The organism is Roseivirga sp. UBA838 (assembly GCF_002296035.1).
Classification (GTDB): Bacteria; Bacteroidota; Bacteroidia; order Cytophagales; family Cyclobacteriaceae; genus Roseivirga; species Roseivirga thermotolerans.
In genome coordinates this window covers 93,837-139,556 of the sequence record NZ_DBHC01000008.1, presented here as the reverse complement: position 1 = coordinate 139,556, position 45,720 = coordinate 93,837, and the positions used below count along the sequence as shown (strand labels likewise).

Annotated in this window: 43 protein-coding genes and 1 riboswitch; of the genes, 13 read left to right on the top strand and 30 right to left on the bottom strand. The window is 44.2% G+C overall.

Annotated features, from left to right (window positions below; genetic code table 11):
• Window positions 1–191 precede the first annotated feature (191 nt).
• A complete protein-coding gene (locus B3O12_RS02525) occupies window positions 192–437 on the bottom strand; it encodes a DUF4834 family protein (protein WP_286755175.1) in 246 nt (81 codons plus the stop codon).
• Between the two features lie 2 nt (window positions 438–439).
• Window positions 440–3,253, bottom strand: coding sequence for a carbamoyl-phosphate synthase large subunit (carB, locus tag B3O12_RS02520; RefSeq protein WP_189631552.1), 2,814 nt, complete (start codon window positions 3,251–3,253; stop codon window positions 440–442).
• A 197-nt stretch (window positions 3,254–3,450) separates the two neighbouring features.
• Between carB and B3O12_RS02515 the strand changes: the two genes are divergently transcribed.
• The gene (locus B3O12_RS02515) at window positions 3,451–3,864 is read left to right on the top strand and encodes a hypothetical protein (protein ID WP_189631551.1); all 414 of its coding nucleotides are present in this window, start codon (window positions 3,451–3,453) and stop codon (window positions 3,862–3,864) included.
• A 99-nt stretch (window positions 3,865–3,963) separates the two neighbouring features.
• Here B3O12_RS02515 and guaB read toward each other — a convergent pair whose 3' ends face one another.
• The 3 genes from guaB to B3O12_RS02500 form a co-directional block, all read right to left on the bottom strand.
• Window positions 3,964–5,433 carry an IMP dehydrogenase gene (gene guaB / locus B3O12_RS02510; RefSeq protein ID WP_189631550.1) on the bottom strand — a complete coding sequence of 490 codons (1,470 nt, stop codon included), beginning with the start codon at window positions 5,431–5,433 and terminating at the stop codon, window positions 3,964–3,966.
• 104 nt (window positions 5,434–5,537) lie between these two features.
• The gene (locus B3O12_RS02505) at window positions 5,538–6,698 is read right to left on the bottom strand and encodes an aminotransferase class V-fold PLP-dependent enzyme (protein ID WP_286755173.1); all 1,161 of its coding nucleotides are present in this window, start codon (window positions 6,696–6,698) and stop codon (window positions 5,538–5,540) included.
• Window positions 6,688–7,266, bottom strand: coding sequence for a thioredoxin family protein (locus B3O12_RS02500; RefSeq protein ID WP_286755172.1), 579 nt, complete (start codon window positions 7,264–7,266; stop codon window positions 6,688–6,690). Before B3O12_RS02500 ends, B3O12_RS02505 begins: the two co-directional genes overlap by 11 nt.
• 11 nt (window positions 7,267–7,277) lie before the next feature.
• Between B3O12_RS02500 and pnuC the strand changes: the two genes are divergently transcribed.
• The 5 genes from pnuC (at window position 7,278) to B3O12_RS02475 (ending at window position 13,056) form a co-directional block, all read left to right on the top strand.
• Window positions 7,278–7,922 carry a nicotinamide riboside transporter PnuC gene (pnuC, locus tag B3O12_RS02495; RefSeq protein WP_189631547.1) on the top strand — a complete coding sequence of 215 codons (645 nt, stop codon included), beginning with the start codon at window positions 7,278–7,280 and terminating at the stop codon, window positions 7,920–7,922.
• The gene (locus B3O12_RS02490) at window positions 7,919–8,428 is read left to right on the top strand and encodes an ATP-binding protein (RefSeq protein ID WP_286755171.1); all 510 of its coding nucleotides are present in this window, start codon (window positions 7,919–7,921) and stop codon (window positions 8,426–8,428) included. Before pnuC ends, B3O12_RS02490 begins: the two co-directional genes overlap by 4 nt.
• A 65-nt stretch (window positions 8,429–8,493) precedes the next feature.
• Window positions 8,494–8,608, top strand: a riboswitch (TPP riboswitch).
• A 50-nt stretch (window positions 8,609–8,658) separates the two neighbouring features.
• Entirely contained in the window at window positions 8,659–11,115 is a 2,457-nt protein-coding gene (locus B3O12_RS02485; RefSeq protein ID WP_286755170.1) for a TonB-dependent receptor, read from the top strand.
• Window positions 11,116–11,409: 294 nt separating this feature from the next.
• On the top strand, window positions 11,410–12,408 hold the full coding sequence (locus B3O12_RS02480) for an ROK family protein (RefSeq protein ID WP_286755168.1): 999 nt from the start codon (window positions 11,410–11,412) through the stop codon (window positions 12,406–12,408).
• A complete protein-coding gene (locus B3O12_RS02475; protein WP_189631543.1) occupies window positions 12,409–13,056 on the top strand; it encodes a hypothetical protein in 648 nt (215 codons plus the stop codon).
• Window positions 13,057–13,122: 66 nt separating this feature from the next.
• On the opposite strand, the gene B3O12_RS02470 is transcribed toward B3O12_RS02475, so the two are convergent.
• The 3 genes from B3O12_RS02470 to prmC all read right to left on the bottom strand — a co-directional run bounded on the left by B3O12_RS02470 (window position 13,123) and on the right by prmC (window position 16,397).
• Window positions 13,123–14,874: a M56 family metallopeptidase gene (locus tag B3O12_RS02470; RefSeq protein WP_189631542.1), complete on the bottom strand. Its 1,752-nt coding sequence runs from the start codon at window positions 14,872–14,874 to the stop codon at window positions 13,123–13,125.
• Complete coding sequence (locus tag B3O12_RS02465; protein ID WP_189631541.1) at window positions 14,871–15,239, bottom strand: BlaI/MecI/CopY family transcriptional regulator; 369 nt, start codon at window positions 15,237–15,239, stop codon at window positions 14,871–14,873. The genes B3O12_RS02470 and B3O12_RS02465 overlap by 4 nt, the downstream gene beginning before the upstream one ends.
• 357 nt (window positions 15,240–15,596) lie before the next feature.
• Window positions 15,597–16,397, bottom strand: a complete 801-nt coding sequence (gene prmC, locus B3O12_RS02460) for a peptide chain release factor N(5)-glutamine methyltransferase (protein WP_286755167.1) — start codon at window positions 16,395–16,397, stop codon at window positions 15,597–15,599.
• Between the two features lie 46 nt (window positions 16,398–16,443).
• Between prmC and ribD the strand changes: the two genes are divergently transcribed.
• The 3 genes from ribD (at window position 16,444) to B3O12_RS02445 (ending at window position 18,545) form a co-directional block, all read left to right on the top strand.
• A complete protein-coding gene (gene ribD / locus B3O12_RS02455; protein WP_286755166.1) occupies window positions 16,444–17,505 on the top strand; it encodes a bifunctional diaminohydroxyphosphoribosylaminopyrimidine deaminase/5-amino-6-(5-phosphoribosylamino)uracil reductase RibD in 1,062 nt (353 codons plus the stop codon).
• A gap of 93 nt (window positions 17,506–17,598) precedes the next feature.
• A complete protein-coding gene (locus B3O12_RS02450; protein ID WP_189631538.1) occupies window positions 17,599–18,081 on the top strand; it encodes a GAF domain-containing protein in 483 nt (160 codons plus the stop codon).
• A gap of 11 nt (window positions 18,082–18,092) precedes the next feature.
• On the top strand, window positions 18,093–18,545 hold the full coding sequence (locus B3O12_RS02445; RefSeq protein ID WP_189631537.1) for a hypothetical protein: 453 nt from the start codon (window positions 18,093–18,095) through the stop codon (window positions 18,543–18,545).
• A gap of 97 nt (window positions 18,546–18,642) precedes the next feature.
• Here the strand turns inward: B3O12_RS02445 and B3O12_RS02440 are convergent, their stop codons facing one another.
• The 5 genes from B3O12_RS02440 to B3O12_RS02420 form a co-directional block, all read right to left on the bottom strand.
• On the bottom strand, window positions 18,643–19,305 hold the full coding sequence (locus B3O12_RS02440) for a phosphatidylserine decarboxylase family protein (RefSeq protein ID WP_189631536.1): 663 nt from the start codon (window positions 19,303–19,305) through the stop codon (window positions 18,643–18,645).
• Window positions 19,306–19,309: 4 nt separating this feature from the next.
• Window positions 19,310–20,587 carry a Glu/Leu/Phe/Val family dehydrogenase gene (locus tag B3O12_RS02435; protein ID WP_189631535.1) on the bottom strand — a complete coding sequence of 426 codons (1,278 nt, stop codon included), beginning with the start codon at window positions 20,585–20,587 and terminating at the stop codon, window positions 19,310–19,312.
• An 84-nt stretch (window positions 20,588–20,671) separates the two neighbouring features.
• Window positions 20,672–21,484, bottom strand: a complete 813-nt coding sequence (locus tag B3O12_RS02430; RefSeq protein ID WP_189631534.1) for a phosphatidate cytidylyltransferase — start codon at window positions 21,482–21,484, stop codon at window positions 20,672–20,674.
• Window positions 21,477–21,689, bottom strand: a complete 213-nt coding sequence (locus B3O12_RS02425; protein WP_189631533.1) for a DUF2007 domain-containing protein — start codon at window positions 21,687–21,689, stop codon at window positions 21,477–21,479. The genes B3O12_RS02430 and B3O12_RS02425 overlap by 8 nt, the downstream gene beginning before the upstream one ends.
• Window positions 21,686–22,633: a CPBP family intramembrane glutamic endopeptidase gene (locus B3O12_RS02420; protein WP_286745979.1), complete on the bottom strand. Its 948-nt coding sequence runs from the start codon at window positions 22,631–22,633 to the stop codon at window positions 21,686–21,688. Before B3O12_RS02420 ends, B3O12_RS02425 begins: the two co-directional genes overlap by 4 nt.
• Before the next feature lie 35 nt (window positions 22,634–22,668).
• On the opposite strand from B3O12_RS02420, the gene dusB reads away from it, so the two are divergent.
• Window positions 22,669–23,664, top strand: a complete 996-nt coding sequence (gene dusB, locus B3O12_RS02415) for a tRNA dihydrouridine synthase DusB (RefSeq protein ID WP_286745977.1) — start codon at window positions 22,669–22,671, stop codon at window positions 23,662–23,664.
• 111 nt (window positions 23,665–23,775) lie between these two features.
• Window positions 23,776–24,678: a DMT family transporter gene (locus tag B3O12_RS02410; RefSeq protein ID WP_286755165.1), complete on the top strand. Its 903-nt coding sequence runs from the start codon at window positions 23,776–23,778 to the stop codon at window positions 24,676–24,678.
• Here B3O12_RS02410 and B3O12_RS02405 read toward each other — a convergent pair.
• Complete coding sequence (locus B3O12_RS02405) at window positions 24,653–25,441, bottom strand: endonuclease/exonuclease/phosphatase family protein (protein ID WP_286755163.1); 789 nt, start codon at window positions 25,439–25,441, stop codon at window positions 24,653–24,655. The genes B3O12_RS02410 and B3O12_RS02405 overlap by 26 nt on opposite strands.
• Window positions 25,442–25,643: 202 nt before the next feature.
• Between B3O12_RS02405 and B3O12_RS02400 the strand changes: the two genes are divergently transcribed.
• Window positions 25,644–28,046 carry an ABC transporter permease gene (locus B3O12_RS02400; RefSeq protein WP_286755162.1) on the top strand — a complete coding sequence of 801 codons (2,403 nt, stop codon included), beginning with the start codon at window positions 25,644–25,646 and terminating at the stop codon, window positions 28,044–28,046.
• An 86-nt stretch (window positions 28,047–28,132) separates the two neighbouring features.
• Here the strand turns inward: B3O12_RS02400 and B3O12_RS02395 are convergent, their stop codons facing one another.
• The 11 genes from B3O12_RS02395 to B3O12_RS02345 form a co-directional block, all read right to left on the bottom strand.
• Window positions 28,133–28,495, bottom strand: a complete 363-nt coding sequence (locus B3O12_RS02395; protein WP_286755161.1) for a GNAT family N-acetyltransferase — start codon at window positions 28,493–28,495, stop codon at window positions 28,133–28,135.
• A 105-nt stretch (window positions 28,496–28,600) separates the two neighbouring features.
• Window positions 28,601–28,783, bottom strand: coding sequence for a hypothetical protein (locus B3O12_RS02390; RefSeq protein WP_286745967.1), 183 nt, complete (start codon window positions 28,781–28,783; stop codon window positions 28,601–28,603).
• 5 nt (window positions 28,784–28,788) lie between these two features.
• Window positions 28,789–29,238 carry a YybH family protein gene (locus tag B3O12_RS02385; protein WP_286755160.1) on the bottom strand — a complete coding sequence of 150 codons (450 nt, stop codon included), beginning with the start codon at window positions 29,236–29,238 and terminating at the stop codon, window positions 28,789–28,791.
• Between the two features lie 29 nt (window positions 29,239–29,267).
• Window positions 29,268–29,831 carry a DinB family protein gene (locus tag B3O12_RS02380; protein ID WP_189631525.1) on the bottom strand — a complete coding sequence of 188 codons (564 nt, stop codon included), beginning with the start codon at window positions 29,829–29,831 and terminating at the stop codon, window positions 29,268–29,270.
• A 59-nt stretch (window positions 29,832–29,890) separates the two neighbouring features.
• Window positions 29,891–30,472, bottom strand: a complete 582-nt coding sequence (locus B3O12_RS02375) for a Crp/Fnr family transcriptional regulator (RefSeq protein WP_286755158.1) — start codon at window positions 30,470–30,472, stop codon at window positions 29,891–29,893.
• Window positions 30,473–30,737: 265 nt separating this feature from the next.
• Window positions 30,738–31,484, bottom strand: a complete 747-nt coding sequence (locus B3O12_RS02370) for a sulfite exporter TauE/SafE family protein (protein WP_189631523.1) — start codon at window positions 31,482–31,484, stop codon at window positions 30,738–30,740.
• An 18-nt stretch (window positions 31,485–31,502) separates the two neighbouring features.
• The gene (locus B3O12_RS02365) at window positions 31,503–32,960 is read right to left on the bottom strand and encodes a M20/M25/M40 family metallo-hydrolase (protein WP_286755156.1); all 1,458 of its coding nucleotides are present in this window, start codon (window positions 32,958–32,960) and stop codon (window positions 31,503–31,505) included.
• A 69-nt stretch (window positions 32,961–33,029) separates the two neighbouring features.
• Window positions 33,030–34,385 carry an MFS transporter gene (locus B3O12_RS02360; RefSeq protein ID WP_286755155.1) on the bottom strand — a complete coding sequence of 452 codons (1,356 nt, stop codon included), beginning with the start codon at window positions 34,383–34,385 and terminating at the stop codon, window positions 33,030–33,032.
• Window positions 34,386–34,391: 6 nt separating this feature from the next.
• Window positions 34,392–35,744, bottom strand: coding sequence for an alpha-amylase family glycosyl hydrolase (locus B3O12_RS02355; RefSeq protein WP_286755154.1), 1,353 nt, complete (start codon window positions 35,742–35,744; stop codon window positions 34,392–34,394).
• A gap of 1 nt (window position 35,745) precedes the next feature.
• Window positions 35,746–38,151 (bottom strand): glycoside hydrolase family 31 protein, encoded by a 2,406-nt coding sequence (locus tag B3O12_RS02350; protein ID WP_286755152.1) that lies wholly within the window; start codon window positions 38,149–38,151, stop codon window positions 35,746–35,748.
• A gap of 130 nt (window positions 38,152–38,281) precedes the next feature.
• Window positions 38,282–39,325, bottom strand: a complete 1,044-nt coding sequence (locus tag B3O12_RS02345) for a LacI family DNA-binding transcriptional regulator (protein WP_286743190.1) — start codon at window positions 39,323–39,325, stop codon at window positions 38,282–38,284.
• A gap of 390 nt (window positions 39,326–39,715) precedes the next feature.
• Between B3O12_RS02345 and fbaA the strand changes: the two genes are divergently transcribed.
• Complete coding sequence (gene fbaA, locus B3O12_RS02340; RefSeq protein ID WP_189631517.1) at window positions 39,716–40,780, top strand: class II fructose-bisphosphate aldolase; 1,065 nt, start codon at window positions 39,716–39,718, stop codon at window positions 40,778–40,780.
• A gap of 93 nt (window positions 40,781–40,873) precedes the next feature.
• On the opposite strand, the gene pfkA is transcribed toward fbaA, so the two are convergent.
• The 5 genes from pfkA to B3O12_RS02315 form a co-directional block, all read right to left on the bottom strand.
• Window positions 40,874–41,857: a 6-phosphofructokinase gene (gene pfkA, locus B3O12_RS02335; protein WP_189631516.1), complete on the bottom strand. Its 984-nt coding sequence runs from the start codon at window positions 41,855–41,857 to the stop codon at window positions 40,874–40,876.
• Between the two features lie 98 nt (window positions 41,858–41,955).
• Window positions 41,956–43,167, bottom strand: coding sequence for a DNA polymerase IV (dinB, locus tag B3O12_RS02330; RefSeq protein WP_286755150.1), 1,212 nt, complete (start codon window positions 43,165–43,167; stop codon window positions 41,956–41,958).
• 169 nt (window positions 43,168–43,336) lie between these two features.
• Window positions 43,337–44,446 (bottom strand): 6-bladed beta-propeller, encoded by a 1,110-nt coding sequence (locus tag B3O12_RS02325; RefSeq protein ID WP_189631514.1) that lies wholly within the window; start codon window positions 44,444–44,446, stop codon window positions 43,337–43,339.
• A 77-nt stretch (window positions 44,447–44,523) separates the two neighbouring features.
• A complete protein-coding gene (locus B3O12_RS02320) occupies window positions 44,524–44,775 on the bottom strand; it encodes a hypothetical protein (RefSeq protein ID WP_286755148.1) in 252 nt (83 codons plus the stop codon).
• Between the two features lie 300 nt (window positions 44,776–45,075).
• The gene (locus B3O12_RS02315; protein ID WP_286755146.1) at window positions 45,076–45,630 is read right to left on the bottom strand and encodes a thioredoxin family protein; all 555 of its coding nucleotides are present in this window, start codon (window positions 45,628–45,630) and stop codon (window positions 45,076–45,078) included.
• Window positions 45,631–45,720: the final 90 nt, after the last annotated feature.

Here is a 45,720-nt window from a genome sequence, read left to right as displayed (position 1 = left end):
ACAGCTTGTGGCTAGTATACTGGGATCTAACTAATGCGATCTAGATGAGTAACCCTAAAAGTTTATTTAAAATTGGTTGCGGCATGCTCGACTTTTCTATTTGGGTTCAATTCAAATGTTTAAGTAAAATATGCATAAACAAAAAAGGGGCGATTTGATTTCAAATCGCCCCTTTTTTATATCATACTGGCTTATTTCACCTCTTCATAATCTACGTAGTCTCCACCTTTGTAGTTCTCCGAAGACTTTTTCGAAGGTTTTTTCGGGGCATAGTCAATGTTTACATTTCCATCAGAAGGTTTTCTGTGCGATCTGCCGCTGTTGGAAAAACCTCTATGTTGTTGTTGCTGGGCTTGTCCGAGCCCCACAGAAAACAACCTAAAAACGGATCGTATGACCCAGAAAATAAGGACGAAAATAAGGATTAACCGAATCAACTTTATCTACTTAAATATTGGTTACGTTTTGAGTAAATATCCAGGAAGTAGTCATCCATTAAATCATCGATAAAGTAGATGGCTTCTCCTGTAGACTTCATCTCAGGCCCAAGTTCCTTATTCACATTCGGGAATTTGTGGAATGAGAAAACCGGTTCTTTAATGGCGTAGCCTTTCTTAACCGGCTTAAATTCAAAGTCTTTCAGCTTCTTCTCACCGAGCATCACTTTTGTGGCATAATTCACATAAGGTTCCTGGTAAGCTTTGCCTATGAATGGAACGGTTCGTGAGGCTCGTGGGTTCGCCTCAATCACGTAAACGGTATCATTCTTAATGGCGAACTGAATATTAATCAGGCCAACGGTTTTTAGAGCCAGAGCAATCTTTTTAGTAATGGTTTCAATTTGTTGCATTACAAAGTCGCCCAAGCTATATGGAGGCAATACAGCATACGAGTCGCCCGAGTGAATTCCGGCCGGCTCAATGTGTTCCATTATGCCTATGATATAAACCTCTTCACCGTCACAGATTGCATCGGCCTCCGCCTCTATGGCTCCGTCCAGGAAGTGGTCTAATAACACTCTGTTGCCTGGAATGTCCTTGAGAATGTTCACTACGTGCTCTTCTAGCTCCTGCTCGTTGATCACAATCTTCATGCTTTGACCTCCCAATACGTAAGAAGGCCTTACCAGCAGAGGAAAGCCAAGTTCTTTAGAAAGCTCAAGGGCCTCGTCAGCATCTTCAATTACCCCGAACTTAGGGTAAGGAATATTGTTTTCGGCCAGGAGGGTAGAAAATCTTCCGCGATCTTCGGCCAGGTCGAGTGCTTCGAAGCTCGTGCCTATAATCTTAATGCCATAACGGTCTAGTTTTTCAGCCAGTTTAAGCGCGGTCTGACCACCCAATTGCACAATCACACCTTCAGGTTTTTCGTGCAGAATGATGTCGTATATGTGTTCCCAGAATACGGGTTCAAAGTAGAGCTTATCGGCTGTATCGAAATCGGTCGAAACCGTTTCAGGGTTACAGTTGATCATGATGGTCTCATAGCCACACTCTTTGGCTGCATACAAGCCGTGCACACAGCAATAGTCAAACTCAATTCCCTGTCCGATTCGGTTCGGGCCAGAGCCAAGCACTATAATTTTCTTGTTGTTACTTACCTCCGATTCGTTTTCCTGATCGAAAGTAGAGTAGTAGTATGGAGTTTGGGCTTCGAATTCGGCCGCGCAGGTATCTACCAGCTTGTACACCCGCTTAATGCCCAACTCGTGTCTTTTCTTAAACACCTCACTTTCCCAGCATTTCAGTAGATGAGCAATTTGTCGGTCGGCATAGCCTTTTTCTTTGGCTGTTCTCAACAGGCGCTCGGGTAAGGTATCGAGTGAATATTGTTCAATTTCAGTTTCAAGCTCAATAAGTTCTTCAATTTGCTGAAGGAACCACTTATCGATTTTGGTTTTCTTCTGAATGGTTTTGAACGGGATACCTAGTTTAAAGGCATCGTAAATATGGAAAAGCCTGTTCCAGCTTGGGTTTTCAAGGCTATGGAGCAGGGCGGCCTGATCGGTCACTTCTTTGCCATCGGCACCAAGTCCGTTTCTTTTTATTTCCAGCGATTGGCAGGCTTTCTGAAGTGCCTCCTGGAAATTGCGGCCAATACCCATGGCTTCTCCTACAGACTTCATTTGAAGCCCTAGTTTTCGATCGGAACCTTTGAATTTATCGAAGTTCCAACGTGGGATCTTCACAATCACATAGTCCAGTGCAGGCTCAAAGAAAGCCGAAGTGGTTTTAGTGATCTGGTTCTTTAGCTCGTCCAGGTTGTATCCAATAGCGAGTTTTGCGGCAATCTTGGCAATGGGGTATCCGGTGGCTTTCGAGGCTAGTGCCGATGAGCGCGATACGCGTGGGTTGATTTCTATACCAATGATATCGTCTGTTTCGGGATTTACGGCAAACTGCACGTTACACCCTCCGGCAAACTGGCCAATGGCGTTCATCATTTTGATGGCCATGTCGCGCATGTTCTGATACACGGTGTCTGGCAGTGTCATGGCCGGAGCAACAGTAATGGAGTCTCCGGTGTGTACCCCCATTGGGTCGAAGTTTTCGATGGAACAAATGATGATAACGTTGCCAAGGTTGTCTCTTAACAACTCTAACTCATATTCTTTCCAGCCCAGAATACTTTGTTCAACTAGCACTTCGTGAATGGGTGAGGCATCTAAACCTCTTTTCAGTGCTTCGTTGAATTCTTCGGGATTATCTACAAATCCGCCACCATAACCGCCCAAAGTAAATGATGGGCGAATTACTAGCGGGAAGCCAATTTCCTGAGCAATTTCTTTTCCTTTTAAGAAAGAGGTGGCAGTTTCTCCGCGGCAAACGTCTACACCAATTTCAATCATTTTATGCCTGAACTTTTCACGGTCTTCCGTGGTCTCAATGGCATTAATATCTACACCAATTATGCGCACCCCGTATTTCTTCCATATCCCTGCTTTGTCGCAGTCAATGGCCAGGTTAAGTGCAGTTTGACCACCCATGGTAGGTAGCACTGCATCGATTTGGTGTTTTTCCAGAATTTCTATGATCGATTTTTTGGTTAATGGCTTGAGGTAAATGTTGTCGGCCATAACCGGGTCGGTCATAATGGTTGCCGGGTTAGAGTTAATGAGGGTTACTTCTATTCCCTCTTCCCGCAACGATCTGGCGGCTTGAGATCCTGAATAATCAAACTCACAGGCTTGTCCGATAATGATAGGTCCACTTCCGATGATTAGGATGGACTTGATGCTGTTGTCTTTAGGCATTTTTTAGGTAGAGAACGACTTGTTGACTTAGGTACAAATTGGCACAAAGTTAGGCCATAATGCTTACAATCAAAACCAGCTTGATATTAATGTGGTATATATTGGCTGAGACAATTCTTGAAGGGCATAAAGCCTCTTTTTATAGAAAAATTGTGCTATTTTCAATGCGCTGATATTCTAAAACAATGGTTATGAAAATGAAAAAATCGATACAGATAATGTGTGCCTTTGCTCTGCTTTCTGTGGTGCTTGCAGGCTGTGCTGCATCGGGTACCACCACTAATTCTTCGGCCAAAAAGGCTGTTAAAGCTAAGGTATATGACCCAACCGGAGTATGGGAGTATTTTGTCAATACGCCCGATGGTGGTAGTTCAGGTACTATGCGAATTAGCGGTAACCCGGGAGCCTACACTGCCAGTCTTGAAACTGATCAGTTTGGAGTACTGGAGATGAATGGCGTAACGGTGCAGGACAGAAACCTCACCGGAAGTATTGAAGTAATGGGTACGGTGGCAGAGATTGAGTGCCAGTTTGATGGAGATACTATGGATGGAGCTGTTTACATGGGGCAGGATACTTTCCCTATGTCGGGCAAGCGTGTGAGTAAATAAATTCCTCCACATAAAACACAAAGCGAGCGCCTGAGAGGTTTCATGTACCTTTAGGCGCTCGCTTTTTTTGCCCAATATTCTCAGGCTGTATGAAATGAGTTATCGGCTATAGTTTGGAGCTTCACGAGTAATGAACACATCGTGAGGGTGGCTTTCTCGCACTCCTGCTCCGGTTATTTTTACAAACTTGGCTTTTTGAAGCTCCTCTATTGTGGCGGCACCACAGTAGCCCATGCCGGCCTGCAAGCCTCCTGTAATCTGATAAAGTACCTCTTGCACCAGGCCTTTGTAGGGCACTCTGCCGACAATACCTTCAGGCACCAATTTTTTAATATCGTCTTCAGCATCCTGGAAGTAACGGTCTTTAGAGCCATCTTCCATGGCTTCTACAGAGCCCATGCCACGGTAAGACTTGAATTTTCTGCCTTCGTAGAGTATTACTTCGCCCGGAGCTTCTTCGGTTCCGGCCAGTAGCGAACCAATCATTATGGTGTTGGCTCCGGCTGCTATGGCTTTAACCACATCGCCAGAGTATCGTATTCCGCCATCGGCTATAATCGGAATACCTGCGTCTTTCACTGCTTTGGCGGCCTCATATACGGCCGAAAGTTGTGGCATACCTACTCCGGCAATTACACGGGTTGTACAGATACTACCCGGGCCTACTCCCACCTTAATGGCATCGGCTCCGGCATCGGCAAGGGCTTTTGCCGCTTCGGCTGTAGCAATATTTCCTACTATCACATCTAAATTGGCAAATGCCTTTTTTATACGCTTGGCCGTATCAATCACCCCTTTGGAGTGCCCATGAGCAGTGTCTATGCTCACTACGTCTACTCCGGCATTGACCAGTGCCTGAATACGCTCGTCAATATCTGGAGTAACTCCAACAGCCGCTCCCACACGTAAACGACCGTACTCATCTTTACAAGCGTTGGGCCTGTTTCGGTTTTTAAGAATGTCTTTGTAGGTGATAAGTCCTGTTAACTTACCTTTTTCGTCAATAATGGGGAGTTTTTCAATTTTGTATTTCTCCAATACCCCTTCAGCCTCGTCAAGACCAATGCCCATTTTGGCTGTAATGAGGTTTTCGCTGGTCATTATTTCTCTGACCGGGGTGGTCATGTCTTTGATAAAGCGCATGTCGCGGTTGGTAACTATTCCTACCAGAAGCTTGTCTGCATCTACCACAGGAATACCACCTATCTTGTTCTCACGCATTATTTGCTCGGCCTCTCTGGCGGTGCTTTCTACGTGCAGAGTGATGGGGTCTAAAATCATTCCACTCTGAGAACGTTTCACCTTTCTTACCTGCAGAGCTTGTTGCTCCACAGTCATGTTTTTGTGAATAAACCCAAGGCCTCCTTCAAGGGCCATGGCAATGGCCAGCTTGTATTCGGTAACAGTATCCATAGCAGCCGACACCAATGGAATATTCAGTTGAATGTTCTTGGTGAGCCATGTTTTGGTAACTGTATTTCTTGGAAGAACTTCGGAGTAACCCGGCAGAAGAAGCACATCGTCATAGGTCAGTGCTTCAAAAAGGAATTTGTCAGTATCGAGTGGCATAGCAAATAAATACGTGGTTTTATTTGCCGGACAAAATTACGCAGATTGTAGGATTGAAAAAAATATGTTTCAACAAATAAATTTCAATCTTCTGCCTGGCACGTTCAGACCATAGTTTTAACCTTAAAGGTCTCTACTAATTTTTCCAGATCAGCTTCGGAGTTGTATAAATGTGGTGAAACCCGAATGGAATTTCCTCTAATAGAGACATAGATTCTTTGTATTTCAAAACGTTGCCTTACCTCTTCCATATTCATATGCTCCGGCAACCTGAATCCAAACAGATGTTCTCCCCTGAAGGCTTCATCTTCAATCTGAATACCCAAGTCTTTCAATTCTTTGAGATAAGGGGCTGTGATGTTTTTACAGTAGGCCTGAATGTTGGCCGGTCCCCACTCATTGATCTGACGAATGGCTCTGGTGAGCATAGGCGTAAGAATGAAATTGGCACTTTCGCCTACTTCGTAGCGGATTGAACCGGGTTGGTATTCATTCTGGTAATTAATCAGATTTCGAAAATCCTCACTATGAAGTCTGTTCATCCAGTTGTTTTCTATAGGGCTGCCTTCGTTAAAGTATTCTCCGAAATAGGCTACGCCCAAGCCGTAGGGCCCCATTAGCCATTTATAGCCTGCTGCAACTACGGCATCGGGCTTGAATTCCTGTACATTAAAGGGTAGGGCACCAATGGACTGTGTTCCGTCTATTACCAGAATGGCACCTACTTCATCGGCTCTTTTGCGAATGGCTTTCAGGTCGAATTTGGTGCCATCGGCCCAATGCACATGCCCGCAAGCAACCATTTTTGTGTTGGTATCAATGGCTTCAAGCAGTTTTTCATTCCAGCTTTGGCCACGTCCGGTTTTTAGTTGAGGCGCTGTTATATACTTAATGGTAATTCCTCTTTCTTTTTCCAGCGCTTTCCATGCATACACATTGCTGGGGAATTGCTCATCGGCCAATACAATGTTGTCTCCCTTACCGGCTTTCAGGTTTTTGGCCACATTGGCCAGTGCATACGATACAGAAGGCACAATGGCACATTGCTGTTCGGAGCGGGCATTGATGAGTTTGGCAAACTCTGTGCGGAGTGCGCGAGTATTATTAAAGAAGTCTTCCGGTTTTACAGAGGTGGGGTCGTCTTTGCCATACAAAGACCTAACGCCTACTTCGGCTACCGCTTTAAGCTGCGGAGACATATAGCTGCAGTTGAGATAGGTGATGTCGTCCGGTAGACTGAAGAGCTCTTTTTGATTAGTTAGCATTTTGGTTGATGATTAATTCCATGGAGTGTTCGAATGAAACTTCCGGTTCCTCCAAAATTCGCCCAATTTCTTCTCCGTTGCGCAAGAATATGATGGTCGGAGTTTTTCTAATGTCCCAGTTCTTTTCTTTCTCTAAGCGGCTTTTTTTATTTACATCTACCCCATACAATTCCAGCTGGTCGGCTATGCCCAATTCTTCACAAACTCTAATGAGTCTTGGTATTTCGCGGTTGCTATCATGACACCAGGTGCCCATAAAAGCCAGAATACGCAGCCCTTTGAGGTTTTTCTTCCTAATGTCTTTAAGGGTTTCTGTATCGACCAGATACGTTTTGTAATTGGTGTTGAACCATATTTTGTATGGCATTTTGCTCAGGCCTTCTTTGGTTATAGGCCCGTTCAAAATCTTATCTACATATTCAGATACGCTTTCGGTCTCTACATTGTATTCTTTTTCTTGTGCGGTGATAAACGTTGGGAATATTACCATTATCACTATCAGGGCCAGTATTGCTTTGAGCATTTCCATGTTTGTTTTTTCAACCAACGAAATATACCAATTAATCATATCTTTGGGCCATGCACCTAAACGAGATTTGGCAGGATATTGTCGCCAATGTTCAAGCTTTTGACTTTTGGGGCCTCATTGCTTTTGTTTCCGGAATTCTGGCCGTAGTTTACCTTATTAAGGAGAATATATGGACCTGGCCGTTCGGGATTATCTACACCATTATTTCCTTGTTTGTCTTTTATGAGTCGCGATTATATGGCGACTTGTTGCTACATATTTTCTTTTTGGTGCTGAATGTCTATGGTTGGATACACTGGATTAAGGGTAAGGAAAAGAAACAAGAAGCCCTGCCTGTTACCCGACTTTCGCTTGGTTCGGGTCTCACATACCTCGCTGTTTCAGGTCTATTTATTTACCTCTTTGCCCAGTTTTTAATGCAGCTGCCGGTGTGGTTCGAAGGAATTGATGCACCAAGCTTGCCTTACTGGGATAGTGCCACTTCTATGTTGAGCGTAACGGCCATGTGGCTTACGGCCAGAAAAAAACTGGACAACTGGTACTACTGGTTTGCCATAGACGTACTGGCTACGGGCATCTACTTTTACAAAGAACTTTATTTCTACTCTGTTTTATATCTGGTGTATATTTCAATGGCGGTGGCCGGTTACCTGGCATGGAAAAAGAGTATGCACCTCAACCCGATTAGCGAATGATTACAATTGCCGTAGTGGGGCCGGAAAGTACAGGAAAAACTACTCTTACTGAAGCTTTGGCCGCACACTATAAAACCCTTTGGGTGCCGGAATATTCAAGAGAATTTCTAACCAACCTTAACAGACCTTATATACAAAACGACCTTATTGCAATTGCTGAAGGACAGTTGCGTGAAGAAAGGAAGTATAGAAAGCAGGTAAAAGACTTACTGTTTTTAGATACCGACCTGTTTGTTATTAAAATTTGGAGCGAGTTTAAATATGGCCATTGCGACCCTTGGATATTGCAGCAACTATCCATGAATCAGGCCTCTTATTACCTGCTCACCTACTACGATGTGCCCTATGAAGAGGATCCGCTACGGGAAAGCCCCGAAAATCGTCCTGAGCTTTTCGATTTGTATGAAAAGGCCTTGAAAGAGTATGGGGTAGCATATGAGGTAGTGCAAGGTTCTTTTCAAAAAAGGCTGGAAACAGCCATTCAAAAAATAAATTCTATCCTATAGCACAACCAGTGCTTGCGTCAGGGTAAAATAGTTTTTCGTTTTTGATAAACTAAGTTTACTTTTGCGCCCAGTAATAGGGGTGCCTTTTCCCGTTCATTCGGGATGAAATACAGGCTGAGATTATACCCATAGAACCTGATGCAGGTAATGCTGACGCAGGGACGTGGTGGTCTAACGTTTTAGGTTGGCTTCCCCTAGCCGCCATTGTTGAACCATTAAAAATCAATTCAATGAAAAAGTTGTTCGTGGCATCGGTTCTAATGCTGATGTTCACACAGATGTATGCTCAAAGCAACATCAAAGGAAAAGTGGTAGACAGCACCACGGGAGAAGCTGTTTTTGGAGCCGGTGTTATGCTCAGTCCGTCACAGCAGGGTACCGTAACCAATGTGAGTGGAGAATTTGAGTTGCCCAATGTTGCATCGGGTAATTACACACTCATGGTATCTATGATTGGTTATGTGAAGCTGTCGCAAAAAGTAACTGTCAACGGAACGGTAGAGCTTCTGTTGGAGTTAGTGCCAGACACCCGACAGTTGCAAGATGTAATTGTTACCGGCACCAGGGCCAATGAAAAAACGCCTACCACCTTTACCAATGTATCAGCTGAGGAAATTGAAAAGCAAAACCTTGGGCAAGACTTGCCTTTCTTGCTTAACTGGACTCCCTCAGTAGTAGTTACTTCCGATGCCGGGGCGGGTGTTGGTTATACAGGCATTCGTGTGAGAGGAAGTGACCCCACACGAATCAACGTTACCATCAACGGAATTCCTGTAAACGACTCAGAATCGCAGGGAGTTTATTGGGTAAATATGCCCGATTTTGCATCTTCAACCTCTTCCATACAAGTACAAAGAGGAGTGGGCACATCGACCAACGGAGCCGGAGCTTTTGGCGCATCCATTAACCTTTTGACCAATGGAGTGAGCTCTGTACCGAAAGCTCAGGTAAACACCAGCGTGGGTTCTTACAATACGCAAAAATACAATGCCATTTACTCAACCGGACTATTGGCCAATAACTGGGCATTTGAAGGGAGATTGTCTCGTATAGCATCAGATGGCTATATCGACCGGGCCTCTTCAGACCTTGAGTCTTACTATGTTTCCGGAGGCTATTTCGGTAAAAAAACCAGTCTTCAGTTAATTCATTTTGCCGGAAATGAGAAAACCTATCAGAGCTGGTGGGGAACTCCCGAGGCTAGGTTGAGAAACGATGCCGCAGGCATAGAAGAGGTTATTGACAACAATGGCTACAACGCTCAACAGGCCGCCAACCTTAGAAACTCAGGTAGAACATTCAACTATTACCTATACGATAATCAGGTAGACGATTACGGGCAAGATCATTATCAGCTTCATTTTAGCCAAAATCTGGCCGAAGGTTGGAACCTGAACACTGCATTGCACTACACCCGGGGAGCCGGTTTTTTTGAGGAGTTCAAAGACGATGAAGATCTGGTAGATTATGGCTTGCAAGAAGTAACCGTAGGTAATTCTACCATTAGCTCCACAGATCTGATTAGAAGAAGGTGGCTCGACAATGATTTTTATGGAATTACCTACGACCTGAACTATGAGGCCTCTAAGGTGCAAGCCACCTTGGGTGGAGCATTTAACGAATATGATGGTTTGCATTTTGGCGAAGTAATATGGGCGCGCTATGCCAGCAACGGAGACATACGCCATCGCTGGTATGAGAGCCGCTCTGATAAAACAGATTTCAACACCTATTTAAAGGTAAACTTGCAGGCTACTGAACAACTCAACTTGTTTGCCGATGCACAAATAAGAACGGTGCATTACAGAGGAAAGGGGACCGATAATGATTTGCGCACTATAGACTTCGACCATAACTACACCTTCTTTAACCCCAAGTTTGGTCTTACCTACAACTTAAGTGAACAGACCGCTCTGTATGGTTCTTTTGCTGTTGGTAATAAAGAGCCTAACCGATCAGATATTATTGATGCTGTGCCAGGCACGGCTCCATCTCACGAAACCCTCAACAACATAGAGTTTGGCTTTAGAAAAAGAACGGCTAAGGCAGCTTTTGAGGTTAACTATTATTTGATGGATTACAAGAACCAGCTTGTACTAACTGGCGATGTGAACGATGTGGGGGCGGGTATTCGCACCAATGTGCCGGACAGCTACCGCATGGGGGTAGAACTGGCCGGAGGCATGCAAGTTGCCGAGTGGTTCAAGTGGCAGGCCAACCTTACGCTCAGCCGAAATAAAATTAAGGCCTTCGAAGAAATTATTTATGACTACGGGCCGGCCTTCGATGAGTTCAATGAGGTAAGAACTCAGTTTAACGATACCGACATTAGCTTTTCGCCAAATGTTATTGCGGGCGCACAGCTTACGTTCACTCCAGCGCAGTCGTTCGAAGTTAGTCTGTTGTCTAAGTATGTGGGCGATCAGTATCTTGACAATACCTCTAATGAGAATCGTAAAATCGATGCGTTTTTTGTCAACGATGTTCGCTTCAACTACACCTTGGCTACTCGCTTCATCCGCCAGATAGATCTAAGCCTGCTAGTGAATAACATTTTCAATGTAGAGTATGAGTCCAATGGCTATACCTTTGGTTATTATGGTGGTCTTGACTATGAGGTAAGAGAAAACTATTACTACCCACAGGCTGGTACAAACTTCCTTTTTTCTGTAGGGTTTAATTTCTAAGTCCAGCCTATTGTATTTCCGGTGATGGTAGCCCGAAAGCGGTTACTGTCACCGGAATTTTTTTGCCAACCGAAGGGTTTCAAAGTATGCCGATAGCTGATAGCCTGATGACGTGCCGGAGCTCTGTAAGGGCCAATTATTTTTATGCAATCGTTTACCTAAAAACTCATTCGGCCTTTCCTGCTTATCAACAGCGAATCTGCATATTGTACTAATTTTAAATCATCGCATTTGCGAACGCATTAATTTGGCTTAATTCGCAATATGTAGTGATTGGTATGAAAAAGTGATGTCATGAGAGAGACAGCCATTGGAATAGATATTGGCGGAACTTTTACCAAGTTTGGCCTGAGCGATGTGGAGGGTAATATCCTGATGGAAGGGTCCATTCCAACATATACCCACAAGGAAATTAAGCCTTTCCTCGATGCCTTGAGCCAGGCTATTCAGGAAAACCTGGATAAGCTGAATGAGCCCATAGAAATTATGGGGATAGGAATAGGGGCGCCCAATGGCAATTATTATAAAGGTACCATAGAATACGCTCCCAATCTTCACTGGAAGGGCATTGTTCCCTTTATAGAGATGTTTCGCGAGTACTTTGACCTGCCCATGGTGCTTACCAACGATGCCAATGCGGCCGCCATAGGCGAAAAGGTGTTTGGTGGAGCGAAAGACATGAACGACTTTATTGTGATAACTCTGGGGACTGGGCTGGGATCCGGATTAGTAACCCGGGGTAAACTCATTTATGGCCATGATGGCCTGGCGGGTGAATTGGGTCATACCAACGTGTATCCAGATGGGAGAGAGTGTAATTGCGGAAAACGAGGGTGTTTAGAAACCTACGCCTCGGCTTCCGGTATTAAACGGACCGTGTTTAAGTTGTTGGCTACCAACAATGTAGAAACGCCTCTTCGTTCATATACATACGAGTCGTTAACTGCGAAAAAGATTACGGAAATGGCACTGGAGGGTGATCCTATAGCCCTTGAAGCCTACGAATATACCAGTGATATACTGGGGCTGAAGCTGGCCGATGCTGCGGCTGTTACCAGCCCCGAAGCCATTTTCCTTTTTGGAGGCTTAGCCAAGGCAGGCGATATACTCATTGAGGCTACCAAAAAATCGTTTAACGAATATCTGTATCCTGGCTACAAGGGTAAGATTGAAATTAGGTTGTCCGACCTGATGGATAAGAATGCCGCGGTGTTGGGAGCCAGTGCGTTGGTATGGAGCGAAATTGCTCACAACGAAGGTATTCGTGTGCCCCAACAAGCCAGAGTCGTATAAATGTCTTCTCACCACATAGTTAGAGATGAGCAAGAACCCGCGCTGCTGATCGATGATGCTTCAGCCTTGCGTTTCGAGTTTGTTGAATTGTTGCTGGAATGGTCGCCCAAAGTAGTGGTGACGTCCAACGCAGTAAGGGCTGTGCTTAAGTGGGGAGTGAAAATAGATACCGTAATTGCCAGGCCCAATGAGGTAGAAGAACTACGGCCTTCTCTCAAAGCCCAGTCACCATTGCAGCTTTTGGTTTTCGATTCGGCCGATTTGCTGATTTCTGCTTTTATAGCCCTCAAAGATTTAGGACACAATGCGGTAAATGTGCTGGCCAATGCTTTTAATAGTTCTTGTCTGGATACCATTCGACTGTATGCCGATACGTTCGATTCGGTACTTTATTATAATGATCAGAAGTGGGTTTATTCCAGTCGTGGAGTGTTTCAAAAGTGGCTCAATATTGGCGATGTAGTTGCTGTACATCCTGTGGTAGAAGGTACTTTCTTTAAAACCGAAGGTTTTTATCAGAATCTGGAAAACGAGATGTATCTGGAACCTTTTGAGCTTACATGTGCTACAAATGGTAAGGCGAGAGTAGAGTCTAACCAAAGGCCTTTTTGGTTGATTGAAAGTATAAAGACGGATTTGTATCTTTAGAAGAGAAATAGCAAAGGGTGCCTGCTATATAAGCCGCACCCTTCAATCTTAACTAAACAAAACATCCTACATCATGTACCGTGTAGGAATAGAAATTTTCATCCGAACCAATACTTCTTTACCGTCTTTAACTCCCCGTTTCCAGGGATAAAGTGAAGCAATCTTACTTCTCAGAGTGTCGTGAACCTGTCCGAAGAAAAGATAGTAGGCCCTGTTTCGTTTGTCTGATCCGGCCATTTCGGTCAGCAGGTTGAGGTGCGAAATAGATTGGCCTCCCTGCACAACAAATTCAAAGTCGATGGTTTTCGGAAGCCTGGAGCGGTCGATTCCTTCGGGTAGTTTAATTTCTAAAGCAATGGTTTTAGCCAGGTTTTCAAGACCGCCCATTACCTGGGGTAGCACATCCACCTCTTCGGGAGAGAAAATACTGCTTTCATCATACTCTAATGAAACGGGGGTTGACTCATAAATCATCAGGTATTTGGTGTTTGGCAGTATTTGGTCTTTTAACTGTTTTTCTGTAAAAAGATCGGAGTAGGTCCATTTGTTTATGATAGTTCTATCAGAGTTAAACGTAATTCCGGTAGTATCTGCTAACAGGAGTCCAATTAGTTCTGATTGTTGAGCTTCATTAAGCTTAGCCACGAAAAGGGGATTATAGCCGGGCTTAAATGATTCGAAGTAAGGGTGGAAGTTATTTTCTTTAAAATATCGGTAAGCAATTTTTTTGTCTGGGTTTTCCGATTTGAGTAGGAGGAAGACCCGTTCGTGAGCAGTGGTTAGTTTGTTAATCCAGCCCGACTCGAAGAGACTGGCCAGAAGGCTTGAGTTTGAGATATTAGTTTGTTTAGAAGCACTTGTATCTGCAGAAACATCGAACTCAAAAGATGTTTGCTTTTCTTGAGACCAAAGAGAAGTCCAGGTGAGGCACCCAAAGGCTAGGAGGCCGTAAACAAGACTTAGCAGAATGGTTTTTCGAATGGTTGTTTTGTGTGTTTTCATAAGTTTTATCCGTTTAGATAGGCTGGAAATTCGCGCAAATGAATGGGATACGCCACCTTCGAAACCGGGCAGTGTCACTTTCAGAAGAGTTTCGGCATAAGACTCAAGAGGCACACTCTTTAGCACCCTATGGTCAACCTGAGCTTCGTGTAAGGTTTTTAATTCTCTGAGAACCCAGTATACCACCGGATTATACCAAAGTAGCGCCTGAAAGACTCTCATAAACATAAGGTCTATACTGTGCTTTTGTTGAATATGTACCTTTTCGTGTTGGTGTATGATGTGCCAGGTAGAGGCTGGGTAATTCTTAAATTGCGGTATAAAAATCCAACTCCAGTAAGAAAATGGTGCTTTAACAGAGGGATGTCTTAAAATGTTATTTCCAAGGATAACATCTCTACCCGACATGAGTTTCCAGATAAAGAGCCTGAGGATTTCTATAATCAGCAACAAGGCAAACAGGGCTAAACCAATGGAGTAAATGGTTATGAAGCTTTGCCTGGTAAAAATTGAAGGATTGGCCCTTACTGTTTTAGAATCTGTGTTTTTTGAGATGGATTGTGAGGGGCGAAGGCTTGTGGCAGTATTTTCAAGCTTGGTTTTAAGGGCAAGAGCCTCATGCACAATAATAGGTTCTTCTTCAGTAACCTTATATGAAAGGTAGGGAGCAATGGCACTCAGTATGAGAATACCCAAAACGAGTATTCTCCTCCATTGAAATTGCGTGTTATTCCGAAACAACATGAGGTAGGCCAAAAAGAGTATGCTTAGAATAATACTGACCTTTAAGCTCCAATAAAACACTGCATCAATCATTCTGCCTCCTTTTTGCTTTCCAGAATCTTAATGATTTCATCTAGCTCGTCAATGTCCATTTTCTTGCGATCGGCAAAGAATGAAACAAGGCGGGTGAGCGAACCTTCAAAGTACTTGCTCATTACGTTGCTCATGGCAAAGTCTGAATATTTGGATTTACTGATGAGCGGATAATACCTTTTGCTGTTGCCCATCATTTCGTGAGCAACAAAGCCCTTTTGTTCGAGCACAGAAAGTACCGTAGCTATTGTAGTATAACTCGGAGCATCTTTCTTAAACTCCTCCAATATTTCACGGGTGAAGGCCTTTTCAAGACGCCATACTATTTGCATTATGCGCTCTTCGGCTTTAGTTAGTTCTTTCATAATTCTTAATCTACTATAAATATAGTAGAATTACTATTTAAATAGTAGGTCTTCGAAAAAAATAGTAGAGATAGGTACCTATAGACAGCGTCTGGATTGCAGAGGGTTGGTGTTATTGGGGCTGTAAAGTTATATGACTAACTTTTGGTAGTTCCCTCACTAAAACACATACGAACCACCAATTTTCTTTAAACCATTATACTTTGTATGCTCTCACGCTCCACGCAGCAGCAGGCAAAGATGACTATGTTGTAATGATTGCTCAACTGAAAAAGGTGGACCAGGGTTTATGAAAAGGAGCCATTTTAAATCGAGGTATTATTGATTCTAGGCTTTCTAGATTCCCATATCAGAAATCTAAATACGAGCTCTTATCATTCTGTCTTTGCCTTGCATATCTTGCTTGAGACTCACATTTTGGTATCCCTCACTCTCAAGTAGCTTCATCACCTCATGTCCGTAGGTTTCATGTATTTCAAAATAAAGGCTTCCACCTTCTAAAAGTGCAGGCATAGCCTTTTGTGCAATTACTCTGTAGAACAACAAAGGGTCGTTGTTGGGTACAAACAAAGCCAGGCCGGGCTCATAATCTAGAACGTTGCTGTGCATTTGGGCTTTGTCCGATTCGGGTATATACGGAGGGTTGCTCACAATTACATGGTACCGGCCAATCAGGTTTTCTTGTAGTATATCCAACCGGCTAAAAGTTACATCGGCTTTTAGCTGTTCAGCATTTTTTTGTGCGAGAGCCAAAGCTTCACTAGAAATATCAAGACCTTCCACCTTCAAGCCTTTCCGCTCAAGCGCCAGTGTTATTGGAATACACCCGGTTCCGGTTCCAATATCCAAAACACGCACCTGTGAATCTTTCAGTTCTCCAATTCCCTGAATCACCCAGCTCACCAATTCTTCTGTTTCAGGTCGGGGAATCAGCGCTTCAGGGCCACACTTAAACCTACGCCCATAAAACACCCCAAAGCCAACTACGTGTTGTAGGGGAGTTGCTGCCCGGAGTAGTTTCAGGTCGTGTGACATCAGTTTTTCATCGAAATGCACCGGGCTGTTCAGAGCCAGTTTAATGCTATCTACATGAAAGCGATCGTGCAAATAATGCCGAGCCAATGAGGTAAGCTCGCGCTCCTCGTATAAGTTTGCCAATTCATTAATAACTTGGCGCAACAATTCCTTCGCAGGCTTTTGAGACATGATACAAAGTAAAGCAAATATCACTTCCCACTTTAGTGCAGACGATATTCGCTTTATGCAACGGGCACTTGACCTGGCCGCTTATGGCCGTGGAAGGGTGAGTCCCAACCCTATGGTGGGGTGCGTAATTACCCATAACGCCAAGATTATTGGTGAAGGATGGCACAGAAAGTATGGTGAGGCCCATGCTGAAGTGAATGCCATTAACTCATTGGCCGATAAAAGCCTTTTGCCTGAATCTACGTGCTACGTTACCCTGGAACCTTGCGCCCACCATGGTAAAACACCACCATGTGCCGATCTGCTTATCAGTATGAAAGTGAAGCGGGTTGTAATTGCCGTTGTTGATTCTAACCCACTCGTAGGCGGACAAGGCATTGACAGAATGAAAGCTGCCGGAATTCAGGTAGAAACCGGCTGCCTGCAAAGTGAGGCGTGGGAACAAAACATTAGGTTTTTTACACTCATAGAGAAAAACCGACCATATGTTATACTCAAGTGGGCTCAGACAGGCGATGGTTACATTGCTCGTCAGAATTACGATTCGAAGTGGATTAGCAACACATATTCCCGTAGCCTTGTACACCAGTGGAGAGCCGAGGAAGATGCCATTCTGGTGGGCCCGGGAACAGCTTTGTATGACAACCCAAACCTAAATGTGAGAAGTTGGGTGGGGGCCAACCCCATACGGATTGTCATTGATCGGAAACTGAGGCTGGATAATGCACTTCAACTTTTTGATAGCTCCATTCCTACTCTCATTTATAACTGTCAAAAGACTGGCAACAAAGAGAATATAGAATGGATAAAGTTAGATGAGGAGCAATTTCTGGAATCCCTACTTCAAGACCTGGGTGAGCGAAAAATACAGTCGGTTATTGTGGAAGGGGGAGCAGCTGTTTTAAATGCCTTCATAAATGCCGATTTATGGGATGAAGCCAGGGTTTTTACATCAGGTATGAACTTTGGAACAGGCATTGAGGCTCCCAGATTCTCCGGTCGGCCTATTGCAGAATCCAATATAACAGGCGATGAATTGAAGGTTTACCGGAATCGATAAACTGACGCCCGACTGAACTTTTCCAGCATTGAACCTTAATTCTGAACCGAAATTCCATTCTCTCAGTTACCTTTGCATTCAATTTTAAATACCATGGCAGAAGAGCTTATTATCGATAACACCGCAACGAAAGAAGAAAAATACCAAACGCTTATACCGCAAATAAAAGCCCTTGTAACCGGTGAACCCGATCTTACAGCCAACTTGGCCAATATAGCTTCTGCACTTAAATATGGCATGGGTTTCTTTTGGGTAGGCTTCTATTTGGTGAAAGACAATGAGCTGGTTTTGGGGCCTTTTCAGGGGCCAATTGCTTGCACCCGAATTAGAAAAGGAAAAGGGGTGTGCGGAACTAGCTGGGCCAAGGCCGAAACGGTTTTGGTACCCAATGTCGATGAGTTTCCGGGGCACATTGCCTGTAGCTCAGACTCTAAGTCTGAAATTGTGCTCCCGGCTTTTAAGAATGGAGAAGTAGCTTTGATTCTTGATGTAGACTCTGACCAACTGAACGATTTCGATTCGGTAGACCAGAAGTATCTGGAGCAACTCATGAGAATAGTTGAAGAGCTTTTTTAACGTTTGTTTCAATGAGAAGTGCTATCCTATCGGTTATTCTTTTTTGTTCTCTTTTTTCATTGAGTTGTTCTCAAGAGGCTAAAATTGAAGCCAAACTCTCTCCATTAACCCAAAAGTTAATTAATGACCTCAATAAAGGGCAGCCTGAGGTGCTGTTTTCCGAAACTGAAATCTGTGACCAGAAAATTGAAGAGATCGTTTCAGTTGACCAAAATATTATTATACTCGCAACACACACCAGCATAGGAATTAGCTGCAAAGGAGTGAGCAGATCAATAGTCTTTGTTGACGGTAAATACAAAGGTTATTATCAGTCAGACGAAATTTATCCTTTGAAAATTGAATCGGATACACTGATCTGGGTTACCGAAGGAGGAAGAAAGTATAAAATGTCACTGAAAAATGAGCTGCCTCGAAAGTTGAACTTCGATGGGCTTGTGACAGTTCCAGTTTTACAGAACTGAGCTTCCCCCTTTCACTCCCGTTTTTGACCAACAATGACTGACTCCATGCCCCACAAGTCATCAGAAAATTTAGCGAAGTTAATAAGGTGACGAGAAACTATTTCAGCTCTGCGATAACCGTCTGGCCACCTTTGGTAATCTGACCATTGGTTACTTTAATTTCAGCATCAAGCGGAAGGAAAATATCCACTCTCGACCCGAACTTGATAAAGCCAAATTCCCGGCCCTGAATCACGCTGTCGCCTTCATGCAAATACCACTTAATACGTCTGGCGGCAGCTCCGGCTACTTGCCTGATGAGTATCTCTACGTTTTTGTGGATTTGGTACACAATGGTGGTTCTTTCGTTTTCTGTGCTTGACTTGGGGTGCCATGCCACCAGATATTTGCCCGGATGGTATTTAAAGTATTTCACCAATCCTGTTACCGGGTTTCGGTTCACGTGCACGTTCAAAGGCGACATAAAAATAGACACTTGTAAGCGTTCCTTGCCTTTAAAGTATTCATCTTCTGTAGTGGTTTCAATTACTACCACCTTACCATCGGCCGGGGCAAGTACGTGCTTCTCATTGAGTTCTACCTTTCGTGCAGGGTCTCTGAAGAACTGCAGGAAAAAAAGGAAAACAACTAAGGATATGCCACCCACAATAATTGCTATGGCAGGAGCGGCCTGAATAAGGTAAAGAACAGTCGCGTTCAATACCAATAAAACGAAGAAGAGGATCGTTAAGAATCCTCTTCCTTCTTTGTGTATTTTCATAAGATTAAAATCCTCCTCTGAACTTATAGGTTTCAGCTACCTTGTCTATGGCTACCACATAAGCGGCTATACGCATTGGGATGTCGTATTTTTGCGAAGCTTGGTAAACTTTATCGAAGGCATCTTTCATAATTCTGTCAGATCTTCTGTTTACACGCTCACGAGTCCACTTATATCCCAATCGGTTCTGTACCCACTCAAAGTAAGATACTGTAACCCCTCCGGCATTTGCCAGAATATCGGGCACAGCCATAATTCCCTTTTCGTTGATTACGCGGTCGGCCTCTGCAGAAGTAGGTCCATTAGCACCTTCAACAATCAGCTTAGCTTTAATTTTATCTACGTTGCCCGAATGAATTACATCTTCGACAGCTGCTGGCACCAATACGTCCACGTCAAGTAAGAGAAGTTCCTCGGCATCGGCCATCAATTCGGCACCATCCCAACCTTCCAAAGAGCCCTTGTTGTTGTCGCGGTACTCAATGGCTTTCTTAATGTCAATTCCTTTCTCGTTGTAGTAAGCACCGGAAATATCGCTCACTGCTACAACAGTACAGCCTCTTTCGGCAAGCAACAAGGCCGCAAATGAACCTACGTTGCCAAATCCTTGAACAGCAATATTGGCATGATAAGGGTTGATTTTTAGCTTCTCCATGGCGGCAAGGGCCGAAACCATTACTCCGCGTCCGGTGGCTTCCACTCTACCTAAAGAGCCTCCTAGTACAAGCGGTTTACCGGTTACAACGGCATTGACTGTGGTTCCCATAGAGCGTGAGTACTCATCCATCAGCCAGGCCATTTCTCTTGGTCCGGTACCCATATCTGGGGCAGGTATGTCCCGGTCTGGACCAAAAACACCAGTCATTGCTTGCGTATAAGCGCGGGTCAATCGTTCAATTTCTCCGGCCGACATTTGCCTTGGGTTGCACTTAATGCCTCCTTTGGCACCACCGTAGGGTATGTCCACTACAGCACATTTCCAGGTCATCCAGGCGGCTAGCGCCTTTACCTCATCCAAGTGTACATCCATTGCATAGCGAATACCACCTTTAGAAGGCCCAAGAATGTTCGAGTGGATCACACGGTGACCTTCAAACACTTTAATGGAGCCATCGTCCATAGTGATCGGCAGTGAAACAGATACTTGCTTTGAGGGTGACTTTAATACGTTGTAAACTTGTTCGTCCAGTCCCAGCACCTCGGCTGCAATATTGAACCTGGACATCATTGACTCAAAAGGATTGGATTTATCCTTTATGGGAGCCGGTTCTATGTAACCCATAGGGAGTATTTGTTGTTTAAGACGGGTCAAAATTAAGGAAATTTTAACCGAATATGTCCAACAGAATTGCCCTTATTTTTCGAATTAAAGTATGAAGTGAAGGTAGGCGGTAGTGAACGGTAAAGAAAGCAGCAGCCCATCAAACCTATCGAGAAAACCACCATGCCCCGGCAATATGCGTCCAGAGTCTTTTATGGCCAATGTTCTTTTAAAAAGAGACTCCACCAGGTCGCCCAATATGCCAAATACTGCCGTAATGAGTGCCAGTCCAAACCATTCGTAGAGGCTTATGATTCCGAAGAGCTGATGCAGACAATAGGCAATAACCAGGGCCAGAGCCAGGCCACCCATGGCTCCCTCCCATGTTTTATTGGGCGAAACCTTCTCAAAAAGCTTTCGCTTGCCGAGTGATCTTCCGGCAAAAAAAGCTCCGGTGTCGGTGGCCCACTGCAAAAACAGAATGCCCAAAACCAACGGATAAGCATAGGCGCCTTCAATGTAGGCTATGGCGTTGACCAACGAAAACGGAAAGGCTATATACACAAAACCCAATATGGAAATGGCCAGGCAGTTAATGGCATGAGATGTTTTGATGGTCTGTAGCGGGTAAATAAAGGCAATGGCAAAAAGAGCCGGCAAAAACCAGAAATATTCGGCCGAAAGGTTAAACTGATAGAAGGCAAAAAGCCCGCTAAAAAGGGCCAGTGCCAAACCTAAGCCCCAAATTTCATAAGGGCTTTTCCCATCCTTTTTGGCTAAACCATAGAACTCCTTGAGGCAAGCCAACATGAGCAGGGCAAAGACTATAGCAAATCCATAAGGAGAGTATGCGATGGCAGCAATTATGCCGGCAACACCAATAAAGGCAGTAATAATACGCTGCAATAAATTACTCATGACTGAAGCTTATATCTTCGTTGATCAGTTTGATGGCTCGCAAAACATCTTCTCGTTTAACCTTTACTTCAAGCGAACCAATGCGGTAAGAATGATCCTGAAGATTGAAAACGATGGCTGCTAGTCCGGCATTAATTAACAAATCTTTCACAATTTCGGCCTGGTGAGGCAATGTTGTGCTATAAACCGTTTGCCAGTTACTCACTCCAATCGTTTTGGTCTAAGATACTCATTTCTAAAGAAAAACATGAGGACAATAAAGAACACAACGGCTACAATTTGTCCTACAACTGGGATGGTCTCTGAATCATCCAGAATGATCTCTGCACCTGAAACCTGAGCGGTGTAGACCAAAATTACCTGAATACCGTTATTGGCGATGTGTCCAATTATGGGGTACCATATATTGCCCGACCACACATAAAAATACCCAAACAAGGCACCCAATAGCATGCGCGGTACCAAGCCATAGAATTGAAGGTGAATGGCACTAAACAAGAGGGCCGATAGCCAAATTGCCAAATGTTTGTTTTTAGAGAGGCGTTGAAGACTGTTTTGTAACAAGCCTCTGAACAGCAGCTCTTCGCCAATTCCCGGAAGTAGGGCTATGGCAATAAAACCGAATAGAAACTCGCCAAAATTGTTGAAAGTGGTGAATTTTTCAGTGGCTTTGGCCAGTTGGTCTTCTGTTTCGCGAGCCCACTTTTCAAAGCCCGACATAAACTCCGGAAACTTAATGTTCTGGTTCCACTCAATGAAATAGGAGTTTACTACCATAAAAGTAAGTGTGGCAAGCACCACCACAACAACCGCTATTGGCCTCACTTTCGTCTCATTGCTGAGTGTCGATAGCTTCTTTTCGGCAAAAATCTTTATGTAAAACCAGGGTACCAGAAAGGTAAAGACCAGCGTGTAAAGTATTTGGGTACTCAATACTTCTATCAGGCTCAGGTAATCGAACATGATTTCGGGGTTCTTCTGGAATTCATCCAGCCCCATGCCGTTGATTAGGGCCAGAATTGCCCCAACTAAACCACCAACAAACTGACCTACAAAAAAGCCGGCTGCCAACAAACCGAGAAGGATTAAAAAGGAACTACTTTCAGTTCTTCCGCCAGTTAGGTCTATGCCATTGTCAAGTCTCGTCATAATGGCGTAAATTTACGCGAAAATTTGAATAGGACTTGGTAAGGATAGGAAACATAGAGGTTGGAGAATTTCCGTTGCTGTTGGCCCCCATGGAAGATGTGAGCGACCCGCCATTTAGGGCGGTTTGCAAAGAAAATGGGGCCGACCTTATGTATACGGAATTTATTTCTTCGGAGGGGCTCATTAGAAACGCAGAGAAGAGTGTGCAGAAGCTGGACATTTATGACTATGAACGCCCCATAGGTATTCAGATTTTTGGCGATAAGATAGAGTCTATGCGGCAGGCTGCGGCCATAGCCGAAGAAGCTCAGCCGGAGATTATCGATATCAACTACGGTTGTCCGGTTAAAAAAGTAGCCTGCAAGGGTGCCGGTGCCGGTATTTTGCTCGATATCCCTAAAATGCAGAAAATGACCGAAGAGATAGTGAAGCAGGTTCAACTACCGGTAACGGTTAAGACTCGCCTTGGCTGGGACGACAGTACTATCCGAATTGTAGAAGTGGCTAAGCGACTGCAAGATGTAGGCATCAAAGCCCTGACAATTCATGGTCGAACACGGGTACAGATGTACAAAGGTGTGGCCGATTGGACCAAGATTGCAGAAGTAAAGAATCATCCGGATATCCACATTCCTATTTTTGGGAATGGCGATATAGACTCTCCTCAAAAAGCGCTGGAATACAAGCAGAAATATGGAGTAGATGGTATCATGATTGGTCGGGCATCCATAGGTTATCCGTGGATTTTCAATGAGATAAAGCATTTCATGAAGACGGGCCAACTGCTAGACCCTCCTTCTATGGAAGAGCGTGTGAGAACCGCTAAGAAACACCTGGATTTTTCACTGGAGTGGAAGGGGGAAAAGCAGGGTATTTATGAAATGAGAAGGCACTATACCAACTACTTTAGGGGAATACCCAACTTTAAGCCCTACCGTACCCGCTTGGTTGAGTCAGAAAATCCCGATGAGTTATTTGCTATTTTAGACGAAGCAGGTAGTGTGTTTGAAGATGCCTATTCGGTGGTGTAAGACATACCTGAAGTGTATAGGATTTGGCAGAACAGGATTGCCCCATAGTGTGGGGAAAAATCTCTCCATTTCTTGAACTAATTCCTATACATTTGGGCTTCTTAACATTCTATGAAAAACACCAACGTAGCCGCCTGGTCTATTCTTATTGTTTTGGCCTTAATATGGGGTACCAGTTTTATTCTTATTAAAAGAGGGCTTGAGGTTTATGCCCCGGGTGAGGTAGGAGCTTTACGAATTTTAGCCGCCTGTTTGTTTTTGGTGCCCATAAGTATTCCTCGTATTCGAAAACTTTCGGCTCGCCAACTCAAGCTTTTATTACTCATAGGTATGGTGGGTACTTTTATTCCTGCTTTTCTTTTCGCCCTGGGGCAAACCCGGCTGGATAGTGGAATAACCGGGGTGCTTAACGGGCTAACTCCCATCTTTACCCTCGCCATTGGCGCAGTTTTTTTTAGCCAGAAGTTTACCACCGCCAACTACCTGGGCATAGCTTTGGCGTTTATTGGTACTGTGGTATTGTTAACTGCCGGAAGCGGAGGAGAGGTGAGCGAATTCAATTTCTACGCCCTTTTTATTGTATTGGCCACCGCCTGTTACGGCACCAACCTCAATGTGATTAAGTATTACCTGGCCGACTTAACCCCCCTGGTCATCACCAGTGTCAGTATTCTTTTGGTGGGACCAATGGCCGGTCTTTACCTGGCTTTCGATGCCGATTTTGCCAATAAAGTAGCTTCCGGCCCGGAAGCCGTCAGAGCTTTGGGTTATGTGGCACTGTTGGGAGTTATGAGTACTTCGTTGGCTCTCATCCTTTTCAATAAACTGGTGCAAATGACCACGCCTATATTTTCCAGCACGGTTACTTACCTTATACCCATTGTTGCCCTAACATGGGGTTTGCTCGATGGGGAGCAGCTTATTTTGGGACAAATCACAGGTATTGCAGCCATACTTTTAGGGGTATTTATCAATAACCGTAAGAAGGCTAAGGCTGCTCAAAAGCAAAACTAGCGACTATGGGGTAATGGTCTGAGGGGTAAAAGAATTTGTTTTTCCACCGGTCTATGACAAACTCTTTAAGTCTCAACCCACTTTTGAGATAAAAAATATAGTCGATTCTGGGGCAGTGGCTACCGCCATTCCAATTGTGATATGTACAGCCTTCCAACTCGCTGCCTGAGTAGGCATCGGTAAAATATTCTTTTAATCTCAGAATATTCTCACCCTCTGGTTCTTCATTAAAATCGCCAAGTAAAATAGTTGGCATTTCTGCCACCTCGGTCATTAACTTTCTCAGAAGTAGTTCCGTACTGCGCTCTCGGCTATTGTCCGAGCGATGGTCGAGATGAGCATTGAGCAGACGAAGCTTCTTGCCAGAGGGTTTGTGTTCCATGACAACCAAAGTGGCTATTCTGGGCAGGGTATTGCCCCAACTTTTAGAGGCAGGTTCAGAGGGCGTGTCAGAGAACCAAAAGGTTTCGCTTTCAATGACCCGCCAGGTTTTCTTATTATAAAAAATGGCATTGGACTCTCCGCCTTTTTCATCGATGGTTCTGGATCTATACACCACATCTAACTGCGAAACCTCATCCAAAATCTCATCGATTTGAAGGGGGAGAGCTTCTTGAGTGGCAATGATATCGTCTTTGTATTTTTTGAAAATAGACATGACCCGGTCTCTTCGGCTCTTCCACTTGTTTTCGCCATCTCCGGGGGTGCCATAGCGGATATTGAACGAAACTACCTGAAAGTCTTGAGCCAGTGATTGACCCATGAGCAAAAAGTATAGCAATGTCCCAAACAGCACTACAGCACGCATATCCAAATCTGCAAAATATGCAGGCAATAGACAAATTATTGGATTTAAACGGTTATTTCAGGAGTTCGTGCAACCTTGCTTCTGAGCGCAGGTCTTTGATTCTGTGAATCAATAACTGGAGGCTCTTGGGTCTGCTCAAAATCTAAACAACAACACTATGCTGAAAAACTATTTTAAGGTGGCTCTAAGAAGCCTTATGAAACAAAAAGGCTTTACGGCCATAAATGTATTGGGGCTTTCGGTTGGCCTTACTTGCTGTATACTCATTGGTCTTTACATCAATGAAGAAATGAGCTACGATACTTTTCACGATAGAGCTGAGGAGACATATCGGTTTACCCGCGAGTTCATGAGCCAGGACGGAACCACCTCACTTCATCTGTCGCGAGTAGCGCCTCCATTTGGTCACTACCTGAAAGATTACTACGAAGGCGATATCGAAACCATCGGTCGGTTCATTACTACTTCCGGCACGGTGCAATATGGCGACAAGCTCTTTGTAGAACCTAATTTTGGCTTTGCCGATCCTGAAATAGTGGATATTCTCACTTTTGAAACCCTTCAGGGTAACCTGAGAGAAGCACTGAGCAGGCCTGGTTCTGTGGTTATATCGGATCGGTTGGCAGAGAAGTATTTTGGTGCGGAGGATCCCATGGGTAAGACCATTAACTTCTCTAATCAAATAGATTTAATGGTTCAGGGAGTTTATAAGAGCTGGCCTGATAACTCTAGTTTTCAACTGGATATGATGGGAGATTTTACCCTGGTTGAGCAGTTTTACGGAGGTAGACAAAACCTGCTGAACGCATGGGGGTCTAATAATTTCACCACATTGTTTACACTTACATCTACCGGTTCGGTTGAGGGTATCTTGGAGCGGTCTGAAGACTTTCTCATAGCCCACTTGGGTGAGGACGCACCCACCTGGACCAGGCTTCATGTGCAAAAGCTCACCGACATACACCTAAGGTCAAATCTTTCGGATGAATTGGGGCAGAACTCGGACATTACTTATGTCTACATTTTCACCTCCATTGCAGGCCTGATTTTACTTATAGCCTGTATTAACTACATGAACCTTTCAACTGCTCGTTCGGCCAGAAGGGCCAAAGAAGTGGGTATGCGCAAGGTGTTTGGAGCCGGTAAACTCAATCTGGTCTATCAGTTTTTAATGGAGTCGGTTGTGCTCACACTGATAGCGGTTGTTTTTTCTGTGGGAATAACGGCTCTTGTATTGCCTTTTTTCAGGGACTTCACCGGGCTAAACCTTGCCTTTAGCCTCACGCAGAACCTGGAACTTATTATTCTTATTGCGGGCGCTTCATTATTGGTTGGAGTGTTAGCAGGTAGTTATCCGGCCTTTTTTCTTTCGGCTTTTAAGCCGCTCGAAGTAATGAGGGGCAGTAAGGGAAGCAGCCCGGCAAAGTCTGGCCTTTTGAGAAAGGTGCTGGTTGTGGTTCAATTTGCAATATCAGCCATTCTCATTATTTCTACGGTAGTCGTTTTTCAGCAGCTCAGCTATATGCAAAACAAAAACCTGGGCTACGATAAGGAGCAAATGATGGTGTTGAGTGTGAGTAACGAGTTGGCCGCCAATCTAACTACCTTTAAGAATGAAGTGCTCAATGTTTCCGGTGTTCGTTCGGTGGGGGCTTCCAGCCGTGTGCCGTCCGGTCAGTTGCTCGATTCACAGGGGGCGCAAGCGGAGGTAAATGGAGAAATGTTGCCTACACAGGTTGTAATAAAACAGTTGCAGGTAGACCATGATTTTATTCCTAACTACCAAATGGAAATGTTGGCGGGGAGAAATTTTACGGAAGATTTTACCCGCGACTCCGCCAATGTGATTCTTAATGAAAAGGCCGTGCGAATTATAGGCTGGAAAAGCCCGGAAGAGGCCATTGGCAAACGTATGGTTTATGGAGGTATTGCCGGGCAGGTAATTGGTGTGGTGAAAGACTTTCACTTTGAGTCGTTGCAGAGCGAAATAGTACCGGTAATCTTTCAAAACAACCGCAATAGACTAAGATTTCTTTCCATAAAGATTGACGGACAGAATCTGAGAAACACGGTCGCTCAAATTGAAGAGTCTTATGCTGCATTTTCTCCTGTGTCACCTATTAATTATAACTTTCTGAACGAGCGATTCGATAACCTGTATCGGTCTGAATCGCAGCGCAGCGAGTTGTTCACTATTTTTTCTGCCTTAGCTATATTTCTAGCTTGCCTGGGCTTGTTTGGCTTAGCATCATTTACCGTAGCACAGCGAGGAAAAGAAATAAGTATACGTAAAGTGCTCGGTGCCTCCGTAAAGCAGATTGTTTCAACACTCAGTAAAGAGTTTATCTGGCTGGTGGGCATTGCCCTGTTGCTGGCAGCACCGGTGGGCTGGTACTTTATGAGCGATTGGCTGGGCGGATATGCCTACCGTGTAAATATGGGAGCTTTACCTTTTCTGGTGGCTGGGGGAGTCGCCTTACTCATTGCTTTTGTTACTATTAGTATGCAAACTTTTAAAGCGGCATTTGCCAACCCGGCTACAAGACTGAGGGAGGATTAGTGGTTTTGTAGTACACAATGCGTGACTCTTGAGAAAAACTTTAGTCATGCATTGTGTATGGTTTTACAAGTCATTGCTCTTTTCGATCACTTCTGCCTAAAAAGAGTTAGCTGCTTTCGGGGTTGTTTTTTAACCCTGAATATGGAGCCTTCCTTTTGGTACCCGAGTTTTTTATAGTAGCCGTCTACATCAGACATTACAAACACAGCCTGGTTGGGGTAGTCGGTTAAAAGGCATTCCATCAAACTTTTTCCAATGGCTTTGCCTCTGTGCGTCTTATTTACCAACAAGTCTATAACCCATATAAACAACCCGGAATCATTGATTGACCGAGAGTATCCGCATAGTTCATTTTCAATATAGGCTACGTAGGTGATCGAGTTTTTTAAAGCTTCACTATAGGCCAAAGTAAAATAATCCTTCCATTCTTCGCCTTCCGATTTTATCATTTTCAGAAGCTCAGGGTACTCTTTTGAGTGATTATATCTTTTTACTTCAATTTTCATTGTCAATGGTCGTCAAGGCTCACTTTTTCAGAGTGTATGCTCTTTGTTCTAGCCCCTATTTCTTCGCTTATTAATTAGCTCAAAACCAATACCCATGGCAATGCCCACGCCAATGCCAATGGCCAGGTTATTCATGGCAATACCAATGCCTGCGCCTATAGCAATGCCGGTACCAATTCCCATTCCGCGGGGTCTTCCGGTTCCATTTTCTCCTTGTTCTTCGTTGCTCATGGCCACTAGTTTAAAGGGCTCCACATATCGGCCGACATACGCCATTGGCCATCGGCTTCTTTTCGCCAGGTAATTAAATATTGTCCTCTAAAAGAAATGGTGTCGGTGTTGTTGCGTACCGATTTGCCCTGATAGTAGCCATAGTCTTTGGCAAGGTTTCCGGAAAACTCGAGCTGCACGGGGGTGGCGGAGTGTTCAAGCACTCTTACTGAAGCCGGCAGCCGCCAGTAGTCGGTCACTTTTTCTTTTCCGCGAATCATTTCCCTATTCCCCGGCATAATTACCGCGTCTTGGGTGTAGAAGCTCATTTGCTGCTCCAGATTGCCGGCAACATAGGCTTGCGAAAAGGCTTTTGAAGCGGCAGCAATAGCTTCAAGCTCTGCCTCATAGCTGCTTTGGAAAGAGGAGCAGGCAAAGAGCAGCGGTAACAATGCCGTAAAAGCTATTCGTTTCATTGTGTTGAATGTAACGAATACTGATGGCTTTAGGCCACGGCACTTCGTATTCTTTTTATTTGCAGCAAGTGTCTTTCCGTATGGCCGAGTAAAAAGCGGAAGGCATCGCCCAATCTGAGTTTAACCAATGGACCCAGTGCCGTGGGCACCTTTACCTTGTTTAGGCTATAGTTTCTAGACTGATCCATAAGACCTATAAACGCACGGTGTATGCGAAAAAACTCATCGATGGTTTCCTGGGCATCAAGAGCTTTTTCCGGATCCATGCTCTTCATGGTTTTCATGGTGTTTTTAATCTCACCCGATTCCTTGGGCGTTATCATGCTAGTGAACCAGTTACCCTTCCAATGGCCCGAAAATACTTCGTCTTTTTGCTGAGGATACTTTTTAAAAGCTTTCTCAATATTCTCTACATAAATGCCATTGGCCAAGCTCAGGTGCTTTAGGCATTGCAAAATACTCCACTTGCCTGCTGCTTCCTGCGTGTTTAGCTCTTCGTATGAGAGATCTTGGGTTAGCGCTTCTACGTGGCTAAGTATGTCGTTTAATCGGTGAATGGATTGATTGACGAAATCTTCTGACCTGACCTTCATTGTTTTTCTTACAAAGTAACTACTGCCTGCTCTTTGGTGTCTTGATATAGATCAAGTTTTTACTGAGCCCATTTTTTTCGCATACGCGAAAAGGTTTCGGGTGTCATGCCCAAATAGGAAGCCAGGTGCTTTTGAGGCACAATCTGAATAATGTGAGGGCTCTGGCTCATTAGGCGTTCAAATTTCTCTTCTGCCGAGTCGGCCAGTAAACTGCGAATGAATATACCAAGTCCAAACATTACCTGCCGGTTGAACCGGAACGTCCATTCTTTGAGTATGGGGACTTTGGAGTAAAGCATTTCTAACTGATGGTAGCTTATTCGCACTCCGGAGCTGTCGGCCAGTGTTTCAAGACTCCAGTCAGACGGTCGTTGAAAAATGAAAGAGTCGTATACACCACTGTACTCTCCGTTGTAGGTAAAGCCCATGTTGTGTTCTGTTCCATTCTTCTCAAAAAAGCCTCTTATTAACCCCTCGTGTACATAGTAGAAGTATTTTTCCACCTGACCAACGGAAGTGATAACGGTATTTTTGTAGTAGTGAAAGGGCTTCCAACAAGTTCGTATTTGTTGCCACTCTTCTTCGTTTAGCGAAATGTATTGTTCAATACTTTTTCTTAAACCGGTGTAGACTTCTTCCATATTGGAAATTATTAAAATGGAATCATTTTTTACAGCTCTAAGTATGGCTAAGGAGGTGAAGTTCCATAAAAACTATGAAGAAGTCGAAGTTTATTCTGCCAGGAAACGAAAGCCGTAAAAATGCGACCGGGCTCAAATTCTTATATGTTTTTTTTAATCTGACCAAAGCTTTATTGCCTGGCAAACCCTCAGGTTTTTTGGGATGAAAAGAGAAACGCGCAACTATAAAAAAGTATAAGGTTGAACCTTATCTGGCCTCTGATGTCTATCCCAAAAACAGTTTGATTGCAAAAGCAATGGCCGTAACCATTACAAAATAGCGGATGTACTTTTCGTTTACCTTGGTGCTCCATCGGCTGGTGAGCCAACCTCCGGCACCATTTCCGGCAGCCAAAGCAAGTCCTAATTCCCAATTGATCAATCCCGAATAGATGAAAATCCCCAAGGCAGAAAGGGTGTATATCAACACGGTTAGCGACTTAATCATATTGATCTTGACCATACCATAGTTGTGAATAAAAGACATGGAGGCAATGATGAGATAGCCTACGCCTGCCTGAATGAACCCACCATAGATTCCGATAAAGAAGAAGGTGATGAGTCCGATGATTTTAGATTTTTTGGTGGTTTTAATTTGGTTGCCTGACTGCAGCTTTTTGCCAAACACCATGTAGGCCACAATAAATACAATGATAGCTGCCAAGATTCTATTAAAGGTTTCTCCTTTAATGTCTACAGCAACGTATGAGCCTAGGATGGCTCCAATAAAAGAGGTGGCACTGAGCCAAAGGTCGTATTTTTCGGCTTTCACTCCCTTAGAGTGGTAGCCTCTCCAAGACATCAGGCCGTTAAAGAAAACGCCTATTCTGTTAGTGGCATTGGCCACATTGGGAGGTAAATTCAGGAAAATAAGTGCAGGAAGGGTGAGTAATGAACCTCCTCCTGCAAGCGTATTGATGACCCCGGCCACAAGACCGACACCAAAAAGCAGGAGGATATTCAGTACGTCCATATCATTGAGTTCACTCAATTAATCATCCCATCTCCAGTCGCCACCGATCTGAAGCTTGAGCTTAAGATTATGTCTTTCTAAAAAAGCCTTGGTTTCAGCGTCCGTCAGCTTTTGAGCGGGAAGTGTATCGGCATCTGCCAAGGCATACAGCATCATGGAACTGAAGCGTACGTTATTCACCATATGCTCTTTGTTGACCAAATCAAAGTCGTCACAGTCTGAATGATAGCAACCATAAATGGCTCTATCTAGTCTGGAAGCAGGAGATGTGTAGGGAATTCCTTGCAACATAAACGGCTGGTGGTCGCTGTGGAGGCCTGCGCCATTGGAGACTACATTCTTATAAGTTGTAGAGTCAATGGCCATGATTTCTTTACCAATTTGCTTAAAGAAAGGCTCTGCTTCCGGTCTTCCGCCTGTTCCGAAACCGGCAGGGTTGCCAGACATGTCTTGGTTCATTATGTACTTAATCTGGTCGATTGTGCCATTTTCAATGGCTTGGTTTACCATATGCCTTGAACCTAAAAGGCCTTCTTCTTCACCCATAAACATCACAAACTGAACAGTTCTCTTTGGTTTAAGATTCAGTGCAGCAAAGGTTCGGGCCATGTCTAACACAGCAAATGAGCCAATGCCGTTGTCTATGGCTCCGGTGGCCAAATCCCAAGAGTCGAGGTGGCCGCCAACAATTACTTTTTCATTGGGCAATTCGCTGCCCTTAATTGTGGCTATTACATTTCTGGCTTTAATGAGTCCTGACTTGTTGGTCATTTTGATGGAAGCAAACTGACGGCTCTTTGTGAGCGTTTCTTTCAGTGCCAGTCCGTCTTCTTTGCCAATACAAACGGCCGGTATAGAAATTAGGCTGCCGGTTACCGAAGCAGTTCCGGTGAGTAAAACGCCACCATCTACCTGGTTGATAATGATGATGCCTATGGCCCCATGCTTTATGGCCAGGGCAGTTTTTTCGGATCGGTGTAGCCCGGGAGTGCCTTCAGGGCTGTTGGGTAAAGTGCCTATGTAAACAAGCGCAATTTTACCTTCTACGGCTCCCGGTTTTGCCTCATAGTCAGCGTCAACTCCGTTGCCCATGTCTACAATTTCAGCTGTTATCTCAGCTTCGACTGGCGAGTGTGCCAGGGTTACGGCAGGCATAGGTGCCAGGCTGCCTTGAGAACCAATCTGTACTTCAATATCTCCTCTGCTCCAAGACTCTACCTCAAAAGGCTGATACGCTACCTGAAGGCCGTAACTCTTCAAAAGGTTGTAGGTATATTCTTCTGCCTTGGCCCCTTCTTCAGAGCCTGTGAGTCGGTGGCCAATGGTTTTGGTGGCTTCTTCCAGCGTTTCATAGGCTCTGGAATTGGCCAAAACCTCTTCGTTTATTTTTTTAAAAACAGTGGCTTGATCATCTTTTTTTGGCGAACAGCCAGATACTACAGCAAGTGCAAAAAGTAGAATGATTGGTTTTTTCATTTGAATTAGCGTTGAGCGGTGAAGATAAAAAGAAAAAGCAGCCGTTGAGCTGCTTTTTAAATGATTGGTTTATGTGCTAAGCACCGGGTCGTCATTGTCTCTGACATATCGGAGGGAGAAGGCTGCCAAAAGCATGAATACTCCCGAGGTAACTATAGCATACATGGGGTTTCCACCATACAGATTTTTTACTATTGGCCCGCCTATAGTTGCATTGACAATCTGAGGGAATACTATAAAGAAATTAAAGAGCCCCATATAGATTCCCATTTTCTTGAGAGGAATTGAGCCTGCAAGAATGGCATAGGGCATGGCTAATATGCTTGCCCAGGCAATGCCAACTCCAAACATTGAACCAATAAGCCAGTACTTGTCTGGAGCGAAATACATGGATATTAATCCTAAGCCCCCAATAAAGAGTGACACCGCGTGTGTTTGCTTCCTGCCAATTTTTGCAGCAATTGAAGGAAGCAAGAAGGCGTAAATAGCCGATACTAAGTTGTAAACCCCGAAGATGATTCCAACCCAATCTCCGGCATTTTGATAGGCCTGAGAGGAGTTATCATCAACGGGCAACCCCCAAATATGATGAGCAATTGCAGGAGTGGTATAAACCCACATTCCGAATAGGGCGAACCAAGAAAAGAATTGAACCAGCCCCAACTGCTTCATAGTAGTTGGCATGCTGGCAATGTCTTTAGCAATCTGACTCATGCCTTTACCTTCGGTCGGGGAGGCAATAGATTTTTCGAATTCTTCTTCGAATACAGCTGTTTCTTCAGGCGTATATTCTTTGGTTGTAATTACAGTAATTAATATGGTTGCAATAAGTACCACCGCTCCGCAAACAAAGGAAATGATTAAACTGGGTGGTACTGAGCCCGGTTCTGCGGTATTGGCAACACCAAACCAATTGGTGACGGCCCAGGGCAACCACGAACCAATCACGGCTCCAATACCAATGAGCACTGTTTGAATGCTAAAACCCAATGTGGTTTGGTCGCCCGGGAGTTTGTCGGCCACCAAAGCCCGGAAAGGTTCCATGGCAATGTTAAAGCTGGCGTCCATAATCATTAAAAAACCTGCACCAACCCAAAGAGCAGGGAGGAAGGCAATGAACATATCTGCCTGCGGCATAAGAATTAGACCCACGGAGGCTAAAAGGGCACCTGCCAAAAAGTATGGTCTTCTTCTGCCAAGCCGGGTCCAGGTTTTGTCGCTGTAATGGCCAATAATAGGCTGTACGATCATTCCGGTCAGAGGGGCTACAATCCAGAACCAGGATAGTTCTTCTACATTAGCTCCAAAAATCTGTAGAATTCTACTGGCGTTGGCGTTTTGCAAGGCAAAGCCCATCTGAATTCCCAGAAACCCGAAACTCATGTTCCAGATTTGGATAAAACTTAAGCGAGGTTTGATGGCCATAATTATCTATTTAGCAAATACTTTAAATCCGTTGGGTGGCAGCGAAAGCTCACCGGAAACTACTGTTTCTATATTGTCCACTACATTGCGCATTGCCCCCAACTCTTCTTCGAAAGTAAGCGTTATGGGTTGGCCCTGAATGTTAATGAATACCACTACCTCATGCTCTCTTTTTTTTCTCTTATAGGCCAATACACTTTCGTTTGCCGATGTTTCTATCCACTCCAGGCTTCCGCCAAACTCTCCATTCCACAGGGCAGGGTTATCTTCCTTTAGTTGGAACAGGGTTTTATATAGATTGGAGAAAACATATCCACCAGACCAATCAATACTATCTTTCTCGAAGAATTCCAGTCGCTTCGTATTATTGGCCTCTTGCCCCGAGTAGACTAGCGGCATGCCATAAGTGGTGGCTGCAAAAACAAACCATGCCTCCTGTCCCTCACCAAAGAATTCTTCGGCCGTACCGTTCCATGAATTTTCATCGTGGTTGGTAATAATATTCATTTTATAATAGCCTTTGGGATAGCGTTCAAAGTCTTTTTTGTACATGGCTTTAATGGCCTCAGGGCTTTCTTCACCGCTCGCAACTCTGCGCATCAGGTGCATCAACTCCCAGGAGTAAGTCATGTCAAAGGCTTCCTCGTGGAGTTCCGGTTCTTCTCCCTCGGCAAGCATAAATACAGGCTTAATGGCATCTAGCTCTGCTCTCACGGTGTTCCAGAAGTCAATGGGTACCATACCGGCCACATCACAGCGGTAGCCATCAATGTCGAATTCGCTGACCCAGTATTTCATGGCATTGAGCATTTCTTTCCTCAGCTCCTCATTGTTATAGTCCAGATCTATTACGTCCTCCCAATCAGCAACGGGCGGCTGAAATTCACCACTTTCTGTTCGGTTGTAGTATTCAGGGTGTGTCTCTGTCCATGAATGATCCCAGGCTGTATGGTTGGCCACCCAGTCGATAATCACCTTCATGTCATGGGCGTGAATGGTGTTAACCAGATGTCGAAACTCTTCTTCGGTTCCAAACTCGGGGTTTATGGCTGTGTAGTCTTTTATGGAGTAGTAGCTTCCCAGACTGCCTTTTCTGTTTTTTGCTCCAATGGGGTGAATGGGCATTAGCCAAACTATGTCTATCCCCATAGCCTTCAGGCGAGGTATTTCTTTGGCAAAGGCATTGAAGGTGCCCTCGGGGGTATGTTGCCTTATGTTGGCTTCATAAATTACGGCCGTTTTGCTCCACTCCGGATGCTTCACTCTCGCTGCGTGATCTTCCGGCCGATTGGTTTTTTCATTTCCCCCGCAAGCCAATAGAATTAGCGATAGGCTTGCAAAAAATGCTTTCAGTCTCATGCTATTTCCAGTTAAGATTAATCTCTTCTTGCGTAAACGGTATTTCCAATGTCTTTACTCCTTTGCTCCAGTAATCGCGTTTGGGCCGTTGTGGCAATGGATCAAACTCTGTAATAGGTGCCAGTAGCTGAAGGTCTTCCACATGGAAAGTTACCGATTCGCCATTGATTTCAAAGGAGTTAGCTTCAAAACCATGAAGGTGTATTTTGAGGCTGTGGAATTCAGAAGTATAACTTCCTTCCTGTTTGGCAACCTGCAGTGTACCCATTTTTCCATTAAAGTAAATTTCGCGTTTGCAGTACTGGCCCTGCTCAAAGTTGTAAGTAGAGCCATCGTCTTCATAGTACGTTTGATGAGTCTCTACTTCTCCAAAATAGAGGTGCAGCTTGAGTATACCATCCGTTTTTTCCTGAGTGGTTTGAACCACATTTTGCAAAGGAATGATGGCTCCCTCTTTGGCAAATACCGGCAGGTCTTCCATCTGGGTTTCTACCAGTATATGGCAACCTCCTTCATGAAGTTCGTCTGTAAAGAAGTTATACCATTTGCCTTGAGGCAGGTAAATTTTGGAATACTCTTGTGTAGTGGTGGTTGGGCAAACCAATAACCACTGCCCCAGCGTAAACTCATTTTGAGCGTTGCCCTGATAAATGTTTTGGTCGTTGTAATAGTCTACGGCCAACGATCGGTTAATGGGGTTGCCCTTGTGGTGTGCCTCAAAAAACAGACTGTACAAATAAGGCATAAGCTGGTAGCGTAGGTTGATATAGTTTCTGGAAATTTCTTCTACTTCCTCTCCGTAGGCCCAGGGCTCGGAGTCTCTTACATTAACCATGCTGTGTACTCTAAAAAATGGAGCAAAAGTGGCTACCGCCAACCAGCGGGCAAATAGCGCTGGGGCCGATTCGCCCACAAAACCGCCCACATCGTAACCGGAAACGGGTATTCCTGTCATACCAAGGCTATTCACCAACCGAACTCCCAATAGCATGTCTTCATCGCCAGCCACGTTGTCTCCTGTCCACACAGCCGAATAGCGCTGCACTCCGGCAAACCCTGCCCGTGTGAGTGTAAAGGGTCTTTTGTTGTTCAGTTGTTTTTTGGCTCCTTCAAAAGTTGCCCGCACCATTTGAAAGCCATAGATATTTCTGGCCTTTTTGTGACTTGCCGTTTGGCCTTCGTAGTCAAACTCAATGAGGTTGGGAATGTCTTGTCCCCAACAGGCCGGTTCGTTCATGTCGTTCCAAAAACCTTCCAGCCCCTTATCGGTGTAAAACTTGAGCTCATCGGCCCACCAATCACGACCTTCCTTAGCTGTAAAGTCAGTAAAATGGCTGTTGCCTGGCCATACGCTAGCCTCAAAACGGCTGCCATCGGGGTATTTTACAAATATGTCTTTTTCAACTCCCCGGTCGTAGGTGCCATAGCCCGGTTGTGTAGCTATACCCGGATCTAAAATTACCACCACCTTAAAGCCCTGGGCCTCCAGTTTCTCTATGAGCCTCTTAGGATCGGGAAATCGATTTTTATCGAAGGTAAAGGCCTTGTAGTCTTCCATGTAGTGGATGTCCAGATAAATAACATCGGCCGGAATACGCTTTTTTCTAAACGTATCAGCCACCGTATATACCTCATGATCCGGGTAGTAGCTGTAACGGCATTGCTGAAAGCCAAGGCTCCATTTTGGAGGAAGTTGTGACGTGCCGGTGAGCCGCGCATATTCTTGAATTACTTCTAAAACGGTATCGCCCTGAATAAAATAGTAGTTCAGGTCACCGGCTTCGGCTCCAAAGTAGCTAAATCGGTTGTTGTTGGAAGCTCCAAAATTGAAATGGGTTTTGTGGGTGTTGTCAAAGAAGATACCGTAGGGCTGACCTTCTCTGATGCCAATATAGAATGGGGCTGACAAATAGAGCGGGTCGGTGTCATTGCCAAATGCAAAGGCATCGGAGTTCCAGTTTACAAATGAAGATCCGCGCCTGTTCAGCCCTCCTCCCTTTTCGCCTAGTCCTAGAAAAACCTCATTAGGGCTCAGGGTTTTATAGTTGGTCACCTCATGCCCTAACCAGCTAATACCAAAGGCAGGGTCGTCCTCATTCAGTATTTGTCCGTGGTTGTTTTTAAAGCACAACCTAAGCGGAGAACGCTTAATTTCCAGTTGAATATCAGCCGTCTTTAGCGTCAGGCTCTGGTCTGTTTCTTTAGCATCAATGCTCACCTTTTGAGGAGGCAGAACTACTGAAAAAGGGTTTTCATCGAAAGCCTCGTGTTTGGAAGCCTGAATGCGGCAAATTTTGCTGGTGTAAAACTTTATACTGAATTGCTTATTTCCTGCAAGGCCGGACAATCCGTTTTCTTGCCACGAAAAATGCTGAATGGTTCCTATGGACTCGTTTCTCAAATTCATTGGGATTTGGGGTTGGAGGGGCAATAGCTTGCTTCTCTATTGCACAATTGTAATGTGAAAATAGTGTTTTTGAGAGGTGGTTTAATGGAGAACGGGCAGAAATGCTGTCACAAACGTTTGCATGGACGGTTTATGGCATGGCTGCCTTAACCGTCTTTCTGTCAGACGATTCGCGAACAATAAGCTCAGTGTCGAGAATTCTTATAATACTTTTGCCGTTAGAAGACTCATTGATCTCCTGAAAAATTAGCTTGGCTGCTTCGCGCCCCATTTCATAGCCGGGTTGGGCGACACTGCTAAGCGTGGGGTGAATGAGTGAAGAAAACTGCCAGTTGCTAAAGCCTACAATGGCCACTTCTTCCGGAATTCGGATGTTGGCTTTTTTTACGGCCTTTAGTGCACCCAGTGCGGCCATGTCGTTGCTGGCAAATACTCCATCTATTTTCTTTCCAGATGCCAACAGCTGAGTCATTGCGCTTTCGGCTTCTTGCTCGGTGCCATTGCGGCATTCAATAATATTGTCTTCGTTGATAGGTATTTCGTAATCTTCCAGAGCACTTATGTATCCTTCTTTGCGCTTTCGGCCAATAATTAAATTGCTGGGGCCTGAGAGGTGCACAATGTGGCGACAGCCTTGTTCAATGAGGTGTTCTACCGCATCGTAAGCACCCTGATAGTCGTCTACAATAACCGATGAGGCATTCATGCCTTCTACCAGTCGGTCGAAAAACACCATAGGAGTGCCCTCACTCACTACTTTTTTGAGGTGTTCCAGGTCGGAAGTTTCTCTGGAAATAGAAACCAGTAAGCCATCTACGCGGGCGCTCATGAGGGCGTCAATGCTGTCGGCTTCCCGTTCGTAGTTTTCGTTCGATTGGCAGATCATTACGTTGTAGCCCTCTTTCATGGCTTCATCTTCGATGCCGCTAATGACCGTGGAAAAGAAAAAGTGGACAGTCTCGGGTATAATTACACCTATTACATTGGTGCGTTGGTTTCTTAGGCTTAGGGCAATGGAGTTGGGCCTGTAGTTGTATTTGTTGGCCAGTTCGGTAACGGCCTTTTTTGTGCTGGGGCTTATGCCCGGAAAGTCTTTCAATGCTCTGGAAACAGTAGAACAAGAAATGTTGAGTTCCTTGGCAATATCCTTAATGGTAACCTGTCCCTTCTTCATGGAGGCCTTCTTCAAACAGACTTTGGAATGGACTCTTAAATAAGTTTATATGTTTTGAATAATCTAGTTTTTGCAAAATTTTTTCAAAAAATGTATTGTGCGAATTTGAGCAAATTTGGCTATTTCAATCGTTTGCAGAATATTCATAGGTAGTTAGGGCTCAATGGGTTAGATTGACTAATTATAGATTAATGCCTACTTTGGTTCCCTGACAGAGCACTTTCTGAGATGAACTGTCAGTAATTTCCTCCATTTCTATTATAGTTTACTTTACTTATAGCGCAAACCTTTGCGCTATAAGTGTTTTATACCATTTCTGTTAAGAGGTTTAAGTTTTAACTTCACAATTGTTTTCTTTGCATCACTTTTAAAAACATAATCAAATTCGAAATGGGAAAATTCAGAAGCGGGGTGCTGTACGGTCAGGAGTTGAAAGACTGTCTCAGCTATGCTAAGGAAAATGAATTTGCACTACCGGCCGTTAACGTAGTGGGTACCAATAGCATCAATGCAGTATTGGAAACCGCCAAACGAGTTAACTCCCCGGTAATTATTCAGTTTTCTAATGGCGGAGCCTCTTTTTATGCTGGTAAATCACTTTCTAACGATGGGCAAAACGCGGCTATTCAGGGAGCTATATCCGGAGCAATGCATGTGCATTTGATGGCCGAGCACTATGGTGTGCCTGTGATTTTGCATACTGACCACTGTGCTAAGAAGCTTCTCCCATGGATTGACGGACTGCTGGAAGCCGGCAAGAACTATTATGCCAAAAACGGGCAGCCGCTCTTTAGTACTCACATGCTCGACCTTTCTGAAGAACCACTTCATGAAAACATTGAAATTAGTGCTGAGTACTTCAAGAAAATGGCTCCACTTGGTATGGGTATTGAAATAGAGCTCGGTATTACCGGTGGTGAAGAAGACGGAGTAGATAATACCGATGTAGATTCATCGCGCTTGTATACTCAGCCAGAAGAAGTAGCCGAAGCATGGGACGCGATGCGCAAGATTGGTGATATTTTCACTGTAGCGGCTTCGTTTGGCAACGTGCATGGGGTGTATAAGCCCGGTAATGTGGAGCTAAGACCTGAAATATTGAAAAACTCTCAGGAGTTTATTCAGAAGAAATTTGGCACGGAAGAAAAGCCCGTATACTTCGTGTTCCACGGAGGGTCTGGTTCTGAGCCGGAAAAGATTAAAGAAGCTACTTCATATGGTTCCATAAAAATGAATATCGATACGGATGTACAGTGGGCTATGTGGGATGGTATTCATTCTTACTACAAAGAGAAGAAAGATTATCTGCAGGGGCAAATTGGTAACCCTGATGGTGAAGACTCTCCGAACAAAAAATACTACGACCCACGGGTTTGGTTAAGAAAAGGAGAGGAGTCTGTAGTGAAGCGCCTGGAAAGAGCTTTCGATGAGTTGAATGCTATTGGCAGAAACTAATAGGCCGAACAGGCAGATTAGATAAACGAATTAATCTTGGTTGGGGCGATGTTTGAGTTGATCGGACATCGCCCATTTTTTTGTAGCATGTGGTTAGATGGAGAGTATTTTAGCTATACGAAACTCCTCATCGTCCAGTCGCTTAATAGTCTTTATGGCTTCTCCTATTGGAGTATAGGCAATGCGGTTGTTAATAATGCCCACCATAACGTTGGACTGACCATTGCGAAGCCCTTCCACTGCGGCTACTCCCATGCGGCTGGCCAGTACTCGGTCTAAGGTAGTGGGGGTGCCCCCTCTTTGCAAGTGCCCCAGTACGGTAACCCGAATGTCAAAGTAGTCGAGTTGTTCTTTTACCTTGGCGGCTATCTCATAGGAGCTACCCAGGTGGCAGCCTTCGGCTACTATTACCACGTTAGAAGCTTTTTGGTTTGCAGCTCCTTTTCTTAGTCGATTAATGAGTGCCTCAATGCTCCAATTGTGCTCAGGTACAATCATGGCCACGGCACCACCGCCAATGGCAGAGTTGAGGGCAATGAACCCGGCATCGCGGCCCATTACTTCTACAAAGAAGAGGCGCTCGTGCGAAGAAGCTGTGTCTCTTATTTTATCAATAGCTTCGCGGGCCGTATTACAGGCCGTGTCGAACCCAATGGTAAAGTCGGTACCGGAGAGGTCGTTGTCTATGGTTCCGGGTATCCCAATTACCGGTACATTAAACTCTTGAGAGAAGATGTCGGCTCCGGTAAACGACCCGTCTCCGCCAATCACCACCAGAGCATCTAAGCCATTGGCTTTAAAATGTTCATAGGCTTGCTTACGGCCTTCTTTTGTACGAAACTCTTTGCTTCTGGCCGAGAGCAAAAAAGTACCTCCACGGCTAAGAATGTTTGAAACAGACCTTACATAGAGCTGTTCCATATTGCCTTTAATAAGGCCATCGTAGCCTTTGTATATGCCAAAAACTTCTATGTCGTAATAAATACAGGCTCTTACTACTGCTCTTACAGCAGCATTCATTCCGGGAGCATCGCCCCCACTGGTAAGTACCCCTATCTTTTTAATTTCAGTGGTCATGTTGCGTTAAGTATAATCAAAAATACTCTTTTCGGTGCGAACGGGATGCTATGCATGAGCCTATTCCACTGCAAACGATTGAAGGAGGTTGGGTTTAATCATTGCCGCCTGTTGGCCAGCAAAGGTGGAGGTTCTCCGGTAAATGGGTTAAAACGACTAATGGTTTTGGCTTCCATGCCATAAGCTCTCAAAACACTTCGGTCGCCATACTTATCCCTTATTTTATCCATGGCATGGTAGAGGTTAATCATTTCTTCAGAATCATCGAACAGGTTGATTTGTAGTCCTCCTTCTACCAGGCGGCTAAACCGAACACCAATGAGCCGAACTAGTAGTCGTTTTTGGTAGAGTTTTTCAAAAAGTTCAAGGGTTTTAGGAATGAGTATGTGGTCGGCAGAAGTGTAAGGAATACGCGATTGTAAGGTGTAGGTGTTAAAGTCGGAGTAACGCACTTTTACCGTTACGCAGGCGGTGAGCTTAAGGCCTCTTCTGAGTTGGAAAGCCAGATTTTCGGCCATGGCAGTAAGTATGCCTCTCAGCTTGTATACGTCAATGGTATCACGATCAAAGGTTCTTTCTGTAGAAATAGATTTCCGCTCGCTGTAGGGTATTACAGGCGAAGTGTCCACTCCATTGGCTTTTTTCCAAATGCTTATACCATTTTGGCCCAAAACCTTTTCCATAAGTTCTACAGGCATTTCCTGAATGGTTTGAATGCGTTTAACCCCCAAGCCATAAAGGGTAATTTGAGTCTTTTGACCTACCATGGGAATTTTACTGATGGAAAGCGGGGCTAGAAAGGTTTTTTCTTTGCCATAGTCTATGCGCAACTGATTGTTGGGCTTGGCTTCTCCGGTGGCAATCTTAGAGACCGTTTTGTTTTTGGAGAGGCCAAAAGAAATAGGAAGGCCTGTTTCTTTAATAATTCGTTTTCGTAGCTCCGTAGACATCTGGTAGCTGTTGAAAAAACGATCCATCCCGGTAAGGTCGGCATAGAATTCATCGATAGAGGTTTTTTCGTAAAGAGGTACCGTTTCTTTGATGATCTCCGTCACCATTTCGGAGTATTTGGTGTAGGTGCCTGAGTTGCCTCTAATCTGAATGGCATCGGGGCAAAGCTCTTTGGCGCGTTTCATGGGCATGGCAGAATGAACACCGTAAGCCCGGGCTTCATAGCTACATGAGGCTACTACACCACGATCGCTCGTACCCCCAATGAGCACGGGCTTACCCATTAGGCGACTGTCTAGCAGCCGCTCCACCGACACAAAAAAAGTGTCCAGGTCAAGATGTAATATGGTATTCTCCACGCTTTAGGTTGTTACGGACTTATCACACAAAGCTAATTATTTTAGTTTACTAAATAATTTAGCTTACGTAGAAAAATTTAGCCGTCAACCACCCGACTTTCGGTCGTATCATCATGTAGCCTGCTTGTTTTTTCGGGAAGGCTACAGGTGTAGTTTGGGCGAACACGAATTACTTCAATTTGTATCTTATCAAATATTTAAAGTTCTCCAGACCAAGTTTGTCTTTAAAATCACTAAAAATTGAAGGTATGTTCTCGGGTTTGCCTTCAGGAAAGTATGATATCCAGCGATACTCGGGTATTGAATAGTGGAAACCATTTGAACCAATCCCGGCTGGTTTAGATATAAAGTATACCAATCCTTTAGGTAGAATTGAATCCTCAATATATGCGACCTTGGTTTTTACATCAGCCATTCCATGTCTCAGCCTTTTATTTTTGACAAATGAGAAGCGTATAAAATTGTCTTTTACGCTTTTGATATCTGTTATATAGTCATATTCGTGTCGGATGTTCGTGAGGTTAGGGTCGTTAATTTTCCCAAGCCAAGGGTTGGGAAGTACTTTTAACTTTAATACCTGTTTTACATGGAGGTTATTGTCTAGTTGATACAATGTATCCGATAAAGGTTTCTGAAAATAGAATGTGGATGGGGAGTCGTAGTTTGGAGCTATACCTCCAGAGTAACCTATTAGTGATGGCATATCTACTGTATAATTTGCTCCCATCTTTTTAGGAGTGCCATCAAGTCCCCAAACTATTAAATTTGGTTTTTCAGGAAAAATAGAATTGTAGTTAGAATAGGTAACAAAGTTTTCTTTTAATGCGACCATACCTAAAAGACGGTCATTTAGTTTTACCTTTTCTATAAACTCTCCGTTTAAAGTGAATTTTAATATCGCCATATCAAAATGAGAGAGTACCACTATTTGGTTGTCAACAAGTGCAATATTGGTAATTGAGTGGTACTCCTGTGGTCCTGGCCCTTGTTTACCAAAAGAGAAAAGGTAATCGAGTTTTAAATTATATACCTTAATGTCGTTGTTAATGTCATCTAAAACATAGACAAAATTGTCATTGACGATAACATCTTTAATCCTTCCTATGAACGGAGTGTCAGGGAAGGCAACTAGCTCGATTGAATGATATATTTTAGTTAAATCTAGCTCGGATTGTGAAACCTCTATTTCTGAAAAAGGAATGTCACCTAATACCTCCTCCCTACTTTTGGAGTGGCACGAATAGATAGCGAACAAGAGAATAAAAAATAGATACTTCAAGTGATGGAAATTGATATGTGTGCTGTTGAAAAAACTATAATAGAATAAATAAAAGAAGACTTTTAATAAGTATGGCCTTATGTAAGGAAAAGAGAACACTCAGGTTGAACTTCTGTTAGTCCTTCAGGACATGTTGTGTTGTCAACACATCTTTCGTTACCCAATACACAGTTACTAGAGCTAGTCAGAATTGCACCTGTGTCATTATAACAATCCATATCTACTTTGGTAAAGCCGCCATTAGAAGATTTTACCCCGTAAGGGTTTATAGCTATAGTTACAATAGCTATACCTATAACGATTAAGAATGAAGATAATAGTTTTTTCATTGTATTAGTGTCTAACTACAAATAGGTGGAAAAATATTATTATCAATCCGTTGGGTGAAATTAAGTTATAGGGTTACCCATTTAGATCGTATTTATTAGATTCCGGTATACTAGACACAAGCTGTGCCCTCACAGCGTTTTTTTACAACCATTTGTGAAGACACAAATGGAGGCATGGTTACTAAATAGCTTAGCTTCTATAGAAAAATCTTAGGATTGAAGCGAAGGAATAAAGATTGCCTGAAGGTGTTGTCGGCCTAAGCCTGCCTGCCGACAGGCCGGCTCAGGGAGAGAGCAGAATTATTTCCACTTAATATTACAGCCCAGACTTGGGATTTGTGGAGCAGAAACAGGCTTGCCTTCCAGTATTTCGTCTAAAGCAGCTCGCAGGTCCTTGCCGGTTACAGGTTTGCCATTGCCGGGGCGAGAATCGTCCAGTTGGCCACGATAAGCACATTTTAAGTCTGCATCAAAAACATAGAAGTCGGGGGTGCATGCTGCATCATAAGCTTTGGCTACCTCCTGGGTTTCATCGTAGAGATAGGGAAATGTATAGCCAACTTTTTCTGCTTCTTCCTTCATTAACTCAGGAGAGTCTTGCGGGTAGTTTTCTACATCATTCGAACTGATGGCTATAAACGAGACTCCTTTTGTCTGGTAGTCTTTTGCCAGCGATACTATGCCCTCGTCTACATGTTTCACAAATGGGCAATGATTGCAAATGAACATAATTACCGTTGCCTTGTCTGACTTGAGTTCAGCCAGGCTTAGGCTTTTTCCTGAGATGGTGTCCGGAAGTTTAAAGTCGGGGGCCGGAGTGCCCAGTGGTAGCATATTGGAAGGTGTTCGTGCCATAGCTTAGTTATTCAGTTATTGATTAATTGATAGGGTTACTCATTTAGATCGCATTTGTTAGATCCGGTATACTAGCCACAAGCTGTGTCC

What these genes read in the sequence shown, in the direction of transcription:
- B3O12_RS02370 (WP_189631523.1), bottom strand. Translation starts at nt 31,484, where the DNA reads ATGGACGTACTGAATATCCTCCTGCTTTTTGGTGTCGGTCTTGTGGCC.
- B3O12_RS02450 (WP_189631538.1), top strand. Translation starts at nt 17,599, where the DNA reads ATGGCAGAAGAGCTTATTATCGATAACACCGCAACGAAAGAAGAAAAA.
- B3O12_RS02365 (WP_286755156.1), bottom strand. Translation starts at nt 32,960, where the DNA reads ATGAAAAAACCAATCATTCTACTTTTTGCACTTGCTGTAGTATCTGGC.
- pnuC (WP_189631547.1), top strand. Translation starts at nt 7,278, where the DNA reads ATGCACCTAAACGAGATTTGGCAGGATATTGTCGCCAATGTTCAAGCT.
- B3O12_RS02350 (WP_286755152.1), bottom strand. Translation starts at nt 38,151, where the DNA reads ATGAATTTGAGAAACGAGTCCATAGGAACCATTCAGCATTTTTCGTGG.
- B3O12_RS02380 (WP_189631525.1), bottom strand. Translation starts at nt 29,831, where the DNA reads ATGAAGGTCAGGTCAGAAGATTTCGTCAATCAATCCATTCACCGATTA.
- B3O12_RS02360 (WP_286755155.1), bottom strand. Translation starts at nt 34,385, where the DNA reads ATGGCCATCAAACCTCGCTTAAGTTTTATCCAAATCTGGAACATGAGT.
- B3O12_RS02345 (WP_286743190.1), bottom strand. Translation starts at nt 39,325, where the DNA reads ATGAAGAAGGGACAGGTTACCATTAAGGATATTGCCAAGGAACTCAAC.
- B3O12_RS02475 (WP_189631543.1), top strand. Translation starts at nt 12,409, where the DNA reads ATGTCTTCTCACCACATAGTTAGAGATGAGCAAGAACCCGCGCTGCTG.
- B3O12_RS02500 (WP_286755172.1), bottom strand. Translation starts at nt 7,266, where the DNA reads ATGATTAATTGGTATATTTCGTTGGTTGAAAAAACAAACATGGAAATG.
- B3O12_RS02355 (WP_286755154.1), bottom strand. Translation starts at nt 35,744, where the DNA reads ATGAGACTGAAAGCATTTTTTGCAAGCCTATCGCTAATTCTATTGGCT.
- B3O12_RS02420 (WP_286745979.1), bottom strand. Translation starts at nt 22,633, where the DNA reads ATGACGAGACTTGACAATGGCATAGACCTAACTGGCGGAAGAACTGAA.
- B3O12_RS02490 (WP_286755171.1), top strand. Translation starts at nt 7,919, where the DNA reads ATGATTACAATTGCCGTAGTGGGGCCGGAAAGTACAGGAAAAACTACT.
- B3O12_RS02430 (WP_189631534.1), bottom strand. Translation starts at nt 21,484, where the DNA reads ATGAGTAATTTATTGCAGCGTATTATTACTGCCTTTATTGGTGTTGCC.
- B3O12_RS02440 (WP_189631536.1), bottom strand. Translation starts at nt 19,305, where the DNA reads ATGAAAATACACAAAGAAGGAAGAGGATTCTTAACGATCCTCTTCTTC.
- B3O12_RS02320 (WP_286755148.1), bottom strand. Translation starts at nt 44,775, where the DNA reads ATGAAAAAACTATTATCTTCATTCTTAATCGTTATAGGTATAGCTATT.
- B3O12_RS02435 (WP_189631535.1), bottom strand. Translation starts at nt 20,587, where the DNA reads ATGGGTTACATAGAACCGGCTCCCATAAAGGATAAATCCAATCCTTTT.
- B3O12_RS02390 (WP_286745967.1), bottom strand. Translation starts at nt 28,783, where the DNA reads ATGAGCAACGAAGAACAAGGAGAAAATGGAACCGGAAGACCCCGCGGA.
- B3O12_RS02405 (WP_286755163.1), bottom strand. Translation starts at nt 25,441, where the DNA reads ATGGGTCAATCACTGGCTCAAGACTTTCAGGTAGTTTCGTTCAATATC.
- B3O12_RS02375 (WP_286755158.1), bottom strand. Translation starts at nt 30,472, where the DNA reads ATGGAAGAAGTCTACACCGGTTTAAGAAAAAGTATTGAACAATACATT.
- B3O12_RS02445 (WP_189631537.1), top strand. Translation starts at nt 18,093, where the DNA reads ATGAGAAGTGCTATCCTATCGGTTATTCTTTTTTGTTCTCTTTTTTCA.
- B3O12_RS02385 (WP_286755160.1), bottom strand. Translation starts at nt 29,238, where the DNA reads ATGAAACGAATAGCTTTTACGGCATTGTTACCGCTGCTCTTTGCCTGC.
- B3O12_RS02400 (WP_286755162.1), top strand. Translation starts at nt 25,644, where the DNA reads ATGCTGAAAAACTATTTTAAGGTGGCTCTAAGAAGCCTTATGAAACAA.
- B3O12_RS02480 (WP_286755168.1), top strand. Translation starts at nt 11,410, where the DNA reads ATGAGAGAGACAGCCATTGGAATAGATATTGGCGGAACTTTTACCAAG.
- carB (WP_189631552.1), bottom strand. Translation starts at nt 3,253, where the DNA reads ATGCCTAAAGACAACAGCATCAAGTCCATCCTAATCATCGGAAGTGGA.
- B3O12_RS02465 (WP_189631541.1), bottom strand. Translation starts at nt 15,239, where the DNA reads ATGAAAGAACTAACTAAAGCCGAAGAGCGCATAATGCAAATAGTATGG.
- B3O12_RS02410 (WP_286755165.1), top strand. Translation starts at nt 23,776, where the DNA reads ATGAAAAACACCAACGTAGCCGCCTGGTCTATTCTTATTGTTTTGGCC.
- pfkA (WP_189631516.1), bottom strand. Translation starts at nt 41,857, where the DNA reads ATGACCACTGAAATTAAAAAGATAGGGGTACTTACCAGTGGGGGCGAT.
- B3O12_RS02485 (WP_286755170.1), top strand. Translation starts at nt 8,659, where the DNA reads ATGAAAAAGTTGTTCGTGGCATCGGTTCTAATGCTGATGTTCACACAG.
- B3O12_RS02515 (WP_189631551.1), top strand. Translation starts at nt 3,451, where the DNA reads ATGAAAAAATCGATACAGATAATGTGTGCCTTTGCTCTGCTTTCTGTG.
- fbaA (WP_189631517.1), top strand. Translation starts at nt 39,716, where the DNA reads ATGGGAAAATTCAGAAGCGGGGTGCTGTACGGTCAGGAGTTGAAAGAC.
- B3O12_RS02470 (WP_189631542.1), bottom strand. Translation starts at nt 14,874, where the DNA reads ATGATTGATGCAGTGTTTTATTGGAGCTTAAAGGTCAGTATTATTCTA.
- B3O12_RS02395 (WP_286755161.1), bottom strand. Translation starts at nt 28,495, where the DNA reads ATGATAAAATCGGAAGGCGAAGAATGGAAGGATTATTTTACTTTGGCC.
- B3O12_RS02505 (WP_286755173.1), bottom strand. Translation starts at nt 6,698, where the DNA reads ATGCTAACTAATCAAAAAGAGCTCTTCAGTCTACCGGACGACATCACC.
- guaB (WP_189631550.1), bottom strand. Translation starts at nt 5,433, where the DNA reads ATGCCACTCGATACTGACAAATTCCTTTTTGAAGCACTGACCTATGAC.
- B3O12_RS02315 (WP_286755146.1), bottom strand. Translation starts at nt 45,630, where the DNA reads ATGGCACGAACACCTTCCAATATGCTACCACTGGGCACTCCGGCCCCC.
- ribD (WP_286755166.1), top strand. Translation starts at nt 16,444, where the DNA reads ATGATACAAAGTAAAGCAAATATCACTTCCCACTTTAGTGCAGACGAT.